The sequence below is a fragment of the Streptomyces sp. NPDC051684 genome (genome assembly GCF_044453445.1).
In the GTDB taxonomy this organism is placed as follows: domain Bacteria; phylum Actinomycetota; class Actinomycetes; order Streptomycetales; family Streptomycetaceae; genus Streptomyces.
Window position 1 is genome coordinate 57056 of record NZ_JBITCS010000025.1, and the last position, 55712, is coordinate 112767.

Here is a 55712-nt window from a genome sequence, read left to right on the forward strand (position 1 = left end):
CGTGGCCGATCCGTGCCAGTGGCACTGCTGGGCACCACAGGGTTGCAGGGCGGACTACGGTGCGCGACGACCGCTGCCGACAGCGGAACACCCCGAGCACCTACAGGATTGGAAGGCGTACGTCATGGCGGAAGGCCGCAGGAACGGGCTCTACTCCGGGATCTCCGAGGAACTGTCCACCCTGATGCGTACGCGCTGGGCGGACACCGAGCGGCGCGACCTGCCCCTCGACGAGCAGGCCCCGTACGCGGCCGCCCGGCGCGCCTCGCTCTCCGCGCGCTTCCCCGGAGAGCGCCTCGTCATCCCCGCGGGGAACCTCAAGGTGCGGTCGAACGACGACACCTACCCGTTTCGCCCGTACTCGGCATACGTGCATCTGACCGGGGACCAGGCCCGTGACGGCGCGCTGGTGCTCGAACCGCGCGCGGACGGCGGCCACGACGCGTACTGCTACCAGCTTCCGCGCGACAGCCGCGACGACGACGGGTTCTGGACGGGCGCCACCGCGGAGCTCTGGATGGGCCGCCGCCGTTCCCTCGCGGAGGCCCGGAGCGTACTCGGCATCGAGTGCCGGGACGTCCGCACGGCCGCTGCCGACCTGGCTGCCGGCGGCGCACCCACCCGCATCGTCCGCGGAGTGGATCCGGCGTTGGAGGCCGCCGTCACCACGGACGCCGCCCGTGACACCGAACTGGTGACGGCGCTCGACGACCTGCGCGTCATCAAGGACGCGTGGGAGATCGCCGAGATCCGTGGCGCGGTCGACTCGACCGTGCGTGGATTCACCGATGTGGTCGGGGAGTTGTCGAACGCGGTCGAGACGTCCGAGCGGTGGATCGAGGGAACCTTCTTCCGCCGCGCCCGACTTGAGGGCAACGCCGTCGGCTACGGCAGCATCTGCGCGGCCGGCGAGCACGCCACGATCATGCACTGGACCGACAACGACGGCCCGGTGCGCCCCGGCGACCTGCTGCTCCTCGACGCCGGTGTGGAGTCACGGACCCTCTACACCGCCGACGTCACCCGCACGCTGCCGATCAGCGGCCGCTTCATGCCCGTCCAGCGCCAGGTGTACGACGCGGTGTACGAGGCCCAGGAGGCGGGCTTCGCGGCCGTGAAGCCCGGCGCCAAGTACCGGGACTTCCACGAGGCGGCGCAGCGCAGTCTCGCGGCCCGGCTCGTCGAGTGGGGCTTCATCGAGGGCCCGGCCGAGCGCGCCTACGAACTCGGTCTGCAGCGGCGCTTCACCATGGCGGGCACGGGCCACATGCTGGGCCTCGACGTCCACGACTGCGCGCAGGCCCACACCGAGGGGTACGTCGACGGAGTCCTCGAACCGGGCATGGTGCTCACCGTCGAGCCCGGCCTGTACTTCCAGGCCGACGATTTGAGCGTGCCCGAGGAGTGGCGCGGCATCGGTGTGCGGATCGAGGACGATCTGCTGGTCACCGCCGAAGGCCACGAGAACCTGTCGGCGGGCCTGCCGCGCTCGGCGGACGAGATCGAGGCGTGGCTGGACCGGCACGCGGGCTGACCCGGCGGCGGGTGCCGACCGGGAGGCACCGGTCCTACGGCGTCGGCCAGTGGCTGGGGGCGCAGCCGAAACGGGCGCGGAACCAGCGGGAGAAGTTGCTCGGTGCCGAGAAGGAGAGGAGCTCGGCGATCTCGGTCTGCGAGTATCGCCGGCTCTCCAGCAGCCGGACCGCGAGCTCGGCCCTGGTGTCGTTGAGCACGGTGGTGAACGTCTCCCCGTGCTCGGCCAGTTGGCGGTGGACGGTCCTGCGGTCGACGCCGAGGCTGCGGGCGACCTGTTCCATCGAGCAGCGCCCGGTGGGCAGCAGGAGTTCGATCAGCTCGCGGACGCGCTCGAGCACGGTCGTGTCCTTCGCGGGCTCGATGCCGTCCAGGAACTGCAGGGCGTAGGCGAGGAGTTGCGGGTCCGACATCCGGTTCGGCGCGCTCAGATCCGCCGCGTCCAACGCGATGCCCGTGAAGTCGTGGTCGAACGAGACGGTCGGGCCGAAGATCCGTTGGTGGGTGGACGGATCGTCGGGCGGGCGATGGGCGAAGCACACGGCGAGTGGCTGCCAGTCGGGCCCGAGGAACCCGCGCAGCAGTCGGTGCAGCACGCTCACCACGAGCTCCACCGACTGCCTCGTCTCCATCGGTTCGCCCGGCTCCAGGCGGACCCGGACGACGGCAGACCCGTTCACCTCGGACAGGTGCAGGCGCAACGCCTCGTTGTAGACGTGCTCGTAGCGGATGAGGAGGTGCACGGCGCTGCGTACATCGGGCTCCTCCCGGATCACCAGGCTCAGCGGTCCGAGGTTGGAGAAGTGGCGCAACTCTCCGAGCCGCAGCCCGAAGTCCTGCTGCCCGGACTCCGACGCCGACTGCTCCAGGAGCTGGATCACCGAGGCCGAGGGCAGCCAGCGGTCCTGAAGGCTCAGGCTCGCCGGGTCGAGTCCGTTCGCCCGCATGAGCCGCGCCGGATCGATACCGGCGGAGCGGCTCAGGTCGAGGTAGCCACTGAGGGACGCGTATCGGGACTGCGGTTTCAACGGGCCTCCGATGTCCCCAGAAGATAGATCTGATGTCCGTTGAGGATAAGCGCGTTTCGGCTGTCACGCCTAGCGTTCTCTGCGTCAAACCCCGCTTCGACCAGAACACAGCGCGAGGAGAACACCGTGGCGCATGCCATCCGCTTCTACGAACCCGGCGCCCCGGAAGTGATGCGCTGGGAGTCCGCCGAGGTCGGTGAGCCCGGTACCGGAGAGGTCAGGGTCCGGCACTCCGCGGTCGGGCTCAACTTCGCCGACACCTACTTTCGCACCGGTCTGTACCCGGCCCCGCTGCCCGCCGGGCTCGGCGTGGAGGGTGCGGGCGTCATCGAGGCCGTGGGCCCGGGGGTCCTGGACTTCGTCCCGGGGGACCGCGTCACGTACACCGGCAGCCCCCTCGGCGCGTACAGCACGGAGCGGGTGATGCCGACCGCGTCGCTGATCAAACTGCCGGAGGCCATCCCCTTCGAGACCGCGGCGGCGATGACGATGCGCGGACTTACGAGCGCGTACCTGCTGCGTCGCATCCATCCCCTGAAGGCCGGGGACACCGTGCTGCTGCACGCCGCGGCGGGCGGGGTGGGGCTGATCTTCTGCCAGTGGGCGAAGCTGCTCGGCATCCGCGTCATCGGCACCGTCTCCACCGAGGAGAAGGCCGAGATCGCCCGGGCGCACGGTTGCGACGAGGTCGTCCTCTACCGGCGGGAGAAGGTGGCGGACCGGGTGCGCGAGCTGACGGACGGCGCCGGCGTCCCCGTGGTGTTCGACAGTATCGGCGCCGCCACGTACGCGACATCGCTGGACTCCCTGTCCCCGCGCGGACTGCTGGTCTGCTTCGGCACCTCCTCCGGCCCCGTACCGCCGATCGACGCCATGCAACTCGCCGTCAAGGGCTCGCTGTTCGTGACCAGGCCGGCCCTGGCCGACTACATCGCCGACCCCGAGGAGCGCGCCCGGCTGGTCGGTGAGCTGTTCGGTCACGTCGGTTCGGGGCGCATCCGCATCGAGATCAACCAGCGGTACGCCCTTGCCGACGCCGTCCAGGCCCACCGCGACCTGGAGGCCGGCCGGAGCACCGGCTCCTCGGTCTTTTCCCTCTGAGGCCTTCTCGCTCTGAGAGGGCCGACGAGGGACATCCCGGACCACCCGCCCCTGTACCCCGACGAGAGGAGACAGCGATGAGCACGGCGACCCGTGCCGCTTCCACGATGACGGCACAGCCCCTCACCTGCCGTATCGGAGCCGAGCTGTTCGATGTGGACCTCGGTGAAGTCGCCCGAGACGAAGCCCTGTTCGCGGAACTGAAGACGCTGCTGCTGAAGCACAAGGTGCTGTTCCTGCGCGATCAGCACTTCACCCGCGCCGAACACGTGGCACTGGCCGAGCGGTTCGGTCCGCTCGAGGACCACCCGGTGGCCGACAGCGATCCGGACCACCCCGGACTCGTCCGGATCTACAAGGACCTGGACAGCCCGCCGGAGCACTACGAGAACGCGTACCACTGCGACGCCACATGGCGGGAGAACCCGCCCATGGGCTGCGTGCTGCGGAACGTGGAAGCACCTCCTGTCGGGGGCGACACCATCTGGGTCGACATGGCCGCGGCGTACGAGAAGCTGCCGGCCGAGGTCAAGGCGCGGATCGACGGACTGCGTGCCCGGCACAGCATCGAGGCGTCCTTCGGCGCCGCACTGCCGCAGGAAGAACGCCACGCACTCAAGGAACGGTTCCCCGACGCCGAGCACCCCGTGGTGCGCACCCACCCGGAGACCGGGGAGCGGATCCTCTTCGTCAACGCCTTCACCACGCACTTCGTCAACTACCACACCCCGCGGAACATCCGGTGCGGCATCGACTACGCGCCCGGTGCCGCGGACCTGCTCAGGTATCTGATCAGTCAGGCCACCATCCCGGAGTACCAGGTGCGGTGGCGGTGGACGCCGAACAGCGTCGCCATCTGGGACAACCGCTCCACACAGCACTACGCCGTCCAGGACTACTGGCCGGCCGTCCGCAAGATGGAGCGCGCCGGGATCATCGGCGACCGCCCCTTCTGAGCCCGAGCGGCTCGAACCTCCTCCTTCTGCCCACCCCGCACGAGCACCCGCGAACGGAGTACACCCATGCACTTCCACGACGATGCGCTCTTCCCCGAGAACCAGGACAAGCTGGTCATCACCAGCGCCCCGTACGGTCCGGAATGGGAGCCGGACGACTTCCGTGAGGACCTGCCGCTGACCATGGACGAGCACGTCCAGCAGGCGGTGGACTGCTTCGAGGCGGGCGCCACCGTCCTGCACATCCACGTACGGGAACTGGACGGCAAGGGCTCGAAGCGGCTGTCGAAGTTCAACGAACTGCTCGGGCGGCTGCGCGAGGCGGTGCCGGAGATGATCCTGCAGGTCGGCGGGTCGATCTCGTTCGCGCCCGAGGGGTCGGGCGCCGACGCCAAGTGGCTGTCCGACGACACCCGCCACATGCTGGCCGAGCTCGATCCCAAGCCCGACCAGGTGACCATCGCGATCAACACCAGCCAGATGAACATCATGGAGCTGATGACCCCCGACGACATCGCGGGCACCTCCATGACGCGTCCCGAACTCGCCGAGGCCTACCGGGAGATGACGGTGCCGGCCGGACCCGCCTGGGTCGAGGAGCACCTGCGCAGGCTGCAGGCGGCGGGCATCCAGCCGCACTTCCAGCTGTCGAGCGTTCCGCAGCTGGAGACCGTCGAGCGGCTGATTCGCCGAGGCGTCTACACCGGCCCGCTGAACGTCACCTGGGTGGGCATCGGCGGGGGATTCGACGGTCCCAACCCGTACAACATCATGCAGTTCATCAACCGGGTGCCGGACGGGGCGATCCTCACCCTGGAGACCCTCATGCGCAGCGTCCTGCCGGTCAACGCGATGGCGATCGCCATGGGACTGCACACCCGGTGCGGCAACGAGGACACCCTGTGGGGCCGCAAGGGCACCAAGGCCACCTCCGTCGAGCAGATCAAGCAGTTGGTCCGGATCGCCGGTGAGCTCGGCCGGGAGGTCGCCACCGCCAAGGACGCCCACGAGAGCTACAAGATCGGTACCACGTACGCGGATGCGGACGAGACGCTGGCCAAGCTCGGCTACGCGCCGAACCGCAGGCCCGGCCAGGTCGGGTTCACCCACCACGCCTGACCGGTCGACAGCGACCGGCACCCGCCCCCAGCTCTGAGGAGTCATCGTGGCATTGCGCGAAACCGTGGGGCGGGCGCCGGCCCCACTCAGCGGAACCGGGACGCGACGCACGTACCCCTGGCTCGTCTTCGCCCTGGCCTTCGGGCTGCTGCTCTCGGACTACATGTCCCGGCAGGTGCTCAGCGCCGTCTTCCCGGTCCTGAAGGACGAGTGGTCACTGTCCGACGCCCATCTGGCCTCGCTGAGCAGCGTGGTGGCGCTGATGGTCGGGCTGCTCACACTGCCGCTCTCGCTCGTGGCCGACCGCTGGGGCCGGGTCAGGAGTCTGGTCGTGATGGCGGTGGTGTGGAGCCTGGCCACGCTGCTGTGCGCGGTCGCCGGGAACTACCACGAGATGCTCGCCGCGCGGTTCCTGGTCGGGGTCGGCGAGGCGGCCTACGGCAGCGTGGGCATCGCGGTGGTGCTCAGCGTCTTCGCTCCACGGGTCCACGCGGCGCTCGGCGGGGCGTTCATGGCCGGCGGGTCGTTCGGCTCGGTGGTCGGCGTCGCCGTCGGCGGCAGCCTCGCCGTGCACGTGGGCTGGCGCTGGTCCTTCGCGGCCATGGCGGTCTTCGGACTGCTGCTGGTCGCCGTGTTCCGGGCGGTGGTCAGCGAGCGGAAGCTGGACGAGTACGCCGTCGAACCGAGATCGCCCGCGGCGGTGACCGGCGGGCGGGCACCGTTCACGAGCCTGTTCACCAACCCGGCGCTGCTGTGCGCCTACATCGGTGGCGGGCTGCAGATGTTCACCCCGGCCGTACTGCTGTCCTGGACACCGAGCTACTTCAACCGCTACTACCATCTCCAGGCGGACGAGGCAGCCGCGCTCGCCGCGGTCTTCGTCCTGCTCATCGGCAGCGGCATGGTGATCTGCGGGATCATCTCCGACCGGTTCGCGCGCTCCGACTCCCGCGGCCAGTGGACCGCGGGGGTGGCCTTCTGCGCCGTCTCACTGGTCTGCCTGTCGGCAGGCTTCGGCCTGGCCTCCGGGACGGCGTCACTGATCCTCATCGGCTGCGGGGCGTTCTTCGCGGCCGGCTCCTCGGGGCCCACCGCGGCCGTCGTCACCGACCTGTCCCACAGCTCCGTACGGGCGACCGGGCTCGGGGCGCTCACGGTCGCCAACAACGTGCTGGGCCTCGCACTCGGCCCCTTCGTCGTCGGGATGGTCGCCGATCACCTCGGGCTGCTCGGAGCCCTGCGCCTCGCCCCGCTGATGTATGTCGCCGCCATCGCCGCCCTGTTGCTCGGCAGGCGGTACCACCCGGCCGGGAAGCTCCGGCTCGACCGGCTCGCCCCGTCCACTGCCCGCTGAGCCCCCGAACCAGCCGATTCACCTGATCCAGCCGAACACTCAGGGACGAACATGACAGCCACCCCGACACCGACCGTGGTGATCGTGCCCGGACTACGGGACCACGTCGCGGACCACTGGCAGACCCACCTCGCCGAACGGTTCGACGCCGTGCACACCGTGCCCCCGCTCGAACATGACGGGCTCAGCCGGGTCGCCCGCGTCGCCGCGCTCGACGAGGTGCTCGCCCCGGTCGCGGGCCCCGTCGTGCTCGTCGCGCACAGCGCAGGGGTCCTCACCACCGTGCACTGGGCCCGAAATCCGACGCGGCAGATCCACGGTGCATTTCTTGCCACCCCCGCGGACCTGGAACGACCGCTGCCCGAGGGGTATCCCTCCGTGCGGGAACTGGAGCGTGGAGGGTGGCTGCCGATACCGCGCCGCCGGCTGCCCTTCCCGAGCATCCTCGGCATCAGCAGCAACGACCCGCTCGCCGACCGCCGCCACGTCGCCGGCCTGGCGGAGGTGTGGGGCAGTCGTCCGGTCGACCTCGGGCCGGTCGGTCACCTCAACCCTGCTTCGGGGTACGGGTATTGGCCGCGCGCGGAGGAGCTGGTGCGACAGCTGCTCGGCAGCCGGCAGACGGAGAGGGCTGTCTCGTGACCCAGGTCTGCGCAACAGCGGCCGAGGCTGTCGCCGACATCCCGGACGGAGCCTCACTCAGCGTCGGTGGCTTCGGCCTGTGCGGCGTCCCCGACGCCCTGATCGCGGCCGTCGCCGCCGGGTCGGCCACGGGGCTCCACGTCATCTCCAACAACTGCGGTACGGACGGCCACGGGCTCGGGCAACTGCTGCGGCGAAGGCGAGTCCGGCGGGTGACGGCCTCGTACGTCGGCGAGAACGCCGAGTTCGCCCGGCAGTACCTGGCGGGGGAGTTGGAGGTCGAGCTGACTCCCCAGGGCACCCTGGCGGAGAAGCTCCGCGCCGGAGGAGCGGGTATCCCCGCCTTCTTCACTCCGGCAGGGGTCGGCACCCCGGTCTCCGACGGAGGGCTGCCGTGGCGTTACGACGCGGACGGCTCGGTGGCGGTGGCGTCCCCGCCCAAGGAGACACGCGAGTACGGAGGACGGCGCCACGTCCTCGAGGAGTCGATCACCGCCGACTTCGCCCTCGTGCACGCTCTGATCGGGGACACCGAGGGGAACCTGCTGTTCGACAAGGCCGCACGGAACTTCAACCCGCTCGCGGCGATGGCCGGGCGGATCTGCGCCGCCCAGGTCGAACAGCTGGTGTGGCCCGGCGAGTTGGATCCCGGGCAGGTACATCTGCCCGGAATCTTCGTCGACCGGATCGTCCACACGGGTCTCCAGGACAAGCAGATCGAGAAGCGCACGGTGACCGCGGCGAAGGAGAACGGCGCATGAGCGCGACAACGGCTGCGCCGCAGAGCGTGGCACCCGGCAGGACGCAGGGCTGGACCCGGGACCAGATGGCGGCCAGGGCTGCCTCCGAACTCGTACCCGGCGAGTACGTCAACCTCGGCATCGGCCTGCCGACGCTCATCCCCGACCATCTGTCGCCCGGCCTCGGCATCGTCCTGCACAGCGAGAACGGGATCCTGGGCACGGGCGCCTACCCCGATGAGGACTCCGTGGACGCGGACCTGATCAATGCGGGCAAGGAGACGGTGACCGTCAATCCGGGCGCCGCCTTCTTCGACTCCGCGCTGTCGTTCGCGATGATCCGCGGCGGCCACATCGACACCGCGGTCCTCGGCGGCATGCAGGTCTCCGCGTCCGGGGACCTGGCGAACTGGATGGTGCCCGGTGCGATGGTCAAGGGGATGGGCGGAGCCATGGACCTCGTACACGGCGCCCGCCGGGTGATCGTGCTCATGGAACACACCAGCAGGTCCGGGGCGCCGAAGCTCGTGCGCCGGTGCACCCTGCCGCTGACCGGGCAGGGTGTGGTCCATCGGATCATCACCGACCTCGCCGTCATCGACGTCACCCGACAGGGGCTCGTGCTGCGTGACTGCGCGCCCGGGGTGAGCGAGGACACCGTACGCGCGGCCACCGACGCTCCGCTGGCACGACCGAAAGCGAGTTCCTGATGCTGAACCTGTCCGTCCTCCTGGAGGACTCCGCCCGGCGTCACCCCCGCCGCTCGGCGCTCGTGGCCGGTGACCGTCGGCTCGACTACGCCGAGGTCGAGGCCCGGGCCTCCCAGGTCGCCCACCTCCTGGTGGCGCGCGGCGTCAGGCCGGGGGACCGGGTGGCCCTCTCCTGTCCGAACCTGCCCGAGTTCCCGATCGTCTACTACGGCATCCTCAAGGCCGGCGCGGTGGTCGTACCGCTGAACATCCTGCTCAAACCCCGCGAGATCGCCTACCACTTGGCGGACTCCGGAGCCGTGCTGTACTTCTGCCACGAGGGCACGCCGGACCTGCCGATGGGGGAGTACGGGCGGGAGGGCTTCGAGAGGACCGCCGGTTGCCGGCAGCTGCTGCCGATCACCGAAGGCATGCTTCACGACGGGCCCGAGACCTTCGAGTCCGTGACCCGCGAGCCCACCGACACGGCAGTGATCCTGTACACCAGCGGCACCACCGGACAGCCCAAGGGCGCCGAGCTGTCGCACGCCAACATGGTGCTCAACGCCCTGACGGCCACCCGGCTCTTCGGCAGTACTCCGGCCCGGCCCGACACCCATCTCCTCGCCCTTCCGCTGTTCCACTCCTTCGGACAGACCGTGAGCATGAACGCGGGCCTGTCCGTCGGCGCCACGCTGGTCCTGATGCCGCGCTTCGAACCACAGGCGGCGCTACGGCTGATGCGCGAGGAGTGCGTCACCGCGTTCGCCGGTGTGCCCACCATGTACTGGGGGCTGCTCGGCGCGCTCGACCGCGACACCGACGGCGTCGACGACCTCGCCCGCACCCTCCGCCTGGCCATCTCCGGTGGTTCCGCGCTGCCCGTGGAGATCCACACACGGTTCGCCGAGCGGTTCGGCATCCGGATCCGCGAGGGCTACGGCCTCTCGGAAAGCTCTCCACTGGCCCTGTTCACGGACCCGGAGGGCGAACCGCGACCCGGTTCGATCGGAGTGCCCGTCTGGGGCGTCGAGGCTCGGCTCGTCGACCAGCACGGCGAGACGGTCACCGGCGACGGGCAGGTCGGCGAGCTCGTACTGCGTGGACACAACGTCATGAGGGGCTACCACAACCGCCCCGAGGAGACCGCCCGCGCCCTGAGCGACGGGTGGCTTCGCACCGGTGATCTCGCACGCGTCGACGAGGACGGCCACTACTACGTCGTCGACCGCGCGAAGGACCTGATCATCCGAGGCGGGTACAACGTGTACCCACGAGAGATCGAGGAGGTCCTGATGAGCCATCCCGACGTGTCCCTGGCATCGGTCATCGGTGTCCCGGACGCGCGTAACGGCGAGGAGATCAAAGCCTTCGTCATCCCTGAACCGACGGCTCGGATCACCGAGACGGAGCTGATCGCCTGGTGCAAGGAGCAGATGGCGGGTTACAAGTACCCGAGGACCGTCGTTTTCAGCACCTCGCTGCCGATGACCGCCACGGGAAAGATCCTCAAACGGGAACTGTCCGGCAGCGCCGGAGCCGGAGCATGACCGATGCTGCCGATGCCGGCACCCCGTTCATCGACCGCATGCGCGAGCGTGGCGAGTGGAACCCGCTGTGGGACGGACTGGCCCAGTTGGACCCGCAATGGACCGACGACTATCTGCGGACGGTCACTCAACCGTGGCGCAGTGGGGTCCTTTCACCGAAGGTGATCGAGCTGCTCTGTATCGCCGTGGACGCGGCCTGCACCCACATGTACGGGCCCGGGGTGCGCCGTCACATCCGGGCCGCCCTCGATCTCGGCGTCACCGCCGAGGAGATCCTCGAAGTCCTCAAGCTCGCTTCCGTGGTGGGCATTCACTCCTGCAACGTCGGCGCTCCGATCCTGATGGAAGAGCTCGATGCGATGGAAAAGGGGGCTGCTTCCACGTGAACGAGGTTATGCAGACCCGCAGTCCGCAAACCGTCCCGCATGGCGCTCGACCGGACGACAGCCGGACCTCGCTTCTTCGGCGGGTGAGCCGAGCGGGCGTGCCCAGCCAATCCCTGACTGGGCATTGACCGTGCCGTGCCGTGCTGACAACGTTGTCCCTCCTGCTCGTCGAAGATCCAGTGCGGAGGTCCCACCGTGTCACTCCCCAACCTCGATCGGCGCAAGATGCTCGGCCTGCTCGCCACCACCGGTGCGGGTGTCGCGCTCGCCGGGGCGGTGCCCAACACCGCGTCGGCCGCGGCGCCGTCGGCGGGCGGCCTGTGGTGGCCGCGCGAGCGCATACTGCCCGGTTTCGCGGAACCACGTGCACTGGACGTCGCGGATCTGACGGCGGCAGACGCCGACGAACAACTGCTCTTCGCCACGCTGCAGGGCAACGTGAATCGCAGTCGGCCGCGGATCGCCCTGCTGCGTGAGTCCGACGAGGGGGCGACCACCTGGCTGAAGACCGCCGGCCTGACCTACCGCACGGCCGGCGATCCGTGGTCGCTGCTGTCGAAGTACCGCTCGGAGATCAGCGGCGTCATCGTCACCGACCCGGACCAGCCCGCGACCGTCAACCTCGCCACCACGTTGGCCGGCCTGCGCAACGCCGTGGCCGCGTCCCCCGACCAGCTGCCGAAGCTGACAGCCGCGCCGTACGGCCTGAAGGTCCTGGTCGACCTGCGCGGCCGGTTCTCCGACGAACTGTCCGCCTACCGCTGGGCGGTGGACAAGCTCTGGCCGCACGCCAGCCACCGCCTGCTGGTCGGGCTCGACCCCGACGTCGGGGCCTATCTGCGCGACTACGCGGTCGCCACCCGGGCGCTGGTGCTGTGGATCCACTCCGACCAGCCCGACTCTCGCAAGCTGGGCGAACGAGTGATGTCCCAGATGCGGGCCGGCTCCCCGTACATGGGCTGGTTCCCCTCCGGCGTGGGCGGCGAGAGCGACGGGACCGAGTTGACCTCGAAGCACGGCCTGGTGGTGCTGGCCAGCGACTGGTCGCAGAACCTGACGGTCTTCGGCGGCGTGCGGGCGCCGCTGGCGAGGTCTCAGGTGTCGCTGCCGACGCCGCGGCTCGGCAACCGTATCTACGTCACCTTCACCATGACGGAAGGGGACAACCTCCAGTACAACCAGCACCGGCTGAGGGTGCTGTGGGACGACCCGGCTCGCGGTGCGGTACCGATCAACTGGTCCACCACCCCGGTGCTCGCCGACGCCGCGCCCACCTTCCTGTCCTACTACCAGCGCACCGCCACCCGGCAGGACTACCTGATGGCCGGGCCCTCCGGCGCGGGCTACGCGTATCCGACGCCCTGGCCGGACGACACCTTCCGGGCCTTCACCGAGACCAGCGCCCGCTACATGCGCCGGACCGGGATGGACAGCGCGGTGATCCTCAATCGCACGTCCGGCTCGGACGTCCCGCTCACCGGTGCGAAGGCCCGCCAGTACCTCCACGACGTGCGTCCGCTCGGCCTGTTGGAGGCGTGGACCACCCGAACCGGGACCAGCGCCCTGGAAGGCAGCGTGCCGTTGTCCGTCAGCTACCTGACCGACTCCGTTGCGGACGCCCGGGACGCGATCGCGAAGGCATCCGCCGACTGGGACGGGACCAAGCCGCTGTTCCTGTCGATCGGCACCCTTGCCTGGGACCTGACCCCGGCCGACGTGGTCACGATTGCCGGCTCGCTCGACTCCCGTTACCAAGTGGTCCGCGGCGACCAGTACTTCCGGCTCGCCCGCGAGGCCCTGCACCTTCCGCCGGCCTGACCGGCCGGCGAGGCGCTGCCGTGCGTGAACCCCGTGGACGCCGACCCGCGGGGCCGACCGCCCTCACGTGCCCGCCGACGCCCGCCCCTTCTCGTACACGACCAGGCCCTTCGACCGGCCCAGGGGAACCAGGACCAGCTCCACCACGACCGCCTTCCACGCGTAGACGACATTGACGAGTTTCGTCGGATAGACGCACGGGAGGTTCAGGAGCACCTGGCCCACGGGAACCCGTCGTCTGCGTGCCGCGTAGAGCAACGGGGGGAGCGTCAGGGCGAGTTCGGATCCGAGCCACCAGCCGTACGTCTCCAGGGGCGGGCGGCCGTAGCCGAGCGTGAGGATCAGGGGCACGCCCCACCACAACGGGGCGAGCAGGATCTCCGTCAGGGCGAGGACCACCCACAGCGCGAGCATCGGCTTGCGCAGGGTCAGCTCGCCCGCGTGCAGCCGCACGTTCTGGCAGAAGCCCGCCATCCACCGCCACACCTGCTTGCGCAGATACAGCAGGCTCTCCGGGTCGGCCGCCCTGGCCACCGCGTCGGACACGTACACCGCGCGCCGTCCGGCGATCTGCTGGGACCACGTGAAGTCCATGTCCTCGACGATGGTCCGCTCGGGGAAACCGTCCTCGCCGAGGGCGGCGCGCCGGAACATCGAGCAGCATCCCGAGCACACCATCGGGCTGTCGGCGCCCGCCTGGATCGGGCGCTGCCAGTGGAATCCGTGCAGGTACTCCACCGAGCGGCCGCGCTCCCACAGCGTTCGCGCGAACCGGGTCTGCACATTGCCCGCCGCGATCGTCACGCGAGGATCGGCGAAGACGGGGGCGACCTTCTCGATGTAGTCGGGCGCGAGGACCGTGTCCGCGTCGACCGCGAGGACGAGCTCCGAAGCGCAGTGCGCCAGCGCGTGGTTCTGCGCCTTCGCCTTGCTGCCGAGGTTGTGCCGAGGGCGCAGCACCTCGGCGCCGTACCGCCGCGCGATCCTGCCCGTCGCGTCGGTGGACGCGTCGTCCACCACGATCACCCTGGCCGGTGGCACCGTCTGCGCCGCGATCGATTCCAGGGTCGCCGGGAGCCCCGCCTCCTCGTTGTGGGCGGGCACGATCACGGTCACCTCATGCGTGGCCATGGCGCCGCCCCCGTCCGAGCCGCCGCACCCCTGTCCTGACCAGTACCGCGATGCCCACCACCGCGTACACGATGACGCTCACGCCGACGAGCGGCAGTCCACTGCCCATGTCCGTTACCCCCGTGGTTCCGTGCTCCGGCACCGTGCCGTCGCACATGAGGGAAGTTAGTCCGATGCGGCGTGCCGAAGGCCGGGCCGACGGAATCTGTGGACAAGCCCGAGGTTGTGGACAACCAGGTGCTCCGCCTGGTCGCCGAAGGGGGGGACGGCCCCGCTCAGCGCATGTGCAATGCCGAGTTCGTGCGGTTGGCCTCGGCGTGTGCCAGCAGGGCCAGCAGGGAGGCCACGCTCACGTCGGCCTCGGCCGGGTGGCGCAGGATCTTCGAGGGGTCGATCGCGTAGACGTTGCTGCGGCCCTCACGCACGTGGGAGAGATAACCGGCCTCTTCCAGATCGGTGATGATCCGCTGCACGGCACGCTCGGTCAGGCGACAGTGCGCCGCGAGGTCGCGGATGCGGACCTGATTGTTGTCGGCGATGGCCGCAAGGACCCGGGCGTGGTTGGTCAAGAACGTCCACCCGGTGTGCGACGTGGTCTGCTCCTCCATGCGCCCACTATAAGACCCCCACCGCCAAAAGAATCACGAATTTCTTTTCAGGTATTGGTTGACGTGATTCGCGGTTCGTACCAAGCTATGGGCCACTCAACGGGCCGAGCGGGGAGGTCGTGCGGTGCTGGACGGCATGGAGCCTTCGACTGGGACGTGGACCTTCCTGCTCACGAACAGCAGTTCGCGGTCCACCCGGATACCGCCATCGGCCCCCGTGGTCGATGTGTTCGATCGTGACGACGGCACCACCGTGGCGGTGTACGGCGAAATCGACTTCGACACCGCCCCGGCCTTCCACGACGCGCTGCGCGCGGCGCTCGACCGCTCGAGCACGGGGCTCGATCTGGAACTCGACTCCCTGACGTTCTGCGACGGGGCCGGTCTCAGGGTGTTGCTGCGCGTGCGACAGCTGGCCCTGGATTCCGGCAGGACCGTGCGCCTGTGCTCGGCCAGCCCACTCGTCGCACGGCTGCTGTGTGTCACCCACACCCACGACCTGTTCACGCAGCCGCCTTCGCACATTCGCCAGCACAGCTGAAGAGGGGCATCCCCATGAACACTGAGACGGCACCGGAGTCCGCACGTCATTCGGTACCTCGGCCCCAGCGCCGACTGATCCAGCGTGCCTGCGCGAACCCCGCCTCCATCGCTCCGCGCGACGCGCGTGAGGTGGGCAAGTACTTCTTCGAGCGCCTCGCCCGCATCGAGGAAGGCACCCGCGAGTACCAGTACGTCCGCAACGCGCTGATCGAGATGAACCTGTCCTTCGTCAAGTACGCCGCCTCCCGCTTCAAGCACCGCGGCCGGGAGGAGATGGAGGACATCATCCAGGTCGGCACCATCGGCCTGATCAAGGCCATCGACCGGTTCGAGCTGTCCCGGGAGGTCGAGTTCACCTCCTTCGCCCTGCCCTACATCACCGGCGAGATCAAGCGGTTCTTCCGCGACACCACGTGGGCCGTCCATGTCCCGCGCCGGTTGCAGGAGGCCCGCGTCGAACTGTCCAAGGCCACCGACGAGTTGCGCAGCCGCCTGGGGCGGCAGCCCACCACGGCCGAGCTCGCCGAACTGATGCAGCTGGAACCGACGGAGATCGCCGAAGCGCAGCAGGCCGCCAACGGCTACAGCGCCGCCTCTCTCGACGCCTCGTTCACCGGCCAGGACGCCGAGAGAGACGAATCCCGGCTCGCCGACGTGATCGGCGTCGAGGAGAACACCTATGAACTGATCGAGAACTACCACTCCTTGGCGCCGCTCATCACCCGGCTCGACGAACGCGACCGGCGGATCATTCACCTCCGGTTCGTCGAGGAGCGCACGCAGAAGGAGATCGCGGAAGCCCTCGGCATCTCCCAGATGCACGTCTCCCGTCTGATCTCCCGCATCCTCGCCACACTGCGCGCCGGCCTCCTGACCACCGCGTAGGAGCCGGGCCGTACGAGCCGGCCGCGGACTCGCGGTGACGAGCGGCCGGGTGTGGCCCGCCCGCTGCCCGTGGCAGCGCGCGGACCACGCCCGGCGTCAGTGGGTGCCAAGCCCTAGGCCCGCTCCTCCGCGAGCTGGCGCAGCAGCTTCTTGTCCGGCTTGCCCGCGTCAGTGAGGGGCAGCGCGTCCACGAAGGTGATGTGGGCCGGCTCGTACATCGGGCCGCGCTGTCCGCGCACCGCGGCCCGCAGCTCCTCGGCCTCCACCGCGACGCCCGGTGCGGCCACGATCGCGGCGTGCACCTGCTCCATGCGGTCGGCGTCCCGCACGCCGAAGACCGCGCTCTGGAGCACCTTCGGTTGCGAGTTGAGCAGGTCCTCCAGCTCGGTGGTGTACACATGGCCGCCGACGACCACGATCATGTCCTTGAGTCGGTCGACGACGGTGATGTAGTTCTCGTCGTCGAGGAAGCCGATGTCGCCGGTGTGCAGCCAGCCGTCCCGCAGCACCTCGGCGGTCAGCTCCGGCTGCTTCCAGTAGCCCGTCATCGTGCCCTCGGAGCGGACGCATATCTCGCCCAGCTCGCCGACCGGCAGGTCCTTGCCGTCGGTGTCGCGGATGGCGACCTCCACGCTCGGCAGCACCTTGCCCGCGGAGCGCATCCGCTCGGGCCGGTCCAGGTCGTGGTTCTCCGGGGTGAGCACGCTGATGCCGCCGGCCTCGTTCTGCCCGTAGAACTGCAGGAGTACGGGCCCGAAGCGGCGCACGGCGTCCGCGATCCGCGCGGGCGACGCCTGGCAGCCGCCGTACGTCAGGCCGCGCAGGCTGCTCAGGTCGCGGTGCTCGGCGTCCGGGTGGTCGAGGAGCTGGTACACCAGCGGCGGCAGCAGGAAGAGGTGGGTGATGCGTTCGCGCTCGATGGTGGCGAGCACCGCGCCCGCGTCGAAGTCCTCGTGCAGGACGACACATCCGCCGCCCTGGATGACGTTGTCCGCCAGCATGCCCGCGGCGTGCGCGAGCGTGGTGCACGCGAGCTGCCGGGGCGACTCCGCTTCCGCGGGGCGTGCTTGGGCCACCATCCGGCGCATCCGGTTGACCTGCTCGAAGGTCGTGACGATGCCCTTGGGGTGGCCCGTCGTGCCGCCGGTGTGCCGGATCGTGCAGATGTCGTCGGGGCGGGCCCGGGAGGCGAACGGCTCGTCGGGCTGCTCGGCGGCGAGCGCCAGCAGGTCCTTCCCGAGCTCGCGCTTGGACTCGCCGAGGACGAGGACGTGCGGTACGGGCGTGCTCTCGGTGACCTCCGCGGCGCGGTCCGCGTACTGCGGGTCGACGATCAGCACCTGGGTCTCGACGTCCTCGACGATCGTCGCCTGCACGTCGGCCGACAGCTTGTTGTAGAGGTGATTGACCCTGCAGCCCACGAGGTTGGCGGCGTAACGGGCCGCGATGGTCTCGGGCAGATTGCCGCTGAGCAGGGTGACGGTCGCCTCGCGCGTGACGCCCTGGGCGGCGATCGCGTGGGCCATGCGGTGCACCAGGGAACGGAACTGACCTGCCGTCAGGCGCCGGTCCTCGTACACCAGGAGCTCGCGGTCCGGGTCGGCCGCCAGTGCGTCGAGGTTGTCCTCGACGAAGGTGCGGAAGGCGTCCCGCGCGTCGGGCGCCGTGTCGGATATCGCCGCGTCGTGCGAAGTGCCCTTGGGCGCCTGGGGTGTTGCGGGGGTGGGGGTGTGTGCGGATGCCTCTGCGGGCATGGATGGTCCTCCTGGGGCCACCGGTCCGCCGGTCTTCGGGCGCGCCGGTGGTGGTGCTCTGTTGGGTGTGGGGGTGGCCGTCCGGGGCCGTCGGCGCAGGACGCCGCGCCCGGCACAAGTGGCGCCCGCCCCGGGTACTTTGGTTGCCCCAGACAACCAAGATCCAGGCTAACCCCCAAGGTCATCCGCACGCGCCTCGGGTTGGCCCGCGCGGACACCCTTGACTCCTTCTTTTCCTTTGTTCTTCCTGGATTTGACCTCTGTATGCCTCAGTGCGACGAGGTGAGTCCCTGTGGCGAGCGCAGTACGAGGAGGGTGATCTCGCTGGGGGCGAAGACGCGGAACGGCGGGCCCCAGAAGCCGGCGCCGCGGCTGGTGTAGAGGAGCGTGCGGGCGCCGTGGTGGGTGAGGCCGGCGAGGGTCGGCTGGTCGAGGCGGACCAAGTGGTGGAAGGGCCAGATCTGGCCGCCGTGGGTGTGTCCGGAGAGCTGTAGGTCGACGCCGTGGGCCGCCGCGCGGTCGACGAACTTGGGCTGATGGGCGAGGAGCAGCACCGGCAGTTCTGGGTCGGCGCCGTGCAGGGCTCCGTCGAGGTGTGCGCGGTGGCCCGCGAGGCCGGAGGACTCGGCGGTGACGTCGTCGACACCGGCGACCACGAGGGTGTCACCACCGCGTTCGAGCAGCAGATGACGGTTGCGCAGCGGCTCCCAGCCCAGTTCGTCCATCAGGTCGACCCAGCCCTGGGCCTCGCTGTAGTACTCGTGGTTGCCGGTGACGTACACACGCGCCCGCGTCGCCCGCACGGTGCCCAAGGGGGTGGCCTGGGCGCGACGGCGTTCGGCCGTGCCGTCCGCGATGTCGCCGGTGTGGCACACCACATCGGCCTCCAGGGTGTTCACCGTCTCGCAGAGCCGTTCCGACCATCGGGCGCGGTCGAGCGGACCGTAGTGGGTGTCCGTGATCAGGACGACCCGGGTGCCGTCCAACCCGGCTCCCAGGCGCGGCAGTTGCACGTCGAGCCGACGGATCCGGGGCACGCGGCGTGCCTCGACGTACCCCCAGGCGAGCAGTGCGGCGGTGACACCGAGGACGGCCCAGGTGACGATGCGCGCCCGGTCCTCGCCGTCGCCGACACCCGCCGCGACCAGCGCGAGCCGCAGCACGACCCCCAGCAGCACGGACCATGTGAACAGGACCCAACCGCTGCCCAGCAGCGTGTCACCGACGATCGCCGCCGGGTCCTGCTGGCGTCGCCCGTGGCCGCGCATCATCGCGAACGGCATGCCGATCAGGCCGAGGCCGAACAGTGCGGTGGCGGTCAGGGTGACGGGCAGCGGCCAGTGCTGACCGCCGTACAGAAGGACCCAGCACGGCACGGCCCACAGCAGGACGGGGGCGATCAGCGGGATGTAGCGCATCATGCGCCGCAGTCGGCTCGGCGGCTCCTCCGGCTCCTTGTCGGCGGCGGATCGGGCATCACTGGCGTCGCTGGTCTCGGTCACGCTTCCCCTCCAGTTCCGGAGCTTCTCGGAGAGCCCATTGTCCGCCGCCGGGGGAGGGGACGGCGTCCGGGGCGCCCCGCCGCGAGCGGCTCCAGTAGCATCGCCGCCATGCGGCCTGCCCATTACACCGATGAGGATCTGGAGCAGCACTCGCTGCGCCGACGTGTTGCCGACGACGGGCAGCGGTCCGGGTTCGAGCACGATGTGGACCGGATTCTGTACTCGACGCAGTGGCGGGCGCTCGCGGGCAAGAGTCAGGTCGTCGCGAGCAGTGAACTCGGCGCGTACCACACGCGGCTCACCCACTCGATGAAGGTCGCGCAGCTGGGGCGGCGCATGGCCGAGCGGCTCGAGCGGCGGTACGGCGGGCCGAACCCGGCGCTCGTCGAGGCGGCCTGCATGGCGCACGACATCGGGCACCCGCCGTTCGGCCATGCCGGAGAGACGGCGCTCCGCGCCACGATGGACGAGCTGCACGCCGGGCACGGCGTCCTCGACAGCTTCGAGGGCAACGCCCAGACCCTGCACATCCTCACCTTCCTTGCCGCCCACAAGTACGCGGGTCACCGCGGCCTGCACCTGTCCCGGGCCTGCCTGGACGCGGCCACGAAATACCCGTGGGAACGCGCCCCGCGCGACGTCGACCCCGCGCGGCACGCGAAATGGGGTGTCTACGCGGTCGATCGGGAGGCGTTCCGCTGGGTGCGGGCCGGGCGGGACGACGACGCGGTGCCCGTCGAGGAGCAGGTGATGGACTGGGCCGACGACGTCACCTACGCCTGCCACGACGTGGAGGACTTCTACCGCGCCGGGCTGATCCCGCTGGCCGCGCTGTTTCCGCCGCCCGGGGCCGCGGGCGGTGACACCGAGCGCGAGACGCGGCGCTTCCTGGACTACGTCGCGGCCAAGCGCCACCGCGTGGGCGCCGGCTTCGACCGTGACGAGGCGCTCCAGATCCTGGCCGACATCGCGAAGGCGCTGTCGATCGCCAAGCCGTACGGGGGCCGCCACGCGGACGATGTCGCCCTCAACGCCCGTACCGCCAAGCTGATCGACCACTTCACGCGCGACATCGACCTGGAGATCGGCGGTGCGGCCGCGATCCGGTACGGCGCCCGACTCGTCGTCCCCGCCGAACGCCGAACCGCCTGCGAGCTGCTCAAGGAACTCGTCTGGTGCTACGTCATCGACCGCCCCGCCCTGGCCACCCAGCAGCACGGCAAGCGCCGCATCGTGTCCCAACTGCTGCGTTGGACCTACGAATCCCCGCACCTGCTGCCCACCGACCGGGCCGAGGAACTCGACCTCCACGGCGACCCGCTGCGCGCCGCCGCCGACCACGTAGCCTCGCTCACCGAGGGCCAGGCCGTCGCCCTCCACCGGCGGCTGTCCGGCGTCGGCCTCGGGTCCGTGACCGACGGCGACTGGCTCTGACCGAACCGAAAACGTGCTGGAGAGGGATGTGTTGATCACCGTCGACGATGTGGAAGCCGAAGCCGAGCGGATCGCCGGGTATGTCGTCAGGACGCCTACGGTGCCGAGCCCCGGGTTGTCCGCACTGTTGGGCGCACCCACCACCGCGAAGCTGGAACTGCTCCAGCGCACCGGCTCGTTCAAGGCCCGGGGCGCCACCGCGAGGCTGCTCACGCTCAGCGGTACCGAGCGCGCCGCGGGCGTCGTCACGGTCAGCGGGGGAAACCACGGCATCGCCCTGGCGGTCATGGCGGGCATGCTGGACGTCAAGGCGACCATCGTGATGCCCCGCAGCGCGCCCGCCAGTGCCAAGGGCATCGCGGAGGCCGCGGGGGCGAGCGTGCACATCGCCGACACCATGGACGACGCGTTCGCTCTGGTCGACGAGTTCAAGGACGCGGGGCTCACGCTGGTCCACCCCTTCGACGACCCCACCGTCATCGCCGCCCAGGGCACGGTCGGCCTGGAGTTCGCACAGGACGCCGGGGAACTCACCGACGTCCTCGTCAGCATCGGTGGCGGCGGACTGATCTCCGGCGTCGCCACCGCGCTGCGTGCACGCCGCCCCGGGATCCGGATCTGGGGCGTCGAGACCGAAGGCGCCCGCGCCATGTCGGCGGCCCTGGACGCCGGGCGGCCGACGCCGGTCGAGCTGTCCTCGATCGTCTCGACGCTCAGCGCACCCAGCGCCTCCCGGCTCACCTACGAGCACGCGTCGGAGCTGCTCACCGATGTCCTCACGGTGACTGACGCCGAGGCCGTCCAGGGCACCCTCGACCTGGCCGACCACGCGAAGGTCTGGGCCGAGCCGGCCGCCGGTTGCCTGCTGCCCGCCGCCCGTCAGGTCCTGGAACGCGTAGGCGAGGGGGCCGAGCTCGGCCTGGTGATCTGCGGAGGCAACACGACGACCTCGGACGTGGCGGCCTGGGCGCAGCGCTTCGGGCTCTCCTGACACCAGGCCGGACGACCTGGCCGGACGTGCGGACTCCCGTCAGCGCAGGCCGGCGAACAGGTCGGTCTCGGGTACGTCCGCGCCCGTGGTGTCCTTCACCCGGACGAAGGTCTCCAGACCCATCAGGTCGCCGAACCGCTCCTTGCCCATCTTGAGGAAGAAGATGTTCTCGCCCTGGCTGGCGTGCGCGGCCAGGGAGTCGAACTTCTGGTCACTGAACGCGGCGGTGTCCACCCACGTGGTGATCTGGTCGTCCGGGAGACCGATGTCGGCCAGCGCGGCGGCCTCGGCGGGGTCCGGCTCCGGCATGTCCTCGTTGAACTCGCGCATGATCTCGCCGAACCGCTGCATGCCCGAGTGGGGCATCGTCGTCCAGTACACCTTCGGCGTGAAGTCGATGATCTCCAGTGCCGCCATGGTGATGCGGTTGGCCTGGATGTGGTCGGGGTGGCCGTAGAAACCGTTCTCGTCATAGGTGACGACCACATCGGGTCGGTAGTGGCGCATCAGCTCCGCGAGCCGGGCGGCGCCCACCTCCACGGGGGTCTGCCAGAAGGAATCGGGCGCCTCGTTGCTCGGCCAGCCGATCATCCCGGAGTCGGCGTAGTCCAGCGTCTCCAGGTCGCTGATCTTCAGGACCTCGCTGCTGGTCTCGAGTTCCTGGCGGCGCATCTTGGCGACGGCCGCCGGATCGTGCCCGGGTTCGCCGGGCTTGATGCCTCCCGGCCCGTCACCGCAACCGCCGTCGGTACAGGTCACGAGCACCGTACGGATGCCTTCCGCCGCATACCGGGCGAGGACCCCTCCCGTGCTGGTGGCCTCGTCGTCGGGGTGGGCGTGCACGGCCATGAGGGTCAAGGGTCGGTCGGTCATGAAAGCGTCCTCCTGCGGAAACGTGTCTGGTCCGGGCGCGCGGCGCATGCCGGGCCCCCGGCCCCTCGGCTGTGCAACCGCGTGGGACGCGCCGACTGTTCCCGAAGTGACCGATTCGACGTTTCCGGTGTCGATCCGACCTCGACCCCGGCTCGGATGTCGTACGCCTCAGGCCGTCCGGCCCCCGTCGGCGACGAAGTCGGCGGACACCTCCGCGGGCCTGCCGGGGCGGGGGATCGGCAGTGGGCGACCGCCCCGCCGCCGGCCCGTGTCTCCTCGCTGATCATCGCGGTGTCGATGGCACCGGGACAGATGCAGTTGACACGGATTCCGAGCGGGCCCAGCTCGTTGGCCGCCGACCGGGAGCGGTGTCACCGCCTGGATGCCGAGCACCGGGCCCACGAGGTTGACGAGCACGTCGACCCGCCCGAGCCGCTCCCGGACCTGCTCCACGGTGTCCCGCCAGGCGTTCTCGCTCCCGACGTCGAGCGCGAACGCGAGTGCCCGGGGGCGTCGATCTCGTCGGCGACGGCGCCACGAGATCGACCGCATCCTGGCGAAGGGCGCGTACCTGCCGCTGCCCCGGACCGAGCCCGTCAGGTCAGCTCCTCGGCGAGCAGATCCATGAGCAGCCCGTCCTCCCAGACACCCGTCCGGTGGTTGCGCCAGTACGCCCGCATGACCCCCACGGGCTTGAAGCCGACCTTCGTGTAACTGCGGATCGCGACGGTGTTGGCCGCGGCGAGGATCGCGTCCTCGCCGTCGGCCACTGGTCGCAGGAGGACCTTGTCCCCGTTCAACTCCATGTCCCGCATTCTCCCTTGCCCCGGGCGAAACCGCGTCCGCCGACGGCCCTGTCGTCGGAATCCCGCGGAATGAGAAAGGGCACGGCGCCGGCCGCGCGTCTACAAGTGGGCCACCACCGTCTTGCCGCCCGGTGGGTGGGGGACGGTTTGCCAGTGGGTGCACAGGGTTGAGACGAGGAGCAGGCCGCGGCCGCCCGTGGGGAGTGGGGTGTTCGTCGGTGAGGGGTCGGGGAGGAGGTCGCCGCGGGCGTCGGTGATCTCGATGCGGAGGTGGTCGGGCGCGGCGGCGTCGGTGAGTGTCAGGCGGAAGTCGCGGCCGGGGAGGCGGCCGTGCGTGACGGCGTTGGCGGCGAGTTCCGCGACGACGAGTTCGGCACGCTCCGTGAGGTCGGGGCAGGCGTCCCAGGAACGCAGCGTGGTGACGGTGAGGCGTCGGGCGAGGCGGGCGCCCCGGGGTGTCGAGGGCAGGAGTGTCGTGAAGGTGTGGGCTGGGGTGGTGAGTTGGGGCGCCGTGTGGTGGTTCATGGGGGGCAGCCTGGTGGGCGTGGGGCCGTGGGGGCGAGTGCCGAAGCGCGTACGGGCGGTGAGCGTACGGGCGCGTGGGGTGGACAGTACGCGGGGTGACTCGTCACTCTGAGTGCATTCAACGCGGGGAGCCGTCGCGATGCGGCGCGGAGGAAGGGGCGGCGTATGAACGGCGTCGAAGAGGTCGAGGTCGAGCGGGAGCCCCAGCCGTCGGACAGTCTGCGCACGTTCGGCGCGGTCGTCCAGGCCCTGCGCGAGCACGCGGGGCTGAGCAGGGACGAGCTGGGGGCGCGGGTCCGGTACTCGAAACACACCGTGGAATCGGTGGAGTTGGGGCGGCGGATGCCGGACGAGGCGTTCGTGCGGCGGGCCGAGGAGGTGCTCGGCAACACGGGCGCCCTGTGCAGGGCCGCCCGGCATCTCACGCGCGGGGAGGCGGGGCTCGCCGCGTGGTTCCGGCGGTGGGCGCGCCTGGAGCGGGAGGCGGCGAGCCTGTGCACGTACGAGTGCCGCCTGGTGCCGGGGCTGTTGCAGTCCAGGTCGTACGCGCGGGCGGTCTTCGAGGGCACCATTCCGCTGCGCACCGACGAGGAGTTGGAGGCCCAGTTCGTCGCCCGGATGGAGCGGCAGACGATGATGCGGGAGCGGCCGACCGTGCCGTTCGGCTTCATCGTCGAGGAGCATGTGTTCCGGCGGCGGTTCGGCGACGCGGACGCGATGCGGGAGTCGTTCGACCATGTGCTGGAGCTGAGCGCGCCGCGCAATGTGACGCTGCAAGTGGTGCCGATGGAGGGCGGGTTGCATGCGTGCCTGGACGGGCCGGTGCGGATTCTGGAGACGGGCGAGGGGCGTCGGCTCGGCTACTCGGAGGGGCAGCAGAACGGGCGGTTGATCTCTGACCAGAAAGAGGTGAGTGTGCTGTGTCAGCGCTATGACACACTGCGCTCGCAGGCCCTGAACCCCAAGGAATCGCGGGCCCTGCTGGAGCGACTGCGAGGAGAGCTATGAGCAGCGTGACGAGTGAACTCGCCTGGTTCAAGTCCAGCTACAGCGGCAGCCAGGGCGACGACTGCGTGGAGATCGCCGTCGCCCAACAGGCCGTCCACGTACGGGACTCCAAGGATGTGCGCCTCCCGGCCCTCGCGGTGGGGGCGGCGGGCTGGGGACGGTTCGTGGGGTTCGTGGCGGGGCGCTGAGGGAGGGGCGGGCCCTCGACGGCCACCGCGTGCGGGTGCGTTACGCGTGGGCGTACGCGGGCTCCGTGGTGAAGGTGACCGTCGTGCGTGCGGACTCGACGTCGTGGGCGTTCGTCGCGAAGATCCTCAGCGTGTGCCGGCCCGTGGGCCAGGCGGTGTCACGTGTCCAGGCCCAGGAGCCGTCGGCGCCGACGCCCGTCCTGCCGACGTAGCGGCCGTTCTCCCAGAACTGCACGGTGACGGCTCCGCGAGCCGTGCCCGCGAAGTGTCCGGTGTCGGCGGGGGATTCCACCACCGGTGCGGCGACCCAGGTGCCGGGGGCGGCGGTGGCTTCGAGGTGGGTGTCGAGGGCCGTGCGGTCGGCCGCGGGGTCCTCGTAGCCGTTGCGTACGAAGCCGATCCGCGGGGCGATGCCGTCGATGAGGAGGTTGACGATGCCCATGATGACGGGGACGTTTCGGCCCGCCACGCGTGTGTGGTCGGGGACGAAGGGCGAGTCCGTGAAGACGAAGTTGAAGTTGTCGTAGCCGTCGAACTCCAGCAGGTGGGGCCTGACTTGGGAGGCGTACTGCGCGTCGGAGGGTGAGGAGAACAGGTAGATGTTCGCGCCGGTGTTGCGCTTCGCGCGCACCAGCTCCGGCAGGGAGGCGTCCAGCGCCCGCACGGCGTCGTCCCCGAACGCGTCGCCCATCATGGAACGGGCCGTCGTGGGATGCACCTGCTGTACGTAGGTCCCGATGGAGAACTGCGGTGCGGCGGCCACGATGTTGCGGAAGCCGTACGCCAACCCGAAGTAGAGTGCCGCGCTCGCGCCCTTTGAGCTGCCCAGCAGAGTGCAGTCGTCGTGCGTGAGGCCGAGGACGTCGAGGAAGCGGTCGATGGTGGCGGCGACGGACCGCTCGACGCCGCGGTCTCCCTCACGGGACAGGTAGTAGCTGTTGTGGCCGTCGAAACGGTCGCGGATCCACAGGACGTTGGCGCGCAGGTTGTCCAGGACACCGTTCGACCAGCCGTAGTCCTGTGGGGCGTCGAAGTTGGCGAAGACGACGACGAGGTGTCGGTTGCCGTTCCTGGCCGGGCGGAACCGGTATTCGACGGGGAGTTCGCCGGAGGTGTCGGTACCGGTGTGCATGGTCGCCATGGGGAGGGTCCTCTGCTGGGAAGTCCGTGAGGGGGAGGGGAAGGGCCGTGGTCAGGCCGCGATGCTGTGGCCGGGGTGCGGCGCCGGGGCGGGCCGTCCGGTGGCGCGGCCGGCGGCGGTCAGCATCCGGTCGGTCACGCGGACCGCCGCCTCGCCGTCGTCCAGGTCGCAGAACTGACGCTGGAACCGCCGGTACGCGAGGTCGTACCGGTCGCGCAGCCCGTCGACGTCGCGGATGGAGGCGATCAGCTCCTCCGACGTGGCCAACAGCGGGCCAGGTGCCTGCTGTTCGAAGTCGAAGTAGAAGCCGCGGAGCGTGTCCCGGTAGTGGTCGAGGTCGTAGGTGAAGAACAGCATCGGACGGCCGGTGTTCGCGAAGTCGAACATCAGCGAGGAGTAGTCCGTGACCATCACATCGGTGATCAGCATCAGGTCGGCCATGTCCGAGTAGTCGGTGACGTCCCAGACGAAGCCGTCCCCCGCGCCGGGCACCGGGTCGATCACGTTGGGGTGGCGGCGGACCAGCAGGACATGGTCGTCGCCGAGCTTGCGGCGGGCGTCCTCCAGGTCGACACGGAAGTCGAGCCGGTACTTGCCCGGGCCGTAGGCGAGGTGGTCCCGCCACGTGGGCGCGTACAGCACGACGCGCTTGCCCGCGGGCAGTCCGAGCCGACGCCGCACCTGCTCGGCGCGTTCGGCGCCTTCGGGGCGGTGGTGGATGTCGTTGCGCGGATAGCCGGTCTCCAGCAGCTCGCCCTCGAAGCGGAAGGCGCGGCGCATGATCGGCGTGGAGAAGGAGTTGGGCGAGACCAGCATCGACCACTGGGCGACCTCGGTGGGCAGCTGCTCCAGGTAGCCGTTGTCCGCGAAGTGCAGGGTGTCGATGTCGTGGGCGATCTTCTTCAACGGGGTGCCGTGCCACGTCTGCACCACGATCTGGTCCTCGCGGCGGCGGAAGAACCGGGGCAGGTGGTTGTTGTAGACGAGGAAGCGGCTGCGGGCCAGCGCCTCGTGCCACTCCGGCGACCACATGCGGACGGCCTTGGCGCCCGCCGGCACTTCGAGCTGGTCGTCGCGCACGACCCAGAGCAGTTCCAGGCCGGTGCCGCGCCGGACCAGTTCGTCGAAGACGGCGCGGGGGCTGCCCGAGATCTGGGTGCCGCGGAAGCTGTCGAAGAGCACGGCATCGCGCAGCGGCTGCTTGCGGCAGGCCGGATAGTGCTTCCTGCGCAGCAGCTTCTGGCGGTACGGGCCGCGGCCCTCCACCGGCATCCCGGTGCGGGCGAGCAGGGTGAACCGGTCGTGCCACTGCGTCTGCACGGCGTAGTCACGGCCGTTCACGTCGGCCGACACGGGCATCGTGGCGATGAGGTCGCGGTGCACCTTCATCGGAACGTCGAGCGGGGCGGCGTCGCCGGGCTGCACCACGCGGAAGCCGAAGTCCCAGCGTCCCGTGGCGAGCGCCGCCGTGCCGTTGACGCTCTCCACGTGGGTCGGGTCGACGCGTACCTGGAAGCGGCCCGCTACGCAGCGCACGGGGAAGCGGAGTTCCTCGCGCTTGGACCGCGGGCTCACCACGAGGCGGAGCTGGTCGCGCTGTTCCTCGGACAGGCCCTCGTAGCCGGGGAAGTGGCCTTCGACGGTGAGGGTTCCGTCCTCGTCCCAGACGCAGGAGTCGGCCACCGGGGCGGCGGCGCGCTCGAAGAACACCAGGAAGCCCTGGGCGTTGCGGTGCACCACGGCCTCGCGGTCCACGGCGCCCGCGCCGTCCCTGGCCGGAGCGGGGTAGGTGCCGTCGGACACGTCGGGGTTGACGACGGGGTACAGGGGGCGCTTGCGGCCCGGGATGTGCAGGGTGGTCTTCCAGCCGGTCACGCCCGACGTCGAGGACCCGGGCCCGGAGCCGCCGTCGTGGTGGACACCCGAGGGGGCCAGCTCGGTCAACGGCACGCGTACCCGGAAGTGGCACCAGCCCTTGCCGCCGGGGGTGAAGACGGCTGGCCCCTCGTGCAGGCCCGCGCCGCCGAGGCTGCTCAGCCGCAGCGTTCCCCTCTCGGGCGTCTCGTCGAGCAGCGCCACACCGCGCAGTTCCACATGGTCGCCGCGCAGGCTGTGGGCCTCGATCCGGCAGCGGACCCGCTCGACCCGGATCTTGAGCGAGCCGTCGACGAAGAGCGGCACGACGCGGGTGTTCTTCTCCACGTAGAACGGCGCCGGGTGGGAGGCCGTGCAGTTGTCGCCCGCGATGATGCCCTTGCGGCGGTACAGGCCGCGGCTCACCGTCCCGACGCCCACGTCCCAGACGCCCTCGACCCACTTGCCGCCGCGCTTGAGGCGCCGCGGGTCGACCGTCGCCTCGAACCCCGCCCAGTCGTAGTTGTAGCGGCTCTGGTTCGAGTACTCGGTGGCTTCCGGGGTGTAGCTCGTCCGGGCCCGCACGAGCTGGGGGCGGCGGCCCAGCTTCTTGTTGCGCAGGGCGAGGACCTTGACGGTGTGGTGGTGCTTGTGGATGTTGAGGTTGTGGACGTAGGCGCGTCCCGCGAGCTTCAGCTTGCCGTCCTCCCAGTGGGCCGAGGCGAGCGAGGAACGCATCGTGAACTCACGGCTCAGGCGGTACGCGCTCCGGGGCACGCCCACGGAGCGGTCGCCGAGGAACGGGTAGTCGAGGTACCGGCGGAAGCGGCGGCGCACCGGGATGGGTCCGCTGCGGCGCTCGAACTCCAGCACCTCGAGGAGCTCGCTCATCTTGCGGGCCCGCACCAGATGCCACTTGACGCGAGTGGTGGCGGGAAGCCCGTCGATGACGGCGGGGTCCGTGGTGGCCAGATAGGCGTTGGCGTGCTCCAGGAAGTGGGCGCGGCACTCCTCGTCGGCCTCGGGCATCGCATTGAGGTGGTGCATGAGGTCGACACCGATCGCGGCCTCGTCGTAGCGGCGCTTGTGCTCCGCGAACTCCGACTCCGTGCGGCTGCCGAGGTACTCGCTCACCTCCCGCACCGCGGCGATGCGGTCGCGCACATTGGTCAGCGCATGGTTGGCCTGCGTGATCGAGGGGGCTGCGCCCCCGTCGCGGCGGCGCCAGAAGTAGACGGGGGTGCTGACCACGTCGACGGCCGCGGCGCTGTAGTGGGCGTAGAGGTTGACCCAGATGTCCTCGTAGAGCACGCCCTCGGGGTACGTGATCCGCATGCGGTCCCAGAACGAGCGGCGGAAGACCTTGTTCCACACCGTGCGGTCGTACATCAGGTCCGGGTCGCGGGTGATGTGGGTGCGCCGCCGGTCGCGCTTGAGGTGGGCGTGGTGGAGGTTCGAGGGCCACACCGCGTGCGAGTTCATCATCCGCACGTTGCCCGACACGAAGTCGGAGCCGCTGTTCTCGAGCGTGCTGATCAGCAACTCGTGGGCGTAGTCCGGGATGACGTCGTCACCGTCCACGAAGGCGAGGAACTCGGCCTCGGGATCGGCCGCCCGGATCGCCGCGTTCCGGGCGTGCCCCGGCCCGTGCGCCTCCTGCCGGATCAGCCGGAAGCGCGGGTCCCTGCGGCAGTGCTCGGCCGCCAGGTCCGCCGACCCGTCGGTGGACCCGTCGTCGACGAGGATGGCCTCGAAGTCCTCGAAGGTCTGCGACGAGATGGACCGCAGGCACTCCTCCAGGTACTGCTCGACGTTCTGGAACGGTACGACGATGCTGAGCCGCGGTGACATGGACGGGTCGCCCCTCGCTCTGTCGTGGACTGTCGCGGGCGGATCGCCTTGCGACGTAGTCGACTCTGAGCGCGTCGGGGGGCAGCGAGGTCGTGGGAAGGTTGCGCGACGGTTGCAGCGGGACGGGCGGGGGAGGAGGGGACCTTGGGCCCGGGTCCTACGCCTGGTGGGAGCCGGGTAGTACGTACCGGTAGCCCACGCCGCGCACGGTCTCGATGGGGGCCTTCTCGCCGGTGGCGCCCTCGATCTCCCGGCGCAGGCGCAGCACGGCGTACTTCACCTTGTGCGCGTCGCCGTCCTCGCCGGGACGGCCGCGCCAGGCGCGGTGCAGCAACTGTTCCGGTGTGAGCACCTGGCCAGGATTGCGGGCGAAGGCGTGCAGCAGGTCGAATTCGAGCGCGGTCAGCGGCACGTACTGGCAGCCCATGGTCACCTCGCGGCTGGCGAGGTCGAGCCGGAGGCAGCCGTCCTCGAGGAGCTGCTCGGACGGTGACACGGGCGTCGCGCGGCGCAGCCGGGCCATGATCAGGGCATTGGACAGGCCGTCGGGCATGCCGAGCCAGAGCACGTCGTCGGCGCCGGATTCCAGGGCCCGCACGGCTTCCGCGGTGTCGAAGCTCCGGGTGGCCACCATGACGCGCAGGTCCTCGGTCATCTCCCGCACCCGCCGGAGCACCTCCCAGGGCCCCGGATCCCGCACGCCGAGACCGAGGACGAGCAGGTCGGGCTGGTAGCGGTACAGGTCACGCAGCGTGTCGTGACCGCTGTGCACCAGACGGTACGAGAAACGGGGGTCGTCCAGCTCGCTCAGCCATTCCAGGCGCACGTCGTGCGCCGCCGCCACCAGAAGCAGCGGCAGCGCCCGTCCGCGCGTACCGTGCCGGGGTGCGGATGCCGTCATACCCCACATGCTCGGGCCACCGTCACCGTGTGTCGAACGGACCGGTCCGGTAGGAGGTGGCCGGGCGTCGACGGCGCTGGTGTACCAGGGGGCGCGGGCGTCCTTACGCCCCCGGCCGGTACCTCCGCTCCACGTGCCCCTTCAGATCCTCCGGATAGAAGTACACCGGGCGCAGGTCGCCGCTCGCGTAGCGCTTCACCTGGTCGCCGAAGTGCGGGGATTCCGGGTGGCCGCTGGCGCCGCCTGCCGTGATCGCCCAGGCCCGGAGCCTCGGGCCGAATTCGACGACGGCCACGAAGCTGTTTCCGCTCGTGCCGTAGTAGCGCTTCGTTCCGGGGTAGCGCTTCGCGCCGAAGGAGGCGAGGGAGCCCCACTGGGCAGAGGTGAAGGGGACCGGGTAGCTGGGCTTGGCGTCGTCGAAGGTCTGGGTGACGGCGCCGTCGTTGCGCTGGTAACGGTTGATCTCGGACCACGGGACCCGCCAGCCGCCGAAGTCCTGCGTCAGGCGGTCGACCGCAGATTCGAGCGCGTCGACGCGCTGGGCGTCGGTGGCGCGGTCGGCCATGTAGTCCCAGACCGAGAGGTGCGCGTCCGCCGCCGCCTTGGAGACCAGGGCCCAGAGCGCCTCGCCCCAGAAGACCGCCAGTGAGGTCGCCGTCGACTTGGCCGACCAGCGGTGGTCCCAGTCGCGCAGCAGGTCCGTCGGGGCCGCGAGCTTCTTCTTGCGGGCGCTGCCCGCCGGCAGCTTGTCCGACGCCTTCACCAGTCCGGGCAGGAGCCGGGCGAACGCCGTCAGGTACGGGTCGAAGGCGCCCTCGATGAGGGTCTGCGGGGTGAAGTCGTCCCGCGAGGTCAGGACGCGGATCGCGTGCGGGCCGCGCGGGTTCTCGCCCGCCTTGTCGAAGTAGCGCGGGTAGTCGGAGGCGTGCGGACTGTCCGCACCGGCCGCCGTCCAGGGCCAGTTGTTGCTGTTGAACGCCCAGCCGCTCTTCGGGTTCACCGCCTGCGGCATGCTGTCGAGGGTGTGCAGGCCGTGCCAGTCGGTGGCCGGGTCGCTGCCGTCGACGGGCTTCATGTAGTCGAAGCGGTCGTCACGGACCGGCATGAACTGCGGCATCAGGAAGGCGATGTCACCCTTCGAGTCCGCGAAGAGGGTGTTGTTGGAGCTGTTCGCCTTCAGCTCCGCGACCTTCAGGTACTCGGCGTAGTCGCGGGTCGTGGTGCGCAGATAGCTCTGCTTCAGGGCCTCGACCGGCTTGTTCATCAGCGCGCAGGCGATCCACTTGCCGTCCGCCTCGCGCACGATCGGGCCGTGGTGGGTCGCGTACGTCGTGAAGGTGTGGTGCTCCGTGCCGCCGCTGTCCGTGCGGCAGGCCAGGGTGATGTCGTGGCTGGTGACCGGGCGGCGGTCCTTGCCGTAGCGGTAGGTGTACGTGCCGTCCGACGCGCGGTCGACCGTCTCCGCGAACTCGTCGATGTTGTCGACGCCGCTCGACGTGTGCATCCAGCCGGTGTGCTCGTTGAACCCCTGGTAGATGAAGAACTGGCCCCAGGTCGCGGCGCCGTAGACGTCGAGACCCTCCTCGCTCGTCACATGCTGTTCCGCGCGGAAGAAGAAGCTGGTGTGCGGGTTGATGAGGAGGAGCGCGTTGCCGTCGCGGGTGTGGCTGGGGGCGATCGACATGCCGTTGGAGCCGGACGGTTCGCGGAACTTCAGGCCGCGTTCCTCCTCCGTCATGGGGACCTCGCGCCCCGCGTAGAACGCCTCCAGTTGGCTGAGCGCCACCGACTCGATGTCGCCTCCGATGCTCCCCTCAGAGAAGCTCAGCGGCATCCACGGCTCGAAGTGGGTGAGCACCCGGGGGTGTACGTCGGGGTGGGAGGCCAAGAAGTAGTTCAGGCCGTCGGCCCAGCCGCGCATCAGGGCGCGCAGCCACGAAGGGCACTTCGCGTACTGCTTCTTCAGGTCCTCCGGGTCGATGAACAGGCGTTGGCGCAGGTCCTGCCAGAGCGCGCTCTCGCCCTCGGACTCGGCGAGGCGGCCGAGGCTCACCAGGTAGTTGCGCTCGATGCGGTTGAAGTCGTCCTCGGCCTGCGTGTACATCATCCCGAACACCGCGTCGGCGTCCGTCCTGCCGACGACGTGCGGGATGCCCCAGTCGTCGCGGGTGATCGTCACCCGGGCGGCCTGTCTTTTCCAGCGGGCGAGATCCGCGGGGGAGGAGGCGGCGGGGGCGGCGGTCGCGAGGCCGGTGGGCAACGTTGTCGCGGCGACGGCCAGCGTGGCCGCCCCGCCGATCACCCGGCGGCGGCTCGGGCCGTTGTGCTGCGTGTGCTCTGCGTGACTCATGCGGTGCTCCACCTTCGTCAGGGCCGTGCGGGGGGTGGGGACGTGTCCACGGTGCGACGGGTCGAGACTAAGAACCTCCCGGGCGATGATCAACAGTGCGGACGGGACCGGTCGTTGCCGGTTGCCGCGCCCGTGCTCACCCTCGCGGAGCGATGTCGGTCCGCGCCCGGGTGACGATGCTGTCCTCCCAAGTCCGGAGCGCTCGGGGGGACTCATTCATGACATGGAACGTTCCGCTCGTGGTCCGTGGGCCAAAGGCCGTGGCGTCCCGGACGGAGACCGCGCCCGTCGTGGTGCGGCGCGTCGCGGGCTGTGTGGTGATCGAGGTGCGCGCGGCGATCGGCCCCGCCGTGGAGGCGCGGATCGGGCGGGTGCTGCACGGGGCCATCCGGCCGGGCGGCGCGGGGGTCGTGGTCGACCTGCGGCAGGTGAGTGATCTGGGGGTCAGCGGCCTGAGCGTGCTGCGGCTCGCCCGGCTGCTCGCCGCGCAGCGCGGCGTGGCGTTCGGCTTCGCCGGAGAGCTCCGTCCGGTGCCCGAACTGCCGCCGGGCTGAGGCCACTTCAGGCGGTACGTCCACGGGGTGCCGGCCCACGACCGGGTGTCACTCACCCGCAGCGGAGGGTGCCGGGCGCGCAGCCGCCTGCTTCGGTCGCGGCATGGTCGAGGCGAGTACGGACGGCGCGGTGGCGGTGGTCGGCCGGATGGCGCGGGGAGCGTTCGGGGTGCTGGGTGTGCTGGGGAAGGCGCCGCGGGCGGTGGTCCGGCGGTCGGTCGGGGTGCTGCTCGACTGCCTGGACCTGGACGAGCTGGTCGAGCGCGTGGACGTGAACCGGGTCGCCGCCAGGGTGGACGTGAACGCGATCGCCGCGCGGGTGGATGTGGGGCGGGTGGCCGCGCGAGTGGATGTGAACGCGGTCGCGGACCGGGTGGACGTGGACCGGGTGGCGCGGCGCGTGGACGTGGACGCCGTGGCCGACCGGGTGGACGTCGACCGCATCGCCGCCAGGCTCGACGTCGACGCCGTGCTCGTGCGGTTCGACCTGGTGGGGATCACACGTGGGGTGCTGCGGGAGATCGATCTCGGGAGGATCGTGCGGGACACCGGGGGAGGGCTCACCGTGGAGGCGGTCGACGCGGTGCGGCTGCTCGGGCAGCGCGGGGACCGCGGCGTCAGCCGGTTCGCCGACAGGATGTTGCGGCGGGCCGAGAGCAGGGACGAGCCATCGCCATGACCGGCGGGCGGGAAGCCGCCGGCATCGTCTCGCGCGGACTCGCCGCCCTGGTCGACGCGTTCGTGCTCGCTCTGATCGGGCTGGTCGTCGAAGTCGGCGCCGGCTGCGCCCGGTTGATGGTCGTCGGGCCGCCTTTCCAGCTTCCGGACGTTCCCAACTGGCTGTCCGGGCCCGTTGGTTGGGGCCTGGCGGTCTGCTATCTCGGTGGTTCGTGGACGGTGGTCGGGGCCACGCCCGGCGCCCGGCTCCTCGGCGTGTGCGTGACGGACCGGGCGGGACGGCGGCTGCGGGCGCCGCGTGCCCTCGCGCGGGCCGCGCTGTCGGTGAGCTTTCCCCTGGGGCTGTTCTGGATCCCGTTCAGCAGACGCCGGGCGGCGTTGCAGGACCTGGTGGTGCGGTCCACGGTGTCGTACGACCGCGATTACGGCTGAGGATCCGTCGACGGTGCCGGTGGGGTGCGTGGCAGCAGCGCCGCCGCCCAGAGGCCGCCGAGTCCGATCACCGCGAGGACCACGAGTGCGACGGCGTAGGGGCCGACGGCCGGATCGGCGACGAGGATCGTGCCGGCGAGCGCGGTGCCCACGGAGGAGCCCAGGTTGGAGATGCTGCGGGACAGGCCGGAGATCTCGCCCTGGAGGTCGTCGTCGAAGCTCGACTGCACGACGTTGACCGACGGTGTGAGCATGAGGCCGACGCCCAGGCCGATCAGGAGGAGGCCGGGCGTGGAGGCCCACGCCTTCGGGGAGCCGTGCGCCACGGCCAGCAGGACGCCGATGCCGCAGATCGTGACGATGAAGCCGGCCATGATGAGGCTGCGCTGTTCGCGGCGCTTGGCGAACCGCTCGGCGCCGAGCGAGCTGATGAGCAGGCCCACGGTCGACGCCGTGAAGATGACGCCGGTCTCGATGGCGTTGTAACCGCGCACGACCTGGAGATACGCGGCGACCACGAACGACACCCCCATCAGCATCAGCCACTGGGTGTGCTGGGTGATCAGGCCGAGGTTCGACGCCCGGACGTGGAACAGCTGGGTGGGCAACAGGGGTTGCGCACCGGTCCGTTCCCGCCTGCGGACCCAGCGGAAGAACGCCACGAGTACCAGGGCGCCGAGCAGCAGCAGCCCGCCCATGAGCCAGGCGTTGTCGTCCGCCACCAGGATCCCGAGGACCAGGAGGACGAGTCCGGCGGCCGACAGGACCGCGCCCACCGTGTCGAAGTCCCGTTCCCGGTCCGGCGGGAGCGGATCGTGCAGGCCCCGGCTCAGCACGATGATGGCCGCGATCGCCACCGCCTGGAACACGAAGGACGCCCGCCAGCTGATCGCCGACGTGATCAGGCCGCCCAGGAGCGGTCCCGTCGCCGCGCCGATGCCGGCGAAGGCCATGATCGTGCCGAACGCCTTCGCTCGGCCGGTCACTTCGGTGAAGAGGAGGGTGGTGAGGATGTACACCGGCGGGATCAGCAGCGCGGTGCCGATGCCCTCCAGGATCGAGTTGCCCAGGATCAGCAGGCCGAGGCCGGGCGCCGCCGCGCTGAGCAGCGCCCCGACCCCGTAGATCGCGAGGCCGAGGACCAGGCAGCGCTTGCGGCCGTAGCGGTCCGCGAGGATGCCACCGGGGATCATCAGCGCGGCCATGACCAGCAGGAAGATGGTGATCGCGGTCTGGACGCCCTGCACGGTGGTGTCCAGGTCCTCGCTGATGTCCTGGATCATCACGTTCATGTTCGACCCTGCGAAACTGCAGATGAACTGGGCCAGCGCGAGCGGCGCGAGGATGCGGCGCTGCCCGCCGCGGTCGGGGGCGCGGCCGTCGTCGGGTCCTGGCGGCCGTCGGCCGTCGGCCGCCTCGGGAGTGCTCGCCACGCTCATCGCCTCGCTTCAGCTCGCGGGCCTGACCCCCGACAGCCTCCGGGCAGGGCCGCGCGCGGTCGTCACCCCCGGAGGGTGACGACCCGGCTCCGGCGGGCCCCGACACTCGGCGGCACAGCGGTGCAATCGGCACCCTCCTCAACCCTTGGGGGTCCTGTGATGGCCACCTCGACGACTTCGCAGCACGGCATGGGCAGCGCGAAGGAAGCGGCCGCCGGCGGGCTGACCGTCTTCGCTGCGGTGATGCTCTTCATCTCGGGGTCCATGGGCTTCTGCCGCGGACTGATGGCGGTTCTGAAGGACAACGTGTTCCTCCGCACGCCCGACTACACCTTCGAGTTCGACCTCACGGCCTGGGGCTGGATCCACATGGTTCTCGGCGCCGTCGCCGTGGCCGTCAGCTTCGGACTGTTCGTCGCGATGAAGTGGGCCAGGATCCTCGGCGTGATCCTCGCCGTCCTGATCCTGATCGGCAACTTCCTCTCGATCCCCTACTACCCGTTCTGGTCCCTGACCCTGATCGCGATCAACGCGCTGGTGATCTGGGGCCTGTGCGTGGTGAAGCGGGACACGTTGTACTGACCGGACCGGTGGGACCGCGGCGGACATGGACCGAGGTGGCTCATGAAGGACGGACGCGCGCGCACGAAGGGCGACAAGCGGGCCGAGCGGATCGCCGAGTTCATCGCACCCCTGCGGGTCGAGCCCGGGGCGAAGGTGTGCCTGTCCAAGGACTTCGATCCCGCACGCAAGTCGGGCCTGAAGAACAAGCGGCAGGGCAAGGAGCAGCTGGCCGAGGGCGTCGCCCTGCTCGCCGACCACCAGCGCAGGCTGGCCGCCGAGGGCAAGCACGGCGTCCTGCTGTGTCTCCAGGCCATCGACGCCGGCGGCAAGGACGGCACGATCCGGCACGTCATGAGCGGCGTCAACCCGCAGGGCGTGCGCGTGGCGGGGTTCAAGGTGCCCTCGCACGACGAGCTGAGCCACGACTACCTGTGGCGCTACTCCGGCGCGCTGCCGCGCCGCGGGGAGATCGGCATCTTCAACCGCTCCCACTACGAGGAGGGCCTGGTGGTGCGGGTGCACCCCGAACTCCTCGACCGCCAGTGGCTGCCGGGCCACCAACAGCGCGGCAAGGCGCTGTGGCGGCGGCGCTACCGCGAGATCAACGAGTGGGAGCGGTATCTGACGGACAACGGTTTCCGGCTCGTCAAGCTGTTCCTGAACCTGTCCAAGGAGGAGCAGCGGGTCCGTTTCCTCAAACGCATCGACGTACCGGAGCGGAACTGGAAGTTCTCGGCGGCGGACGCCCGGGAGCGGGCCCGCTGGGACGACTACCAGGAGGCGTTCGAGGACATGCTGTCCGCCACGAGCACACGCTGGGCCCCGTGGTACGTCGTGCCCGCCGACCGCAAGTGGTACGCGCGGATCTGCGCGGCGGCCGTGCTCGCGCACACCCTGATGGAGATCGACCCGCGGTACCCGGTCATCGACGACAAGTCCCGGCACGAACTGGAGCTGGAGAAGCGGCAGTTGGAGAAGGAGGCGCCGGCCGGGGCCGCGGCCGAATCGTACGCGGCCGGGAGGCGGGCGCGGTGACCGCCGCGGCGACCGGACCCGGCGCCCCGCCGGCGCTGCGCCGCATCCTGGGCCAGTTCACCTCCTACATGCAGATGATCCTCGTCGTGTCCGCGCTCGTGTCGCTCGTCATCCAGGAGTGGGGCACGGCGGTGGTGCTGCTCGCCCTGTCCGTCGTGAACGCGGTCATCGGCCTGCGCCAGGAGGGCAAGGCGGACAGCGCCATGAACGCCCTCAAAGCCATGACGAAGGCCACCGCGCGCGTCCGCAGGGACGGAAAGGAGGCCGAGATCCCCGCCGAGGACGTCGTCGTCGGGGACGTGGTGCTGCTCACCGCGGGGGACGAGGTCCCGGCGGACGGCCGGCTCGTCGCGGCGACCGCGCTGCATCGCCAGCGACGCCGCGCTCGTCGACGGCGAGGTCGTGGGCGACCCCACCGAGGGCGCGCTGCTCGTCCTCGGCCACAAGGCGGGCCTCGACGTCGCCGCCACACGCGAGCGGCTGCCCCGCCTCGCCACCCTGCCGTTCGACCCCGCGTACAAACTGATGGCCACCTTCCATGCGGCGCACGACGGGCAGGGTCGGCCCGTCGTGCGCTGCTTCGTCAAAGGGGCCGCGCCCGCCGTGCTCGCGCGCACCACGACGGCCCTGTCGGACGGCGCGGGCATCGCCTTCGACGCGGAGCTGCGCGGGCGGGCCGACGGCGAGTGCCGCAGCCAGACCGGGACCGCGCTCACCGTCGACACCTTCGACAGCAAGCAGCTCAACTGGACGATCCTGGCCGAGTTCGTGCTCGCCGTGCTCGTCACGCAGACCGACGCCTTCAACCGCCTGCTCGACACCGTGCCCCTTGGTCTCGGCCAGTTCGGCTGGGCGCTGCTGCCCGCCCTCGCGCTCCTCGCGCTGTGGGAGCTGGGCAAGCTGATCGCACGGCGGAGGTGACGCCGCGGTGCCCAAGGCCCTGCCGATGCCGCCCGGTGTGAAGACGCTGGGCGGCTATCGGCGTTCCTGGCTGGTCAAGGACCTCGTGGCGGGCGTCGTCCTGACCACGCTCCTGGTGCCGCAGGGCATGGCGTACGCCGAGCCGGGGCGGAGCCCCGTGGCCGTGACTACGGTGCGGCGAGGAGGTGCGTGCCCCAGGCCGGCAGGTCCACGTACAGGCCCGTGGACAGGAGTTCCGCGCCGGAGCGCTCGTAGCGGTCGGAGCCGAGGATGCTGGTCAACTGCCAGGGGCCATAGCCCAGTTCGGCCCAGGGAAGGCGGATGCGGCCCTGGGCCCGGTGGTCGGAGAGGTTGACCACCGAGAGGAAGCGGCCCGCCGGCCCCGTCCAGCACGAAGCGATCAGCGCCGCCGCCGAATCGTTGTCCGGCCAGCCCGCGCAGTCGAGGAGCCGCCAGCCGCCCGTGCGCATGCCGCTGTGGTGCACGGCGGAGAGCAGCCGCTCGTGGAAGGAGCGCAGCTCGTCGTCCGACGGCTCGTCGGGACGCCGGTCGAGGAACACCGGCAGCTGCACGTGGCGCCCGGTGAACTGGCCCTCGTGCCACAGCGTCGCGCCCGGCAGCGTGGCGATCAGGGTGGCCGCCGCGCGCTCCTTGTCCGGGGCCATGGTGTGCGCCGCGCGGGGCTCGTCGTGGTTCTCCAGGAAACGGACCAGGCGGCGCTGGTACGTCTCGTCCGCGTGCAGATGGGCGCGGACCGACGCCGCGTCGTGGGCGAGGATCCGGTCGTAGAGCCGCTTGTCGTAGCAGAAGTCGAAGCCCTGCTGCTGAAGCGTCCACTCGAGGTCCCAGTACGCCTCCGCCGCGAACACCATGTCCGGGCGCTCGCGGCGCACCGCGCCGATCACCTCGACCCAGAACTCCTCCACGGGGCGCTTCCCGGCCCGCTCGCCCCAGGTGCGCTCGAACACGTCGTTCGTCAGCAGCATCGCCATGTCGCAGCGCACGCCGTCGCAGAACCGGCCGATGTGGTCGAGGATCTCGACGGTCGAGCGACGCAACTCCGGTGCGAAGGCGTTGAGTTGAATGACGTCGGGCCATGGCGGGAAGAACGGGTCCCGCCCCCGCGCGAGCACCGCGCGCCCCGTGTCCAGGAAGCCGTCCGGGTCCCGCCGCAGATCCTCGGTGTCGCCGCGCACGAACAGCTCGGGGTACTCGCCGACCCACGGGTTGTCGGGGGCGACGTGGTTCGGCACGTAGTCGAGCAGCAGCCCCACGCCCCGCCGGTCGAGTTCGGCGCGCGCCGCGGTGAGGCCGACGGCCCCGCCGAGCGCCCCGTCCACCTCGTAGCGGCGGATGCAGTACGGGGAGCCCGCGATGTCCTGCTCGCCGATGCCGGGGACCGCCGCCTCGAACGCGGCCCGCAGCGCCGGGTTCTGGAGGGCGATCGCGCGACCCTGCGGGCTGCGCTCCCACACCCCCATCAGCCAGACGACATCGACCCCGGACGGGGTGATCTCGTCCCAGATGTCCTTGGGCACGTCCGCGAGGCCGATCTCGTCGCGGCCGAGCCTGCGTCCCGTCTCCCGCAGCCACACCCGGGTGTTCACCTCGTGGATCACGGGCTGCGCCGGTGAAGCGGCCATCGCTGCTACCTCCTTGTGGTCCGCGGCCGGAAGGCGTCGGGGCCCAGCGTGCCGAAGATCTTCATCAGGGCGGCGACGAGACCCGTCCACCCCGTCTGGTGCGAGGCCCCGATACCGGCGCCGTTGTCGCCGTGGAAGTACTCGTAGAACGAGACGAGGTCGCGCCAGTGCGGGTCGTCACGGAAGAGCGGCTGGCCGCCGTAGACCGGGCGGTGGCCGTCCTCGTCGCGCAGGAAGATCCGGGTGAGCCGCTTCGAGATCTCCTCCGCGACCTCGAACAGGTTCATGCGCACCCCGGAGCCCGTCGGGCACTCCACCGTGAGCTCGTCGCCGTAGAAGCCGTACAGATGCAGCAGGGACCGGATGACGAGGACGTTCATCGGCAGCCACACCGGGCCGCGCCAGTTGGAGTTGCCGCCGAACATGCCGGTGTCGGACTCGGCGGGCAGATAGCCGACCTTGTACTCCTCGCCGTGCACCCAGAACGTATATGGGTGCTCCGCGTGGTACCGGGACAGCGCCCTGATGCCGTAGGGGCTCAGGAACTCGTCCTCCGACAGGACCCGGGACAGCACGCGGACCAGTTTCTTCTCGTCGACGACCGACAGGAGCCGGGGGCCGCCCGCCTTCCCGGCCTGCGCCTGCGACAGCGTCACGGACAGCGACGGGTGGCGCGCGGCGAACCGCCGCAGCCGCTCGCCGAGGCCGGAGAGCCGCTCCAGTTGCTGCGGCTGGAAGACCGTGGACGCGCACAGCGGCAGAAGTCCGACCATCGAGCGGACCTTCAGACGCGCCGCCTGCCCGTCGGGCAGCCGCAGCACGTCGTAGAAGAACCCGTCCTCCTCGTCCCAGAGCTCGTCGCCCAGATCGCCCAGCCGGTCCATGGACGCGGAGATCCACAGATAGTGCTCGACGAACTTCAGGACCAGTTCGTCGTACGTCTCGTTGTGCTCGACGAGTTCGAGGGCGATCTGCAGCATCGACTGGCAGTACAGGGCCATCCACGCCGTGCCGTCGGCCTGCTCCAGGGAGCCGCCGGTGGGCAGCGGCGCGCTGCGGTCGAAGACACCGATGTTGTCGAGGCCGAGGAAGCCGCCCTGGAAGACGTTGCGGCCGCTCGGGTCCTTGCGGTTGACCCACCAGGTGAAGTTCGTCAGGAGCTTTTGGAAGGTGCGCTCCAGGAACGCGAGATCGGCGCGGCCGGTCGTCTCCTTCTCCACCGTGTACACGAAGAACGCGGCCCACGCGTGCACCGGCGGATTGACGTCGCCGAAGCTCCACTCGTAGGCCGGGATCTGCCCGTTGGGGTGCAGGAAGGAGTCCCGCAGCAGGAGTTCGAGCTGCTGCTTGGCGAAGTCGACGTCGACGACGGACAGGGCCACCGCATGGAAGGCGAGGTCCCACGCCGCGAACCAGGGGTACTCCCATTTGTCGGGCATCGACACGATGTCGTCGCTGACCATGTGGAACCACTCGCGGTTGCGCACGCCCGGCCGCGGCAGGCTCCACGGTGTCATCTCGTGCTCGGCGAGCCACGTCTCCAGGTCGAACGCGTAGTACTGCTTCGACCAGAGCATCCCGGCGAGCGCCTGGCGCAGCACCCGCGCCTCGTCCTCGCCCGCTTTCTTCGGTGTCAACTCCCGGTAGAACGCGTCCGCTTCGGCGATCCGGTCGCGCAGGACCGTGTCGAATCCGCGGCCCAGGGAGAGCTGGGCACCGGCGGGTCCGAGACGCAGCCGCAACGTCTCGGACCCGCCGGCGGGCACGGTGAGTGTGTGGTGGGCGGCGGCCTTGGTGCCCTCCTGTGCCGGGTTGACGGTGTGCGGCTCGCCCTCGACGACGTGGCGGCCGATGCCGTCCTTGACGTACTGGGTGTCGCTCGCCGTGCCGAACAGGCGCGCCTTGTCGGTCTCGTTGTCCGTGAACAGCAGCTCGGCCGTGGGGCCGCAGCGCAGGTCGTAGCTGCCGAGCCCCGGATGGTCGGCGCGGACCGTGCGGGTGCCGCGCGGGCCCTCGACCGCGCGCACGACCGGTTTGGGCGCCGAGCCCGCATGCTCGCCCCACGACCAGGTGTTGCGGAACCACAGCGTCGGCAGCACGTGCAGCGTCGCCTCGTCCGGGCCCCGGTTGTCGACCGTGATCCGCATCAAGATGTCGTCGTGGTCCGCCTTGGCGTACTCCACCGTCACGTCGAAGTACCGCTGCTCGCCGAAGACGCCCGTGTCGAGCAGCTCGTACTCGAACTCCTGCCGGGAACGAGACCCGTTGACGGCGACGAGGTCGTTGTACGGGTACGCGGCCTGCGGATACTTGTACAGGTACTTCAGGTACGAGTGGCTGGGCGTGGCGTCGAGGTAGAAGTAGTACTCCTTGACGTCCTCGCCGTGGTTGCCCTCCGCATTGGTCAGGCCGAAGGCGCGCTCCTTGAGGATCAGGTCGCGGCCGTTCCACAGGGCGAGCGCCAGGCACAGCCGCTGCTTCTCGTCGCAGATGCCGCCGAGGCCGTCCTCGCCCCAGCGGTAGGCGCGCGAACGCGCGTGGTCGTGCGGGAAGTACGCCCAGGCGTCGCCGCCGGGGCTGTAGTCCTCGCGCACCGTGCCCCATTGGCGCTCGCTCAGGTACGGGCCCCACAGCCGTGAGCGTTCGACTCCGTCGTTCGTCGGGCCGATCCGCCGCTGCGACTTCATGTGGCCTCCCATGTTGCGGTTCTCCGGCGTTGCGGTCGCGGGGCTCTGCCCCGGGCCCCGCGCCTCAATCTCCCCCAGCTAGCGCTGGGAGGTGCCCCCTGCGGGGCTTGATGTGTGTGCTCGGCCAGGTGCGTCAGTCTCGGCAGAGGAGCGGGGGCCGGCCTCACCTTCCAGGGGTGAGCCGTGTTCGCGGGCCGACAGCGTGATCGCGATCTCGTACGCCGCGAGCAGCACCGCGATCACGAGGAGCGCGGTCCACGACGACAGCAGGATGGACACCAGGGCCGCGACGACGGCGCCGCCGACCCGCAGAACGTCCGCGTGAGCGGCGATCCACGGGCGCAACTGGCCGCCTGTTCCCAGGTGTTGACCCGCCCGCGCGATCCCGTGGCCGGTGGCGCGGGCGCCCTGCAGGGTCCAGCGGCGCAGCGCGGACGGCAGCCGCCCGGGGCCGACCAGGTAGCACAGGACGGCGACCGCGATGCCGAGCCACAGGAGCTGATCGCCCCGTTCGCGCAGCGTCGTGAAGACGGTCCACAGCGCCGAGCGCAGTCCCTCGCGGTAGACGCCCTCCGGCAACTGGCCGAGCAACTGCTCGCGCACACCCCGTAGGACGGCCGTCAGCACCGTGACCGTCACCACCAGCCACAGCCCGAGCTGGAGCAGCGTGCGGCGGCGGTTCGGCGACACCCACAGGGAGCCGGCGAGCAGCACCGGGACCGCGATCAGCAGGCCCACCAGGGCCCGCTTGAACAGTACGACCGCGTCCTGGAGCTGGCCGAGCGTGTGCCGGTCGTAGAGGCGGATCTGCGCGAAGTCCTCGGGCAGGTCCTTGCCGATCGCCTTCTCGATCCGCTGGTGCAGTCCGGGCGGCAGTTCCCCGGAGGACAGCGTCGGAAGGTCGATCTTCTTGCCGAAGACGGCAGGGAGTTCGGTCTCCAGGGAGCCCAGCAGATTGTTGACCACGGGCAGCAGATCGAGCGTGACCGTGTCGCCCTTCACCCGGATGTTCTCGTTGCGCTTCTCCAGCAGGACGACGATCCGCTCGTGCGCGAACCGGTTCGTGGTCCGCCACAGCTCCTGGAACCGCTCGTTCGCGATCAGCTGCGAGACCTTCTCGCGCATGAAGTCGTGCACGGCCCCCGTCACAGGGCCCGCCAGGAACGCGGCGCGCGGCGGCAGCGCCTCGGACAGCCGCCGCTCCACGTCGAGCTGGTCGAAGATCTCGTCCGCCAGGTACTTCGAGACCGCGGCGTTCACCTTCGGGTCCTCGGGCAGCGTGCCCACCGTGGCGATCCAGCGGTCCGTGTTCAAGGTCGTCCGCGAACCCCACACGCCCACCACGGAGGTGACCGCGAGCACCGCGACCAGTGCGATCAGGACCGCGGCGAGCGTGCGCCGGACCACGAACGTCCGGGCGCGGCGCCTGCGTTCGGTGCCCGCGCGGTCGCGGAGCAGTTCGACCTCGGCGCGCAGCCGTTCCAGTTCCGACGCCTCGGCGGACGCCGGGCCGGGCGTGGGCTGCGCGGGGCCGGGGGCCTGTTCATCGCTCATGGCGTGACACCTCCCGCGGCCAGCGTCGCCGCGGTCCGGGGCGCGTTGCTCACCTACGGCGGGTGACGCGGTGCGCGGGCGGCGCCGGTGTGATGCGGGTGGAGATGTTGCCGACAGTCGGAAGGGAGACGCCATGGCGGTCATCGGACCGGTGCAGCTGCTCACCATCGAGTTCGGGCCCGAAGCCAAGTTCGAGGGGCGCATCGTCGAGGAACTGGCGATTCTCGAGGCGAACGAACAGATCCGCGTCCTCGACATGCTCTTCGTCAGCAAGGAGCCCGGTGGCGGCCTGTTCTCCCTCGACTTCCAGCAGGAGGGCATGGGCGAGACCGTCGCCGCCCTGCTCGGCATCTCCCGGGAGCGGATCCGCGCGGTCCAGGAAACGTATCCGAGCCTGGCCGAGGGCAACGCGTTCGGGCTGAGCACCAGCGACATCCGGGAGATGGCCGACTCCCAGGACCCGGGCACGTCGGCGGCGTACATCCTGCTCGAACACGTCTGGGCGAAGTGTCTGCGCAAGGCGGTCAGGGACGCGGGCGGGGTGCCCGTCGCCGAGGGCTTCCTCACCGAGGAGGCCCTGGAACCCGTGGCCGTCGAACTCGCCGCCGCGGCCAAGCGCCTGGGCGATCCCGTCGCCCCCAAACCCACTCCCGTACCCAAACCCGGCAACCGTCCCAGGAGGACCTGATGGCCGAACTCGTCGTACTCGGATTCTCGGACAAGGAAAAGGCCGAATCGGTGCTGCGCCTGGCCGGCGAGCTGTCCCGGCAGGAACTGCTGGAGCTCGAGGACGCAGTGGTGGCCTGGCGCACCATGGACGGCAAGATGCACGTCCACCAGACGCACAGCACCACCGGGGCGGGCGCGGCCGGCGGCGCCCTGTGGGGCGCGCTGTTCGGAATGCTCTTCCTGATGCCGGTCTTCGGCGCGGCCGTGGGTGCGGCCACCGGAGCCGCCGCGGGCAAGCTCACCGACATCGGCATCAACGACGCCTTCGTCAAGGAGACCGCCCACGCCCTCGAACCCGGCCGGGCCGCCGTCTTCGCGCTCGTCCGCCGCACCACACCGGACCGGGTGCGGGACGCGCTGCGTCCGTTCGGCCCCACCGTGATCCACACCTCCCTCACCAAGGACCGCGAGGAGGAGCTGGTGGAGGCCCTCCAGTCCAAGTAGTCACCGGTCGGCCCACGGGTCACCCCTGCCAACGCGCCGTCCCGCACGGGAACTTCACCCGGGTGAGATGGCGCCTGGCATGTGCCGGACGCGGCGCTCCCGGCCCCACACTTGCCTCCCATACGGGGGTGTGGATCCACCGCGCTGCGAAAGCGAGGGTCACCATGGACGAGTGGTCACACCGCACACCGGACGGCGAGCACGGCCCGTGGCAGGCCGACGCCGTGCCCGCGCTGCCCGACTGGATCGTGCCGCGCCCCCGGCTGACCGGCCAACTGGCCCGGGGCGTGCGCGGACCGCTGACCGTGGTCGTCGGCCCCGTGGGCGCGGGCAAGACGGCCCTCGCCCTGGAATGGGCGCACACCCGGCGCCCGCCCTGGCCGCTCGCCTGGGTCGCCTGCGACGGCCCCGCCGAGCACCCCGGCGTGTTCTGGCAGCGGGTGTTCGGCGCGCTGCGCGCCGCGGGCGTCGAGGTGTCCGAACCCGCCGCGAGCGAGGACGGGCCGCTGCTCGTGGCGACCCTCGCCGACTGCCTGAACGGGCAGGACGAACCGGCGGTCCTCGTCCTCGACGACTTCCAGCCCGCCCTCGACTCGCCGATCGCCCGCGGCGTCACCCACCTGCTCCGGCACACCCCCGACAAGCTGCGCCTCGTGGTGCTCGCCCGCCGCGACCCGCCGCTGCACCTCCACCGCGGGCGGCTCACCAGCGAGGTCGCCGAAGTCCGCACCGCGGACCTCGCATTCGACGACCGGGAGGCCGCGGCCCTCCTGGCCCAGCACGGCATCGACGTCACGAAGCAGACGGTGAGCACGCTGCGCCGGCGCGCGGACGGCTGGGCCGCGGGACTGCGGCTCGCCGCGATGTCCATGGAGCGGCGCGGCGACCCCGAACGGTTCGTCGCGCAGCTCGCCGGTGACGACGAGGCGATCTCCAGCTATCTCGTCGAAGAGGTGCTCGACCAGCAGTCTCCCGGCATGCGCAGACTGCTGCTGACCACGAGCATCCTGGACCGGGTGAACGCCGAGCTGGCCGCCGAACTCGCGGGCGACGCCGACGGAGTGCTGTTCGCCGGTCTCGTCCGGGAGAACTCCTTCCTGCGGCCCGTGGGGCAGGGCTGGTACCGCTGCCACCAGATGTTCGCCGACGTGCTGCGGACCTGCCTGCGGCACGAGACGCCCGGGCTCGTGGCGCCGCTGCACCGCACGGCCGCCGCGTGGCTCGCCGAACACGGACTGCTCGCGGACGCCGTGCGGCACCTGTTCGCCGCGGGCGACTGGGACGAGGCGGCCCGGCTCATCGTGCACCGCCTGGCGATCGGGCAGGTGCTCGGCCTGGCCGGGACCCGGCTGCCCGTCGACGAGGGACGGCAGCCGCCCGCCGAACCGGCCGCGGCCGAACCGGAGTCCGTGCTGCTCGCGGCGGCCGTCGCCAGGACCCGCCGCGACGACCAGGCGTGCACCAGGAACCTGGAGCGGTCCGCCGAACTCCTCGACCGGCTGCCGCCGGGGGAGGAGGACCGCCTCGCGCGGTGCCGCCTGTCCCACGCCGTGATCCGGATGGAGCGGCTGCGCTGCCGCGATCCGCGGCGCGCCGGCGACGCGGTGGCCGACGCGGAGGCGGCGGGACCGCACGTGCCGCACACGCTGCTGGCCGAGCGGCCCGAGATCCCGGCCCTCATCCTGTCCGTGCGGGGCAGCGGGGAGCTGCGGGCCGGCAGCCTCAAGACCGCCCAGGTCTCCCTCACCCGGGGGCTCAAGGCGGCGGGCGCGGCGGGCAACGGCGCGCTGCGCCGGGACTGCCTCGTCGAACTCGCGCTCCTGGAGTCCCTGCGCGGCCGGTTCCGGGCCGCGGACGAACTCACCGCCCAGGCCGTCAAGGCGCCGATGCCGCCGTGGACGGCGGGCGAACCCTCGCGTGCCACCCTGCACCTCGTACGCGCCTGGAGCGCCCTGGCACGGGGCGAGCCCGACCGGGCCCGCAGCGAACTGACGCACAGCGAGGCCGCGTTGGGGCAGGCGGCCGACACGTTCCTCGCCGAGCTCGGCGGCGTCGTCGGCCGGATCGCCGCCACAGTGGAGCGCGGCGTCCGGGGCGCCGAGGCCGTCGCGAACGCGGTGACGGTGTCCCGGCTGCCGCAGACGGTGCAGCGCACGGTCGCGCCGACCTGTGCGCGGCTCCTGAACCCCGCGCGGCCCCGGCACGCCGGCGCCGCCGCGCCACCCGAGCGGGACCCGCTCGTGTCGGTTCCCGCCGAGCGGCTCAGCGCCCGCGAACGCGATGTCCTCGACCGGCTCGCGCAGATGATGACCACCGAGGAGATCGCCGACGAGCTGTACCTCTCGGTCAACACGGTGAAGACACACCTCAAGAGCGTCTACCGCAAGCTGGCCGTGTCCCGTCGCTCGGCCGCCGTCCGCAGGGCCCGCGAACTCCAGATCCTTTAGGGCTCGGGCCACGGTTCTCAGACCAGCCCCAACCCCCGGGCCCGGTCGAGCGCTTCGGCGCGCGAGCGCGCGCCGAGCTTGCGGTACACGGCGCGCGTGTGGCTCTTGACCGTGTTGTACGAGACGTAGAGATCGTCGGCGATCTGTCGCAGCGGGACCTCCTCCCGCAACTGCCGGAGCACGGCGAGTTCGCGGTCGGTCAGCCGCTCGGGAGACGGCGGCGCTCCGTTCTGCTGCGGGGCGGGCACCGCGGCGAGCGCGGCCGAGGCGCGGTGCACCAGCGCACCGGCGGCCCGTGGATCGGCCACGTCCCCCGCGATCTCCACCAGGACGCCGGCGACCCACATCAGGCAGGTCGTCAGGGCGGCGTCGGCCGCCGTGCCCTCCTCGTGGAGCGAGCACAGCTGGAGTCGCAGCGCCATCACCCGCCCCGTGCTCCCCGGATCGTGGACCGTGCGTGGGCACAGACCTGTGAGCACGCCCCTCACCTCCCCATGTGGAGGGCATCACCCCACCACGGTGGGGCCCGCGCGAACGCGAAGAAAGGGGTCTTCCGCGCCGATTTCGGGGAGGTACGACTTCGTTGTGAGAGCCGAACGGCCCCTACCCACGCGCCGCGCGCGGCCCCGGCAGCCGGCGGACCTCGAGGAGTTCGAGGCCGAGGCCCTGGATGCGGTCGAGGATGCCGTACAGGGCGGCCTGGTCGAGTCCCGCGCCGACCAGCACCGTCTCGGCGGGGCGCAGCACGACCGTCAGCTCGCCGAACGCCGACCGGAAGGCCTCGCCGAGCCTGCCCCGGACGCGGATCTCGAAGTCGCCGCCGCCGGAGGGCGTTCCGGCCGGCTCGCGGCCCGGACCCGTGTGTGACCCGGCCATGACGTCACCTCCAGTGCGAGCGTCGTCCCGCATGCCATTGTCCCGGCGACCGCACCGTCGAGGGCATCACCTCGGACGGGTGACAGCCGCACGCGGGAGGGGGCTCATCCGCTGCGGGTGAACCGGTTCCGGTGGTGCGGGCCGCATGCTCCGAGTGCATCGAGTCCGGATCCATCGAGACCGAGGAGGAGGGTGCGACATGCCCGATCAGATCTCGCCGGGCCGGGCGCGCTCCACAGCGTCCGAGCCACAGCCCCGCGTCCGTCCGGCCGCCGTCGGCGGAGTGGTCTTCGCCGCGTTCGTGATGGGCGTCATCGGCGCCTATCACGCGATCGCCGGCCTCGCCGCGGTGCTCAACGAGAACTTCTACCAGGCGCAGGACGACTACGCGTTCGACTTCGACGTGAACGCCCGCGGCTGGGTGCAGATGATCACCGGGGTCATTGTGTTCGCCGCGGCGGTCAGCCTCTTCAGCGGCCGCACCTGGGCACGGATCGTCGTGATGACCATCGCCGCGGTGAGCGCGCTCGAGAACTTCTTCTTCACCCCGTACCAGCCCGTGTGGTCGGCGATCCTCATCGCCCTGGACATCCTGGTGATCTGGTCGCTCGCCATGTACGGGCGCAGCGAGGCGCACAAGGTCTACGGGGCGCCGCTCTAGCCGCTCTAGTCGCTCCTGCCGCTCGCGCCGCTCCCGGCGCCTGGGTGCCGCCGCACCGTCAGGGCGAGGGACGCGACACCGCGCCAGTCCAGCGGCGGGCGCTCCCGGTACGTTCCCGGGCGCCGTCTCGGCACGAGCACGCGCAGCGCTCCGGGCCGCACTTCGATGCGTACGGGAACGTCCATGCGCACCGCCTCGCCATCGAGGCCGACGGGGATCGAGTCCCGGTCGGCGTCGACGACCACCGCGTCGGCGGTCCGCGCCGTGAAACCGGCGGACCGGCTGCCCCGCAGCAGTCCGGCGGCCTGCGCGGCGCTCGTGACGCGCACGGCGACGCAGCCGAGGACGCCGCCGTCGAGCCGGGTGCGGCGGCCGAGGCCCGCGATGTCGTGGGCGCCGTACGGGTTGTTGCTCACCAGCAGCGCCTGCGGGTCCGTGACGTCGTGCCCGCCGACCCGCGCGGTGAGCTCCGGGCCCTGGTGCCGGGCGAGCAGATCGGGCAGCAGGTCGAGCGTGGTGCGGGTCTTGCCGTCGCGGTAGGCGGGGCTCTGCACCACCTCGGCGTAGGCCCCGAACGAGACGTTGTTGACGAACGGCCGGCCGCCCGCCCGGCCGAGGTCGACCCGCAGCTCCACGCCGTCGGCCAGCGCGTCAAGGGCGGTGGCAGGGTCCTCGCGGTCCAGGCCCAGGTCGAGGGCGAAGTGGTTGCGGGTCCCCGCGGGGATCACCAGGAACGGCAGGCCGAACTCCGCGGCGACGTCCGCGACGAGGGCCTGTGTCCCGTCGCCGCCCGCGACGCCGAGGAGATCCGCCCCGGCGGCGGCGCGCTCCCGAGCCAGCGCCGCCACGTCGACCGGCTCAGGACCCGCCAACAGCACGACGTCCGCGCCGAGTTGCTCCGCCTTCGCGTGCAGCCCGAAACGGTCGACCTTGCCGCCGCCCGAGCGCGGATTCATGATCAGTACCGGCCGGTGGACCGCGGGCGCCGCCGCCTCGGGCATCGGGGCCGGGGCCGAGCGCGGCCCGAGCGCCGCCCGGCCCGCCCCCGCGGCGAGCAGCCACAGGCCGCCCGACATCAGCACCACCCACACCAGATGTGCGCGGGCGTACGCGACCACCACCCACACCGGCGCGGCGAGCGCCAGGAGCAGCGCCAGATACCGCGCGGGGCCCCGCCTGCTGAGCACCCACCACACGGCGGCGGCCGTGACCGCGGTGCCAAGGACCCCCGCGCCGAACAGTGCGAAGGTCCGCGCCCCCGCGAAGCCGGCCAGGACCAGCACGGCGCCCGCCGCGGCGGCCAACGACGCACGCGCCAGCCACCGTTGACCCTGCCCGTCGTCCCGCGTCGTCGGTTCCATGACCGCCAGTCTGTGACCGGGAGACCTCCGGGGACTCACCCTCGGAAGGCGACCTCACACCGGCGGGGTGACGTCGCGGCGCCCGGCCCGGCGCACGGTGTGCACAGCCAGGAAGGAGGCCGCCATGACGCAGATGACGAGCCGTGGCCCCAGTGCGCGCGAGCGGGCGGACACGGGCAGGTCCGCGAGGTCCCGCGTGCCGCGCTCCGGGCACGCCGCCTACGCTCCCGCCGCCGACCGCCCCGACCCGGTCGACATCCTGGAGCAGCAGTCGGCGGCCAGGCTGCCGGAGCTCGTTCCGATCCGCTACGGACGCATGCTGGAATCGCCGTTCCGGTTCTTCCGGGGCGCCGCCGCGATCATGGCGTCCGACCTCTCGCACACCCCGGTCACCGGCCTGCGCGCCCAACTGTGCGGCGACGCACACCTGTTGAACTTCCGGCTGCTCGCCTCCCCGGAGCGGCGCCTGATGTTCGACGTCAACGACTTCGACGAGACGCTGCGCGGGCCGTGGGAGTGGGACGTCAAGCGGCTCGCCGCCAGCATCGTCATCGCGGGCCGCGGCAACGGCTTCTCCCGCTCCGAGCGGGGCCGCGTGGTGCGGGCCACCGCGGCCTCGTACCGGCAGTCGATGCGGCGGTTCGCCACGATGCGCACGCTCGATGTGTGGTACTCGCGGATCGAGGCGGAGGAGCTGTACGCCGCCGTGTCCGGGAAGCTGGACGGCCGCACCAGGCGGCGGATGTCGCAGGCGCTCAGCAAGGCGCGCGGCCGCGACCACCTCCAGGCCCTGGAGAAGCTCGCCCACGTCGTCGGCGGCGGGCCGCGGCGCGCCCCCCCCCCCCCCCCGGGCCCCCCCCCCCCCCCCCCCCCCGCCGGCGGCGCACGCAACCAGCTGGGAGCGCCCGTGATAGACCAGATAGAGCGGTGACCGCGCACGCTCACCGCCGAACGCAGGGCGCTGCTCACGCAGTACCGGGTCGTCGACATGGCGCGCAAAGTCGTCGGGGTCGGCAGCGTGGGCACCCGCTGCTGGATCCTGCTGTTGCTCGGTGGCGACGGCCGCGATGTCGACGATCCGCTGCTGCTCCAGGCGAAGGAGGCGGGGCCCTCCGTGCTCGCGGAGTTCGCGGGCCCCGCGGCCCACGCAAACCAGGGCGAACGCGTCGTCGTCGGGCAGCGCCTCATGCAGGCGGCCGGCGACATGTTCCTCGGCTGGGAGCGGGTCGAAGGGCTCGACGGGCGGCAACGCGACTTCTACGTACGGCAGTTGCGGGACTGGAAGGCGATTCCGCAGGCGGACCTGATGTCGCCGCGCGTCATGGGCCTGTTCGGCCGGGCCTGCGGCGCGACGCTGGCCCGCGCCCACGCCCGTTCGGGCGACCGCCTCGCCATCGCCGCCTATCTGGGCCGCTCCGACCCCTTCGACCGGGCGCTCGCCCGCTTCGCGGAGGCCTACGCCGACCAGAACGAGCGCGACCACGCGGCGCTCGCGGCGGCCGCGCGGGACGGCAGGGTGACGGTGGAGTCAGCGTGAGGCGGCGGCCGTCGTGCCGCCGAGCCGGTGGCGCAGGAACTCCTCCTGAGTCAGGACGCGCCCGACGGCCACACCGAACACCACCATGGTGAAGAACACGATCAGCCAGGACAGCACCGTGAACACCGAGCCGAGAGCCCCGTAGCGCTCCACGCTCATCCGCAGCGCCCGCGGCAGCCACAGCCCCGACAGCCCGCAGAACGCCACCACTCCCGCCGCCGTCAACAGTGCCCCCGGTAGCAGCGGCAGCCACGGCACCCGCCCGGCGAGCAGCAGATGCTGGGTCCACCACCACATCAGCGCGGCCGCCGCGAACTGCAAGGGGTAGCCGATGACGGCGCCCGCGTCGAACGCCCGGTGCAGCGCGCCCTGCACGATCAGCATCGCCACCCACACCAGCAGCCACACCGCCCACCGCCACGCCACGAACCGCACGGCGGAGCGCGGCAGCTCCCAGGCCCGCTCGCACAGCCGTTGCAGGGCCCGGGTGAACGCGGTGGCCGAGAGCAGCGCGACCAGCACGCCCGCGGCGCCCCAGCTGTGCAGAGCCGCGTCGCCGCCTCCGGTCATGTCCTCGGCCTGCCGCACGACCGGCCCGGACGTCCCGATCAACGTACGCAGCGAGCGCAGGAGTTCGTGCCGCACCACCGGCGGACAGAACGAGGCGAGGGCGATGAGCATCGGCAGGGCGGCGAGGAACGCCTGCGCGGCGAGCCGCGTCGCCATGTCCAGGATCCCGACGCGCACCAGCTGCTGCCCGATCCGGCCCGCCAAGGGCCGGGCGGCACCCGTGATCGTCATGACACCGTCCTCCCCGGGCGGGGGACACACGCTCCCGCCGGGCACTGTCCGGGCGCCCGGCCGCACGTCGCCCACGCCGGGTGACAGCACGGCCGGATGTACGCTCCACGGATGGCTACGCACGAGCGGGAGATCGTGGATCCGGTGGACCTGTGCCGCCCCGACGGCAGTCTCGACCCGGCGGCGGTCGGCTGGTCGCGGGTGCCCGTGCACCGCGCCAATCTGCGCGGGTGGGGGCGGACCAAGCGCTGGGAGCACTGGTGCGTGACCACCCCGACGCATCTCGTCGCGCTGACCGTGAGCGATCTGGACTTCCTCGCCCTCAACTCCGTCTATCTGCTCGAATTCGGCTCCTGGGGGCGGGAGTTCGAGCACGCCGCCATCGTTCCGTTCGGGCGCGGGGTGCGGCTGCCGGACCGGATCGCGGGCCCCCCGGGCGTCGCGGACGTCGTGGTCGGACCCGCCAGGCCGACCGGCGGCCAGGTCCGCATCGAGATTCGGGACGAGGCGGGCGGCGTCCGGCTGCGCGGCCGGTGTCTGACGCCCGACCGGCTCCCGGTCGACATCGACCTGCTGGTCGCGCGCCCGGAGGGCCACGAGTCGCTGAACGTCGTCGTGCCGTGGGACGCGCGGCGGTTCCAGTACACCTCGAAGCAGACCGCGCTGCCCGCCACCGGCCGGGTCCGGATCGGCGCCGAGCGGCTGGAGTTCGGCGCGGGCGAGAGCTGGGCGGTGCTCGACCACGGGCGCGGGCGCTGGCCGCGCACGGTCGACTGGAACTGGGGCGCCGCCTCCGGACGCTCGGACGGGCGCACCCTGGGCCTTCAGTTCGGCGGCCGGTGGACCGAGGGCACCGGCTCCACCGAGAACGGGGTGTGCGTGGACGGCCGGCTCACGAAGATCGGGGAGGAGTTGGACTGGCGCTGGTCCACCACCGACCCGCTCGCGCCCTGGACCATCCGCACCACCGCGTCCGACCAGGTCGACCTGGTGTTCACGCCGTTCCACAACCGGTCCTCGCACACGGACCTCGGGCTGCTCGCCAACCACACCGACCAGCGCTTCGGGCACTACGACGGGCGCGTGCGCACCGACGACGGCACCGAGATCGCCGTGCGGGACCTGCTGGGCTGGGCCGAGGACGTGCGCATGCGCTGGTGACCCGCGCCCTGCCCGTGCGGCCCCGTCCCCGGTGGGCGGGGCCTTCGTGTGCCCGGATTTCCCCTGCTCGCGCCCGTGTTTGCTTAAAGGTGATCGAAACAAGCCTTGACCCGTCAACTTCGAGCAAATAGCGTCCTTGCATTCCGGTCGACCCTTCACCAGGAAGGCTCCCTGTGCGCAGGCGCTCTCTCCTCGCCGCGGCCGCCACGACACTCGCGGCGGCGCCGCTCGCGTCCGGCTGCGGCCCCTCCTCGTCGAACGCCCCGGCCGCGGGCGGCGGCTCACGGCGCGGCCACCTCACGTACGGCGTCTGGGACGTCTATCAACTGCCCGCCATGCAGCGCGCGGCCCGGGCCTTCGAGCGCTCGCGGCCGGGCGTGAGCGTCGACGTCCAGCTGACCCCCAACGGGACGTACTGGACCAAGCTGCGCACCGCCTGCACCGGTGGCTCCGCGCCCGACGTGTTCTGGATGAACGGGCCGAACTTCGGCATGTACGCCGACGCCGGTCAGCTGCTCCCGCTGGACACCGACGGCGACGACGCCGTGCTGCGCACCGGCGACTTCCCGGACGACCTCGTCTCCCTGTACCGCTGGAAGGGCACCCAGTACGGCGCTCCGAAGGACTTCGACACCGTCGCCCTCTGGTACAACAAGGAACTCTTCGACCGGGCCAAGGTGCCCTATCCGGACGCCAGTTGGACCTGGCAGGACCTCATCGAGCACTCCCAGCGGCTCACCGACCGGGGGCGCGGGATCTACGGGGTGGGGGCGCCCGTCCGCGCGCAGGAGAACTACTACAACTCCATCCCCCAGGCCGGTGGTCGGGTCATCTCCGAAGACAAGCGGGAATCCGGGTACGCCGACGAGCGGACCCGCGAAGGGCTGCGGCTGTGGATCGACCTCATCCACCGCTACCGCTCCTCGC

At 71.1% G+C, this 55712-nt stretch carries 50 protein-coding genes and 3 pseudogenes (1 of these 53 cut by a window edge); 31 read left to right on the forward strand and 22 right to left on the reverse strand.

Features of this window, described 5'->3' with window-relative positions; genetic code table 11:
• Nucleotides 1-124: 124 nt before the first annotated feature.
• A complete protein-coding gene (locus tag ACIA8D_RS27750; protein ID WP_399236438.1) occupies nucleotides 125-1534 on the forward strand; it encodes an aminopeptidase P family protein in 1410 nt (469 codons plus the stop codon).
• A gap of 34 nt (nucleotides 1535-1568) precedes the next feature.
• Here ACIA8D_RS27750 and ACIA8D_RS27755 read toward each other — a convergent pair whose 3' ends face one another.
• Complete coding sequence (locus ACIA8D_RS27755) at nucleotides 1569-2561, reverse strand: AraC family transcriptional regulator (protein WP_399236440.1); 993 nt, start codon at nucleotides 2559-2561, stop codon at nucleotides 1569-1571.
• A 126-nt stretch (nucleotides 2562-2687) separates the two neighbouring features.
• On the opposite strand from ACIA8D_RS27755, the gene ACIA8D_RS27760 reads away from it, so the two are divergent.
• The 10 genes from ACIA8D_RS27760 to ACIA8D_RS27805 all read left to right on the forward strand — a co-directional run bounded on the left by ACIA8D_RS27760 (nucleotide 2688) and on the right by ACIA8D_RS27805 (nucleotide 12916).
• The gene (locus tag ACIA8D_RS27760) at nucleotides 2688-3662 is read left to right on the forward strand and encodes a quinone oxidoreductase family protein (protein ID WP_399236442.1); all 975 of its coding nucleotides are present in this window, start codon (nucleotides 2688-2690) and stop codon (nucleotides 3660-3662) included.
• A gap of 77 nt (nucleotides 3663-3739) precedes the next feature.
• Complete coding sequence (locus ACIA8D_RS27765) at nucleotides 3740-4618, forward strand: TauD/TfdA dioxygenase family protein (protein WP_399236444.1); 879 nt, start codon at nucleotides 3740-3742, stop codon at nucleotides 4616-4618.
• Nucleotides 4619-4684: 66 nt separating this feature from the next.
• Nucleotides 4685-5737: a 3-keto-5-aminohexanoate cleavage protein gene (locus tag ACIA8D_RS27770; RefSeq protein ID WP_399236446.1), complete on the forward strand. Its 1053-nt coding sequence runs from the start codon at nucleotides 4685-4687 to the stop codon at nucleotides 5735-5737.
• A 46-nt stretch (nucleotides 5738-5783) separates the two neighbouring features.
• Nucleotides 5784-7091 (forward strand): MFS transporter, encoded by a 1308-nt coding sequence (locus tag ACIA8D_RS27775; RefSeq protein WP_399236448.1) that lies wholly within the window; start codon nucleotides 5784-5786, stop codon nucleotides 7089-7091.
• 51 nt (nucleotides 7092-7142) lie between these two features.
• The gene (locus ACIA8D_RS27780; protein ID WP_399236450.1) at nucleotides 7143-7733 is read left to right on the forward strand and encodes an RBBP9/YdeN family alpha/beta hydrolase; all 591 of its coding nucleotides are present in this window, start codon (nucleotides 7143-7145) and stop codon (nucleotides 7731-7733) included.
• Nucleotides 7730-8494 carry a CoA transferase subunit A gene (locus tag ACIA8D_RS27785; RefSeq protein ID WP_399236452.1) on the forward strand — a complete coding sequence of 255 codons (765 nt, stop codon included), beginning with the start codon at nucleotides 7730-7732 and terminating at the stop codon, nucleotides 8492-8494. Before ACIA8D_RS27780 ends, ACIA8D_RS27785 begins: the two co-directional genes overlap by 4 nt.
• A complete protein-coding gene (locus ACIA8D_RS27790; RefSeq protein ID WP_399236453.1) occupies nucleotides 8491-9183 on the forward strand; it encodes a 3-oxoacid CoA-transferase subunit B in 693 nt (230 codons plus the stop codon). Before ACIA8D_RS27785 ends, ACIA8D_RS27790 begins: the two co-directional genes overlap by 4 nt.
• The gene (locus ACIA8D_RS27795; RefSeq protein WP_399236455.1) at nucleotides 9183-10712 is read left to right on the forward strand and encodes a long-chain fatty acid--CoA ligase; all 1530 of its coding nucleotides are present in this window, start codon (nucleotides 9183-9185) and stop codon (nucleotides 10710-10712) included. Before ACIA8D_RS27790 ends, ACIA8D_RS27795 begins: the two co-directional genes overlap by 1 nt.
• Complete coding sequence (locus tag ACIA8D_RS27800) at nucleotides 10709-11098, forward strand: carboxymuconolactone decarboxylase family protein (RefSeq protein ID WP_399236456.1); 390 nt, start codon at nucleotides 10709-10711, stop codon at nucleotides 11096-11098. Before ACIA8D_RS27795 ends, ACIA8D_RS27800 begins: the two co-directional genes overlap by 4 nt.
• A gap of 195 nt (nucleotides 11099-11293) precedes the next feature.
• Nucleotides 11294-12916, forward strand: coding sequence for a GxGYxYP domain-containing protein (locus ACIA8D_RS27805; RefSeq protein ID WP_399236458.1), 1623 nt, complete (start codon nucleotides 11294-11296; stop codon nucleotides 12914-12916).
• A gap of 63 nt (nucleotides 12917-12979) precedes the next feature.
• Here the strand turns inward: ACIA8D_RS27805 and ACIA8D_RS27810 are convergent, their stop codons facing one another.
• The 3 genes from ACIA8D_RS27810 to ACIA8D_RS27820 all read right to left on the reverse strand — a co-directional run bounded on the left by ACIA8D_RS27810 (nucleotide 12980) and on the right by ACIA8D_RS27820 (nucleotide 14655).
• A complete protein-coding gene (locus tag ACIA8D_RS27810; protein ID WP_399236460.1) occupies nucleotides 12980-14047 on the reverse strand; it encodes a glycosyltransferase in 1068 nt (355 codons plus the stop codon).
• Entirely contained in the window at nucleotides 14034-14156 is a 123-nt protein-coding gene (locus tag ACIA8D_RS27815; RefSeq protein ID WP_399236462.1) for a hypothetical protein, read from the reverse strand. Before ACIA8D_RS27815 ends, ACIA8D_RS27810 begins: the two co-directional genes overlap by 14 nt.
• A gap of 166 nt (nucleotides 14157-14322) precedes the next feature.
• Entirely contained in the window at nucleotides 14323-14655 is a 333-nt protein-coding gene (locus tag ACIA8D_RS27820; RefSeq protein WP_399236464.1) for a helix-turn-helix transcriptional regulator, read from the reverse strand.
• Between the two features lie 124 nt (nucleotides 14656-14779).
• Between ACIA8D_RS27820 and ACIA8D_RS27825 the strand changes: the two genes are divergently transcribed.
• The gene (locus ACIA8D_RS27825) at nucleotides 14780-15196 is read left to right on the forward strand and encodes an STAS domain-containing protein (RefSeq protein ID WP_399236465.1); all 417 of its coding nucleotides are present in this window, start codon (nucleotides 14780-14782) and stop codon (nucleotides 15194-15196) included.
• Between the two features lie 14 nt (nucleotides 15197-15210).
• Nucleotides 15211-16083: a SigB/SigF/SigG family RNA polymerase sigma factor gene (locus ACIA8D_RS27830; RefSeq protein WP_399236467.1), complete on the forward strand. Its 873-nt coding sequence runs from the start codon at nucleotides 15211-15213 to the stop codon at nucleotides 16081-16083.
• A gap of 113 nt (nucleotides 16084-16196) precedes the next feature.
• Here the strand turns inward: ACIA8D_RS27830 and ACIA8D_RS27835 are convergent, their stop codons facing one another.
• Together ACIA8D_RS27835 and ACIA8D_RS27840 are read right to left on the reverse strand one after the other, a co-directional pair.
• Nucleotides 16197-17837 (reverse strand): AMP-binding protein, encoded by a 1641-nt coding sequence (locus ACIA8D_RS27835; RefSeq protein ID WP_399236469.1) that lies wholly within the window; start codon nucleotides 17835-17837, stop codon nucleotides 16197-16199.
• Nucleotides 17838-18106: 269 nt separating this feature from the next.
• A complete protein-coding gene (locus ACIA8D_RS27840) occupies nucleotides 18107-19339 on the reverse strand; it encodes a metallophosphoesterase (RefSeq protein ID WP_399236470.1) in 1233 nt (410 codons plus the stop codon).
• A 108-nt stretch (nucleotides 19340-19447) separates the two neighbouring features.
• On the opposite strand from ACIA8D_RS27840, the gene ACIA8D_RS27845 reads away from it, so the two are divergent.
• Entirely contained in the window at nucleotides 19448-20773 is a 1326-nt protein-coding gene (locus tag ACIA8D_RS27845) for a deoxyguanosinetriphosphate triphosphohydrolase family protein (RefSeq protein ID WP_399236472.1), read from the forward strand.
• Nucleotides 20774-20789: 16 nt separating this feature from the next.
• A complete protein-coding gene (locus ACIA8D_RS27850) occupies nucleotides 20790-21764 on the forward strand; it encodes a threonine/serine dehydratase (RefSeq protein WP_399236561.1) in 975 nt (324 codons plus the stop codon).
• 39 nt (nucleotides 21765-21803) lie between these two features.
• Here ACIA8D_RS27850 and ACIA8D_RS27855 read toward each other — a convergent pair whose 3' ends face one another.
• The 4 genes and pseudogenes from ACIA8D_RS27855 to ACIA8D_RS27870 form a co-directional block, all read right to left on the reverse strand.
• On the reverse strand, nucleotides 21804-22637 hold the full coding sequence (locus ACIA8D_RS27855; RefSeq protein WP_399236474.1) for a PIG-L family deacetylase: 834 nt from the start codon (nucleotides 22635-22637) through the stop codon (nucleotides 21804-21806).
• The gene (locus ACIA8D_RS27860; protein ID WP_399236562.1) at nucleotides 22634-22981 is read right to left on the reverse strand and encodes a hypothetical protein; all 348 of its coding nucleotides are present in this window, start codon (nucleotides 22979-22981) and stop codon (nucleotides 22634-22636) included. Before ACIA8D_RS27860 ends, ACIA8D_RS27855 begins: the two co-directional genes overlap by 4 nt.
• Nucleotides 22982-23233: 252 nt before the next feature.
• Nucleotides 23234-23380, reverse strand: a pseudogene (locus tag ACIA8D_RS27865) (aminoglycoside 6'-acetyltransferase); the annotation flags it as partial.
• A gap of 162 nt (nucleotides 23381-23542) precedes the next feature.
• On the reverse strand, nucleotides 23543-23968 hold the full coding sequence (locus tag ACIA8D_RS27870) for an ATP-binding protein (protein WP_399236476.1): 426 nt from the start codon (nucleotides 23966-23968) through the stop codon (nucleotides 23543-23545).
• A gap of 165 nt (nucleotides 23969-24133) precedes the next feature.
• Here ACIA8D_RS27870 and ACIA8D_RS27875 point away from each other — a divergent pair, with 165 nt between their 5' ends.
• The gene (locus tag ACIA8D_RS27875) at nucleotides 24134-24976 is read left to right on the forward strand and encodes a Scr1 family TA system antitoxin-like transcriptional regulator (protein ID WP_399236478.1); all 843 of its coding nucleotides are present in this window, start codon (nucleotides 24134-24136) and stop codon (nucleotides 24974-24976) included.
• Nucleotides 24973-25164, forward strand: coding sequence for a DUF397 domain-containing protein (locus tag ACIA8D_RS27880; protein ID WP_399236480.1), 192 nt, complete (start codon nucleotides 24973-24975; stop codon nucleotides 25162-25164). Before ACIA8D_RS27875 ends, ACIA8D_RS27880 begins: the two co-directional genes overlap by 4 nt.
• A 40-nt stretch (nucleotides 25165-25204) precedes the next feature.
• On the opposite strand, the gene ACIA8D_RS27885 is transcribed toward ACIA8D_RS27880, so the two are convergent.
• The 4 genes from ACIA8D_RS27885 to ACIA8D_RS27900 all read right to left on the reverse strand — a co-directional run bounded on the left by ACIA8D_RS27885 (nucleotide 25205) and on the right by ACIA8D_RS27900 (nucleotide 33261).
• A complete protein-coding gene (locus ACIA8D_RS27885; RefSeq protein WP_399236482.1) occupies nucleotides 25205-26305 on the reverse strand; it encodes a hypothetical protein in 1101 nt (366 codons plus the stop codon).
• A 51-nt stretch (nucleotides 26306-26356) separates the two neighbouring features.
• Nucleotides 26357-30010 carry a CDP-glycerol glycerophosphotransferase family protein gene (locus tag ACIA8D_RS27890; RefSeq protein ID WP_399236484.1) on the reverse strand — a complete coding sequence of 1218 codons (3654 nt, stop codon included), beginning with the start codon at nucleotides 30008-30010 and terminating at the stop codon, nucleotides 26357-26359.
• Nucleotides 30011-30167: 157 nt separating this feature from the next.
• Nucleotides 30168-30911 (reverse strand): response regulator transcription factor, encoded by a 744-nt coding sequence (locus ACIA8D_RS27895; protein WP_399236486.1) that lies wholly within the window; start codon nucleotides 30909-30911, stop codon nucleotides 30168-30170.
• A 103-nt stretch (nucleotides 30912-31014) separates the two neighbouring features.
• Nucleotides 31015-33261, reverse strand: a complete 2247-nt coding sequence (locus tag ACIA8D_RS27900; RefSeq protein ID WP_399236487.1) for a penicillin acylase family protein — start codon at nucleotides 33259-33261, stop codon at nucleotides 31015-31017.
• Between the two features lie 218 nt (nucleotides 33262-33479).
• On the opposite strand from ACIA8D_RS27900, the gene ACIA8D_RS27905 reads away from it, so the two are divergent.
• From ACIA8D_RS27905 to ACIA8D_RS27915, 3 genes are all read left to right on the forward strand, one after another.
• Nucleotides 33480-33815, forward strand: coding sequence for a hypothetical protein (locus ACIA8D_RS27905; RefSeq protein ID WP_399236489.1), 336 nt, complete (start codon nucleotides 33480-33482; stop codon nucleotides 33813-33815).
• A gap of 103 nt (nucleotides 33816-33918) precedes the next feature.
• Nucleotides 33919-34494 carry a hypothetical protein gene (locus tag ACIA8D_RS27910; RefSeq protein WP_399236491.1) on the forward strand — a complete coding sequence of 192 codons (576 nt, stop codon included), beginning with the start codon at nucleotides 33919-33921 and terminating at the stop codon, nucleotides 34492-34494.
• Entirely contained in the window at nucleotides 34491-34925 is a 435-nt protein-coding gene (locus ACIA8D_RS27915) for an RDD family protein (protein WP_399236493.1), read from the forward strand. Before ACIA8D_RS27910 ends, ACIA8D_RS27915 begins: the two co-directional genes overlap by 4 nt.
• Here the strand turns inward: ACIA8D_RS27915 and ACIA8D_RS27920 are convergent.
• Nucleotides 34916-36358 (reverse strand): MFS transporter, encoded by a 1443-nt coding sequence (locus tag ACIA8D_RS27920; RefSeq protein WP_399236495.1) that lies wholly within the window; start codon nucleotides 36356-36358, stop codon nucleotides 34916-34918. The genes ACIA8D_RS27915 and ACIA8D_RS27920 overlap by 10 nt on opposite strands.
• 165 nt (nucleotides 36359-36523) lie before the next feature.
• Between ACIA8D_RS27920 and ACIA8D_RS27925 the strand changes: the two genes are divergently transcribed.
• From ACIA8D_RS27925 to ACIA8D_RS27940, 4 genes and pseudogenes are all read left to right on the forward strand, one after another.
• Entirely contained in the window at nucleotides 36524-36946 is a 423-nt protein-coding gene (locus ACIA8D_RS27925; RefSeq protein ID WP_399236497.1) for a hypothetical protein, read from the forward strand.
• Nucleotides 36947-36988: 42 nt separating this feature from the next.
• Complete coding sequence (locus ACIA8D_RS27930; RefSeq protein ID WP_399236499.1) at nucleotides 36989-37963, forward strand: polyphosphate kinase 2 family protein; 975 nt, start codon at nucleotides 36989-36991, stop codon at nucleotides 37961-37963.
• A gap of 221 nt (nucleotides 37964-38184) precedes the next feature.
• Nucleotides 38185-38262 (forward strand): annotated as a pseudogene (locus ACIA8D_RS27935) (hypothetical protein); the annotation flags it as partial.
• A gap of 103 nt (nucleotides 38263-38365) precedes the next feature.
• Nucleotides 38366-38884: a cation transporting ATPase C-terminal domain-containing protein gene (locus ACIA8D_RS27940; RefSeq protein ID WP_399236501.1), complete on the forward strand. Its 519-nt coding sequence runs from the start codon at nucleotides 38366-38368 to the stop codon at nucleotides 38882-38884.
• A 167-nt stretch (nucleotides 38885-39051) separates the two neighbouring features.
• On the opposite strand, the gene ACIA8D_RS27945 is transcribed toward ACIA8D_RS27940, so the two are convergent.
• The 3 genes from ACIA8D_RS27945 to ACIA8D_RS27955 all read right to left on the reverse strand — a co-directional run bounded on the left by ACIA8D_RS27945 (nucleotide 39052) and on the right by ACIA8D_RS27955 (nucleotide 44768).
• On the reverse strand, nucleotides 39052-40527 hold the full coding sequence (locus ACIA8D_RS27945) for an alpha-amylase (RefSeq protein ID WP_399236503.1): 1476 nt from the start codon (nucleotides 40525-40527) through the stop codon (nucleotides 39052-39054).
• A 5-nt stretch (nucleotides 40528-40532) separates the two neighbouring features.
• Nucleotides 40533-43214: an MGH1-like glycoside hydrolase domain-containing protein gene (locus tag ACIA8D_RS27950; RefSeq protein WP_399236505.1), complete on the reverse strand. Its 2682-nt coding sequence runs from the start codon at nucleotides 43212-43214 to the stop codon at nucleotides 40533-40535.
• Nucleotides 43215-43292: 78 nt separating this feature from the next.
• Nucleotides 43293-44768 (reverse strand): hypothetical protein, encoded by a 1476-nt coding sequence (locus ACIA8D_RS27955; protein ID WP_399236507.1) that lies wholly within the window; start codon nucleotides 44766-44768, stop codon nucleotides 43293-43295.
• Nucleotides 44769-44901: 133 nt separating this feature from the next.
• Between ACIA8D_RS27955 and ACIA8D_RS27960 the strand changes: the two genes are divergently transcribed.
• The 3 genes from ACIA8D_RS27960 (at nucleotide 44902) to ACIA8D_RS27970 (ending at nucleotide 48388) form a co-directional block, all read left to right on the forward strand.
• The gene (locus ACIA8D_RS27960; protein ID WP_399236509.1) at nucleotides 44902-45456 is read left to right on the forward strand and encodes a DUF1269 domain-containing protein; all 555 of its coding nucleotides are present in this window, start codon (nucleotides 44902-44904) and stop codon (nucleotides 45454-45456) included.
• Entirely contained in the window at nucleotides 45456-45941 is a 486-nt protein-coding gene (locus ACIA8D_RS27965; RefSeq protein WP_399236511.1) for a DUF1269 domain-containing protein, read from the forward strand. The genes ACIA8D_RS27960 and ACIA8D_RS27965 overlap by 1 nt, the downstream gene beginning before the upstream one ends.
• 164 nt (nucleotides 45942-46105) lie before the next feature.
• The gene (locus ACIA8D_RS27970) at nucleotides 46106-48388 is read left to right on the forward strand and encodes a LuxR C-terminal-related transcriptional regulator (RefSeq protein WP_399236513.1); all 2283 of its coding nucleotides are present in this window, start codon (nucleotides 46106-46108) and stop codon (nucleotides 48386-48388) included.
• 17 nt (nucleotides 48389-48405) lie between these two features.
• Here ACIA8D_RS27970 and ACIA8D_RS27975 read toward each other — a convergent pair whose 3' ends face one another.
• Both ACIA8D_RS27975 and ACIA8D_RS27980 read right to left on the reverse strand, forming a co-directional pair.
• Entirely contained in the window at nucleotides 48406-48810 is a 405-nt protein-coding gene (locus tag ACIA8D_RS27975) for a response regulator transcription factor (RefSeq protein ID WP_399236515.1), read from the reverse strand.
• A 181-nt stretch (nucleotides 48811-48991) separates the two neighbouring features.
• Nucleotides 48992-49264: a hypothetical protein gene (locus ACIA8D_RS27980; protein ID WP_399236517.1), complete on the reverse strand. Its 273-nt coding sequence runs from the start codon at nucleotides 49262-49264 to the stop codon at nucleotides 48992-48994.
• 199 nt (nucleotides 49265-49463) lie between these two features.
• Here ACIA8D_RS27980 and ACIA8D_RS27985 point away from each other — a divergent pair, with 199 nt between their 5' ends.
• Nucleotides 49464-49925, forward strand: coding sequence for a hypothetical protein (locus ACIA8D_RS27985; RefSeq protein ID WP_399236518.1), 462 nt, complete (start codon nucleotides 49464-49466; stop codon nucleotides 49923-49925).
• 5 nt (nucleotides 49926-49930) lie between these two features.
• Here the strand turns inward: ACIA8D_RS27985 and ACIA8D_RS27990 are convergent, their stop codons facing one another.
• Nucleotides 49931-51286, reverse strand: a complete 1356-nt coding sequence (locus ACIA8D_RS27990) for a diacylglycerol/lipid kinase family protein (RefSeq protein WP_399236520.1) — start codon at nucleotides 51284-51286, stop codon at nucleotides 49931-49933.
• Nucleotides 51287-51410: 124 nt separating this feature from the next.
• Here ACIA8D_RS27990 and ACIA8D_RS27995 point away from each other — a divergent pair.
• Nucleotides 51411-52823 (forward strand): annotated as a pseudogene (locus tag ACIA8D_RS27995) (DUF2252 domain-containing protein).
• On the opposite strand, the gene ACIA8D_RS28000 reads toward ACIA8D_RS27995, so the two are convergent.
• Nucleotides 52815-53624, reverse strand: coding sequence for a YhjD/YihY/BrkB family envelope integrity protein (locus ACIA8D_RS28000; RefSeq protein ID WP_399236522.1), 810 nt, complete (start codon nucleotides 53622-53624; stop codon nucleotides 52815-52817). The pseudogene ACIA8D_RS27995 and the gene ACIA8D_RS28000 sit on opposite strands and share 9 nt — an antisense overlap.
• A gap of 111 nt (nucleotides 53625-53735) precedes the next feature.
• Here ACIA8D_RS28000 and ACIA8D_RS28005 point away from each other — a divergent pair, with 111 nt between their 5' ends.
• Nucleotides 53736-54785: a DUF2804 domain-containing protein gene (locus ACIA8D_RS28005; RefSeq protein ID WP_399236524.1), complete on the forward strand. Its 1050-nt coding sequence runs from the start codon at nucleotides 53736-53738 to the stop codon at nucleotides 54783-54785.
• Nucleotides 54786-54958: 173 nt separating this feature from the next.
• On the forward strand, nucleotides 54959-55712 hold the 5' portion of the coding sequence (locus ACIA8D_RS28010; protein ID WP_399236526.1) for an ABC transporter substrate-binding protein. 542 nt of this gene lie beyond the right edge of the window; the window shows 754 of its 1296 coding nt (coding positions 1-754); the start codon lies at nucleotides 54959-54961; its stop codon lies beyond the right edge, outside the window.

Excerpts from the sequence above, each read along its gene's own strand:
- ACIA8D_RS27900 (WP_399236487.1), bottom strand. The coding sequence starts at position 33,261 with ATGAGTCACGCAGAGCACACGCAGCACAACGGCCCGAGCCGCCGCCGG.
- ACIA8D_RS27845 (WP_399236472.1), top strand. The coding sequence starts at position 19,448 with ATGCGGCCTGCCCATTACACCGATGAGGATCTGGAGCAGCACTCGCTG.
- ACIA8D_RS27830 (WP_399236467.1), top strand. The coding sequence starts at position 15,211 with ATGAACACTGAGACGGCACCGGAGTCCGCACGTCATTCGGTACCTCGG.
- ACIA8D_RS27970 (WP_399236513.1), top strand. The coding sequence starts at position 46,106 with ATGGACGAGTGGTCACACCGCACACCGGACGGCGAGCACGGCCCGTGG.
- ACIA8D_RS27885 (WP_399236482.1), bottom strand. The coding sequence starts at position 26,305 with ATGGCGACCATGCACACCGGTACCGACACCTCCGGCGAACTCCCCGTC.
- ACIA8D_RS27880 (WP_399236480.1), top strand. The coding sequence starts at position 24,973 with ATGAGCAGCGTGACGAGTGAACTCGCCTGGTTCAAGTCCAGCTACAGC.
- ACIA8D_RS27770 (WP_399236446.1), top strand. The coding sequence starts at position 4,685 with ATGCACTTCCACGACGATGCGCTCTTCCCCGAGAACCAGGACAAGCTG.
- ACIA8D_RS27820 (WP_399236464.1), bottom strand. The coding sequence starts at position 14,655 with ATGGAGGAGCAGACCACGTCGCACACCGGGTGGACGTTCTTGACCAAC.
- ACIA8D_RS27990 (WP_399236520.1), bottom strand. The coding sequence starts at position 51,286 with ATGGAACCGACGACGCGGGACGACGGGCAGGGTCAACGGTGGCTGGCG.
- ACIA8D_RS28000 (WP_399236522.1), bottom strand. The coding sequence starts at position 53,624 with ATGACGATCACGGGTGCCGCCCGGCCCTTGGCGGGCCGGATCGGGCAG.
- ACIA8D_RS27930 (WP_399236499.1), top strand. The coding sequence starts at position 36,989 with ATGAAGGACGGACGCGCGCGCACGAAGGGCGACAAGCGGGCCGAGCGG.
- ACIA8D_RS27965 (WP_399236511.1), top strand. The coding sequence starts at position 45,456 with ATGGCCGAACTCGTCGTACTCGGATTCTCGGACAAGGAAAAGGCCGAA.
- ACIA8D_RS27815 (WP_399236462.1), bottom strand. The coding sequence starts at position 14,156 with ATGGGCAGTGGACTGCCGCTCGTCGGCGTGAGCGTCATCGTGTACGCG.
- ACIA8D_RS27945 (WP_399236503.1), bottom strand. The coding sequence starts at position 40,527 with ATGGCCGCTTCACCGGCGCAGCCCGTGATCCACGAGGTGAACACCCGG.
- ACIA8D_RS27980 (WP_399236517.1), bottom strand. The coding sequence starts at position 49,264 with ATGGCCGGGTCACACACGGGTCCGGGCCGCGAGCCGGCCGGAACGCCC.
- ACIA8D_RS28005 (WP_399236524.1), top strand. The coding sequence starts at position 53,736 with ATGGCTACGCACGAGCGGGAGATCGTGGATCCGGTGGACCTGTGCCGC.
- ACIA8D_RS27875 (WP_399236478.1), top strand. The coding sequence starts at position 24,134 with ATGAACGGCGTCGAAGAGGTCGAGGTCGAGCGGGAGCCCCAGCCGTCG.
- ACIA8D_RS27750 (WP_399236438.1), top strand. The coding sequence starts at position 125 with ATGGCGGAAGGCCGCAGGAACGGGCTCTACTCCGGGATCTCCGAGGAA.
- ACIA8D_RS27810 (WP_399236460.1), bottom strand. The coding sequence starts at position 14,047 with ATGGCCACGCATGAGGTGACCGTGATCGTGCCCGCCCACAACGAGGAG.
- ACIA8D_RS27905 (WP_399236489.1), top strand. The coding sequence starts at position 33,480 with ATGACATGGAACGTTCCGCTCGTGGTCCGTGGGCCAAAGGCCGTGGCG.
- ACIA8D_RS27985 (WP_399236518.1), top strand. The coding sequence starts at position 49,464 with ATGCCCGATCAGATCTCGCCGGGCCGGGCGCGCTCCACAGCGTCCGAG.
- ACIA8D_RS27790 (WP_399236453.1), top strand. The coding sequence starts at position 8,491 with ATGAGCGCGACAACGGCTGCGCCGCAGAGCGTGGCACCCGGCAGGACG.
- ACIA8D_RS27925 (WP_399236497.1), top strand. The coding sequence starts at position 36,524 with ATGGCCACCTCGACGACTTCGCAGCACGGCATGGGCAGCGCGAAGGAA.
- ACIA8D_RS27895 (WP_399236486.1), bottom strand. The coding sequence starts at position 30,911 with ATGACGGCATCCGCACCCCGGCACGGTACGCGCGGACGGGCGCTGCCG.
- ACIA8D_RS27960 (WP_399236509.1), top strand. The coding sequence starts at position 44,902 with ATGGCGGTCATCGGACCGGTGCAGCTGCTCACCATCGAGTTCGGGCCC.
- ACIA8D_RS27855 (WP_399236474.1), bottom strand. The coding sequence starts at position 22,637 with ATGACCGACCGACCCTTGACCCTCATGGCCGTGCACGCCCACCCCGAC.
- ACIA8D_RS27870 (WP_399236476.1), bottom strand. The coding sequence starts at position 23,968 with ATGAACCACCACACGGCGCCCCAACTCACCACCCCAGCCCACACCTTC.
- ACIA8D_RS27800 (WP_399236456.1), top strand. The coding sequence starts at position 10,709 with ATGACCGATGCTGCCGATGCCGGCACCCCGTTCATCGACCGCATGCGC.
- ACIA8D_RS27835 (WP_399236469.1), bottom strand. The coding sequence starts at position 17,837 with ATGCCCGCAGAGGCATCCGCACACACCCCCACCCCCGCAACACCCCAG.
- ACIA8D_RS27910 (WP_399236491.1), top strand. The coding sequence starts at position 33,919 with ATGGTCGAGGCGAGTACGGACGGCGCGGTGGCGGTGGTCGGCCGGATG.
- ACIA8D_RS27780 (WP_399236450.1), top strand. The coding sequence starts at position 7,143 with ATGACAGCCACCCCGACACCGACCGTGGTGATCGTGCCCGGACTACGG.
- ACIA8D_RS27765 (WP_399236444.1), top strand. The coding sequence starts at position 3,740 with ATGAGCACGGCGACCCGTGCCGCTTCCACGATGACGGCACAGCCCCTC.
- ACIA8D_RS27795 (WP_399236455.1), top strand. The coding sequence starts at position 9,183 with ATGCTGAACCTGTCCGTCCTCCTGGAGGACTCCGCCCGGCGTCACCCC.
- ACIA8D_RS27975 (WP_399236515.1), bottom strand. The coding sequence starts at position 48,810 with ATGGCGCTGCGACTCCAGCTGTGCTCGCTCCACGAGGAGGGCACGGCG.
- ACIA8D_RS27915 (WP_399236493.1), top strand. The coding sequence starts at position 34,491 with ATGACCGGCGGGCGGGAAGCCGCCGGCATCGTCTCGCGCGGACTCGCC.
- ACIA8D_RS27955 (WP_399236507.1), bottom strand. The coding sequence starts at position 44,768 with ATGAGCGATGAACAGGCCCCCGGCCCCGCGCAGCCCACGCCCGGCCCG.
- ACIA8D_RS27950 (WP_399236505.1), bottom strand. The coding sequence starts at position 43,214 with ATGAAGTCGCAGCGGCGGATCGGCCCGACGAACGACGGAGTCGAACGC.
- ACIA8D_RS27890 (WP_399236484.1), bottom strand. The coding sequence starts at position 30,010 with ATGTCACCGCGGCTCAGCATCGTCGTACCGTTCCAGAACGTCGAGCAG.